Origin of the sequence: uncultured Granulicatella sp. (assembly GCF_963528195.1) — a bacterium.
Taxonomy (GTDB): domain Bacteria; phylum Bacillota; class Bacilli; order Lactobacillales; family Aerococcaceae; genus Granulicatella.
Map to the genome: position 1 here is coordinate 1 of NZ_CAURVN010000007.1, position 57,671 is coordinate 57,671.

General features: G+C 33.3%; 55 protein-coding genes and 1 pseudogene (1 of these 56 running past the window's edge). 52 read left to right on the forward strand and 4 right to left on the reverse strand.

Annotated elements, in window-relative coordinates:
• From RWR88_RS03365 to pip, 5 genes are all read left to right on the forward strand, one after another.
• Nucleotides 1-301: Holliday junction DNA helicase RuvB C-terminal domain-containing protein (locus tag RWR88_RS03365; RefSeq protein ID WP_314450673.1), on the forward strand; the 301-nt coding region annotated here is incomplete at its 5' end.
• Nucleotides 302-321: 20 nt separating this feature from the next.
• Complete coding sequence (gene queA, locus RWR88_RS03370; protein ID WP_314450674.1) at nucleotides 322-1,359, forward strand: tRNA preQ1(34) S-adenosylmethionine ribosyltransferase-isomerase QueA; 1,038 nt, start codon at nucleotides 322-324, stop codon at nucleotides 1,357-1,359.
• Nucleotides 1,360-1,380: 21 nt separating this feature from the next.
• Nucleotides 1,381-1,980: a uracil-DNA glycosylase family protein gene (locus RWR88_RS03375; protein ID WP_314450675.1), complete on the forward strand. Its 600-nt coding sequence runs from the start codon at nucleotides 1,381-1,383 to the stop codon at nucleotides 1,978-1,980.
• Entirely contained in the window at nucleotides 1,977-2,471 is a 495-nt protein-coding gene (locus RWR88_RS03380) for a peroxiredoxin (protein ID WP_314450676.1), read from the forward strand. Before RWR88_RS03375 ends, RWR88_RS03380 begins: the two co-directional genes overlap by 4 nt.
• A gap of 15 nt (nucleotides 2,472-2,486) precedes the next feature.
• Nucleotides 2,487-3,428, forward strand: coding sequence for a prolyl aminopeptidase (gene pip, locus RWR88_RS03385; RefSeq protein ID WP_314450677.1), 942 nt, complete (start codon nucleotides 2,487-2,489; stop codon nucleotides 3,426-3,428).
• 72 nt (nucleotides 3,429-3,500) lie between these two features.
• Here the strand turns inward: pip and RWR88_RS03390 are convergent, their stop codons facing one another.
• Entirely contained in the window at nucleotides 3,501-5,027 is a 1,527-nt protein-coding gene (locus RWR88_RS03390) for an AMP-binding protein (RefSeq protein ID WP_314450678.1), read from the reverse strand.
• 156 nt (nucleotides 5,028-5,183) lie between these two features.
• On the opposite strand from RWR88_RS03390, the gene gtfA reads away from it, so the two are divergent.
• From gtfA to rny, 6 genes are all read left to right on the forward strand, one after another.
• Nucleotides 5,184-6,626 (forward strand): sucrose phosphorylase, encoded by a 1,443-nt coding sequence (gtfA, locus tag RWR88_RS03395; protein ID WP_314450679.1) that lies wholly within the window; start codon nucleotides 5,184-5,186, stop codon nucleotides 6,624-6,626.
• Nucleotides 6,627-6,821: 195 nt separating this feature from the next.
• Entirely contained in the window at nucleotides 6,822-9,455 is a 2,634-nt protein-coding gene (adhE, locus tag RWR88_RS03400; protein ID WP_314450680.1) for a bifunctional acetaldehyde-CoA/alcohol dehydrogenase, read from the forward strand.
• A gap of 192 nt (nucleotides 9,456-9,647) precedes the next feature.
• Entirely contained in the window at nucleotides 9,648-10,055 is a 408-nt protein-coding gene (locus tag RWR88_RS03405; RefSeq protein WP_314450681.1) for a metal-dependent transcriptional regulator, read from the forward strand.
• A 36-nt stretch (nucleotides 10,056-10,091) separates the two neighbouring features.
• Nucleotides 10,092-11,408 carry a DRTGG domain-containing protein gene (locus RWR88_RS03410; RefSeq protein WP_314348648.1) on the forward strand — a complete coding sequence of 439 codons (1,317 nt, stop codon included), beginning with the start codon at nucleotides 10,092-10,094 and terminating at the stop codon, nucleotides 11,406-11,408.
• 8 nt (nucleotides 11,409-11,416) lie between these two features.
• Entirely contained in the window at nucleotides 11,417-12,385 is a 969-nt protein-coding gene (locus tag RWR88_RS03415) for a bifunctional oligoribonuclease/PAP phosphatase NrnA (protein ID WP_314450682.1), read from the forward strand.
• Nucleotides 12,386-12,510: 125 nt separating this feature from the next.
• Nucleotides 12,511-14,076: a ribonuclease Y gene (gene rny / locus RWR88_RS03420; RefSeq protein ID WP_314348646.1), complete on the forward strand. Its 1,566-nt coding sequence runs from the start codon at nucleotides 12,511-12,513 to the stop codon at nucleotides 14,074-14,076.
• 86 nt (nucleotides 14,077-14,162) lie between these two features.
• Here the strand turns inward: rny and RWR88_RS03425 are convergent, their stop codons facing one another.
• Both RWR88_RS03425 and recU read right to left on the reverse strand, forming a co-directional pair.
• Complete coding sequence (locus RWR88_RS03425) at nucleotides 14,163-16,652, reverse strand: PBP1A family penicillin-binding protein (protein ID WP_314450683.1); 2,490 nt, start codon at nucleotides 16,650-16,652, stop codon at nucleotides 14,163-14,165.
• A gap of 10 nt (nucleotides 16,653-16,662) precedes the next feature.
• A complete protein-coding gene (gene recU / locus RWR88_RS03430; RefSeq protein WP_314450684.1) occupies nucleotides 16,663-17,247 on the reverse strand; it encodes a Holliday junction resolvase RecU in 585 nt (194 codons plus the stop codon).
• A 234-nt stretch (nucleotides 17,248-17,481) separates the two neighbouring features.
• On the opposite strand from recU, the gene tig reads away from it, so the two are divergent.
• From tig to RWR88_RS03620, 38 genes are all read left to right on the forward strand, one after another.
• The gene (gene tig / locus RWR88_RS03435) at nucleotides 17,482-18,762 is read left to right on the forward strand and encodes a trigger factor (RefSeq protein WP_314450685.1); all 1,281 of its coding nucleotides are present in this window, start codon (nucleotides 17,482-17,484) and stop codon (nucleotides 18,760-18,762) included.
• Nucleotides 18,763-18,911: 149 nt separating this feature from the next.
• Nucleotides 18,912-20,150 carry an ATP-dependent Clp protease ATP-binding subunit ClpX gene (gene clpX / locus RWR88_RS03440; RefSeq protein ID WP_314450686.1) on the forward strand — a complete coding sequence of 413 codons (1,239 nt, stop codon included), beginning with the start codon at nucleotides 18,912-18,914 and terminating at the stop codon, nucleotides 20,148-20,150.
• A 16-nt stretch (nucleotides 20,151-20,166) separates the two neighbouring features.
• Nucleotides 20,167-21,441: an MFS transporter gene (locus tag RWR88_RS03445; protein ID WP_006702520.1), complete on the forward strand. Its 1,275-nt coding sequence runs from the start codon at nucleotides 20,167-20,169 to the stop codon at nucleotides 21,439-21,441.
• A 2-nt stretch (nucleotides 21,442-21,443) separates the two neighbouring features.
• Nucleotides 21,444-22,037, forward strand: a complete 594-nt coding sequence (yihA, locus tag RWR88_RS03450; protein WP_314450687.1) for a ribosome biogenesis GTP-binding protein YihA/YsxC — start codon at nucleotides 21,444-21,446, stop codon at nucleotides 22,035-22,037.
• A gap of 5 nt (nucleotides 22,038-22,042) precedes the next feature.
• Nucleotides 22,043-22,468, forward strand: coding sequence for a GNAT family N-acetyltransferase (locus RWR88_RS03455; RefSeq protein ID WP_314450688.1), 426 nt, complete (start codon nucleotides 22,043-22,045; stop codon nucleotides 22,466-22,468).
• Nucleotides 22,469-22,532: 64 nt separating this feature from the next.
• Complete coding sequence (locus RWR88_RS03460; RefSeq protein ID WP_314450689.1) at nucleotides 22,533-22,835, forward strand: iron-sulfur cluster biosynthesis protein; 303 nt, start codon at nucleotides 22,533-22,535, stop codon at nucleotides 22,833-22,835.
• A gap of 155 nt (nucleotides 22,836-22,990) precedes the next feature.
• Nucleotides 22,991-24,136 (forward strand): tRNA guanosine(34) transglycosylase Tgt, encoded by a 1,146-nt coding sequence (gene tgt / locus RWR88_RS03465; protein ID WP_227931275.1) that lies wholly within the window; start codon nucleotides 22,991-22,993, stop codon nucleotides 24,134-24,136.
• A 56-nt stretch (nucleotides 24,137-24,192) separates the two neighbouring features.
• Complete coding sequence (gene yajC / locus RWR88_RS03470; protein ID WP_314450690.1) at nucleotides 24,193-24,489, forward strand: preprotein translocase subunit YajC; 297 nt, start codon at nucleotides 24,193-24,195, stop codon at nucleotides 24,487-24,489.
• Nucleotides 24,490-24,504: 15 nt separating this feature from the next.
• Nucleotides 24,505-24,789 carry a post-transcriptional regulator gene (locus RWR88_RS03475; protein WP_314450691.1) on the forward strand — a complete coding sequence of 95 codons (285 nt, stop codon included), beginning with the start codon at nucleotides 24,505-24,507 and terminating at the stop codon, nucleotides 24,787-24,789.
• A gap of 166 nt (nucleotides 24,790-24,955) precedes the next feature.
• Nucleotides 24,956-27,085, forward strand: a complete 2,130-nt coding sequence (locus RWR88_RS03480; protein WP_314450692.1) for a heavy metal translocating P-type ATPase — start codon at nucleotides 24,956-24,958, stop codon at nucleotides 27,083-27,085.
• Between the two features lie 137 nt (nucleotides 27,086-27,222).
• Nucleotides 27,223-27,687, forward strand: coding sequence for a MarR family transcriptional regulator (locus tag RWR88_RS03485; protein ID WP_314450693.1), 465 nt, complete (start codon nucleotides 27,223-27,225; stop codon nucleotides 27,685-27,687).
• On the forward strand, nucleotides 27,687-28,640 hold the full coding sequence (locus RWR88_RS03490) for a beta-ketoacyl-ACP synthase III (RefSeq protein ID WP_314450694.1): 954 nt from the start codon (nucleotides 27,687-27,689) through the stop codon (nucleotides 28,638-28,640). Before RWR88_RS03485 ends, RWR88_RS03490 begins: the two co-directional genes overlap by 1 nt.
• Before the next feature lie 19 nt (nucleotides 28,641-28,659).
• Nucleotides 28,660-28,890 (forward strand): acyl carrier protein, encoded by a 231-nt coding sequence (locus RWR88_RS03495; protein WP_006702532.1) that lies wholly within the window; start codon nucleotides 28,660-28,662, stop codon nucleotides 28,888-28,890.
• A gap of 14 nt (nucleotides 28,891-28,904) precedes the next feature.
• Nucleotides 28,905-29,864: an enoyl-[acyl-carrier-protein] reductase FabK gene (fabK, locus tag RWR88_RS03500; protein ID WP_006702533.1), complete on the forward strand. Its 960-nt coding sequence runs from the start codon at nucleotides 28,905-28,907 to the stop codon at nucleotides 29,862-29,864.
• A gap of 48 nt (nucleotides 29,865-29,912) precedes the next feature.
• Nucleotides 29,913-30,872, forward strand: a complete 960-nt coding sequence (fabD, locus tag RWR88_RS03505; RefSeq protein WP_314349136.1) for an ACP S-malonyltransferase — start codon at nucleotides 29,913-29,915, stop codon at nucleotides 30,870-30,872.
• Complete coding sequence (gene fabG / locus RWR88_RS03510; RefSeq protein ID WP_314349135.1) at nucleotides 30,869-31,600, forward strand: 3-oxoacyl-[acyl-carrier-protein] reductase; 732 nt, start codon at nucleotides 30,869-30,871, stop codon at nucleotides 31,598-31,600. Before fabD ends, fabG begins: the two co-directional genes overlap by 4 nt.
• A gap of 12 nt (nucleotides 31,601-31,612) precedes the next feature.
• Nucleotides 31,613-32,848: a beta-ketoacyl-ACP synthase II gene (fabF, locus tag RWR88_RS03515; RefSeq protein ID WP_314349134.1), complete on the forward strand. Its 1,236-nt coding sequence runs from the start codon at nucleotides 31,613-31,615 to the stop codon at nucleotides 32,846-32,848.
• A gap of 3 nt (nucleotides 32,849-32,851) precedes the next feature.
• Nucleotides 32,852-33,340, forward strand: a complete 489-nt coding sequence (gene accB, locus RWR88_RS03520) for an acetyl-CoA carboxylase biotin carboxyl carrier protein (protein WP_314349133.1) — start codon at nucleotides 32,852-32,854, stop codon at nucleotides 33,338-33,340.
• A gap of 10 nt (nucleotides 33,341-33,350) precedes the next feature.
• Nucleotides 33,351-33,782 carry a 3-hydroxyacyl-ACP dehydratase FabZ gene (gene fabZ / locus RWR88_RS03525; protein ID WP_006702538.1) on the forward strand — a complete coding sequence of 144 codons (432 nt, stop codon included), beginning with the start codon at nucleotides 33,351-33,353 and terminating at the stop codon, nucleotides 33,780-33,782.
• Nucleotides 33,783-33,785: 3 nt separating this feature from the next.
• Nucleotides 33,786-35,156: an acetyl-CoA carboxylase biotin carboxylase subunit gene (gene accC, locus RWR88_RS03530; protein WP_314450695.1), complete on the forward strand. Its 1,371-nt coding sequence runs from the start codon at nucleotides 33,786-33,788 to the stop codon at nucleotides 35,154-35,156.
• Between the two features lie 12 nt (nucleotides 35,157-35,168).
• A complete protein-coding gene (accD, locus tag RWR88_RS03535) occupies nucleotides 35,169-36,032 on the forward strand; it encodes an acetyl-CoA carboxylase, carboxyltransferase subunit beta (RefSeq protein WP_314450696.1) in 864 nt (287 codons plus the stop codon).
• Complete coding sequence (gene accA, locus RWR88_RS03540; protein WP_314353586.1) at nucleotides 36,029-36,796, forward strand: acetyl-CoA carboxylase carboxyl transferase subunit alpha; 768 nt, start codon at nucleotides 36,029-36,031, stop codon at nucleotides 36,794-36,796. The genes accD and accA overlap by 4 nt, the downstream gene beginning before the upstream one ends.
• A 118-nt stretch (nucleotides 36,797-36,914) precedes the next feature.
• On the forward strand, nucleotides 36,915-37,094 hold the full coding sequence (locus RWR88_RS03545) for a type II toxin-antitoxin system HicA family toxin (RefSeq protein WP_314450697.1): 180 nt from the start codon (nucleotides 36,915-36,917) through the stop codon (nucleotides 37,092-37,094).
• Between the two features lie 36 nt (nucleotides 37,095-37,130).
• Nucleotides 37,131-37,586, forward strand: coding sequence for a type II toxin-antitoxin system HicB family antitoxin (locus RWR88_RS03550; RefSeq protein ID WP_314450699.1), 456 nt, complete (start codon nucleotides 37,131-37,133; stop codon nucleotides 37,584-37,586).
• A gap of 96 nt (nucleotides 37,587-37,682) precedes the next feature.
• Entirely contained in the window at nucleotides 37,683-38,744 is a 1,062-nt protein-coding gene (locus RWR88_RS03555; protein WP_314450700.1) for a Xaa-Pro peptidase family protein, read from the forward strand.
• A 126-nt stretch (nucleotides 38,745-38,870) separates the two neighbouring features.
• Nucleotides 38,871-39,269 carry an Asp23/Gls24 family envelope stress response protein gene (locus tag RWR88_RS03560; protein WP_006702545.1) on the forward strand — a complete coding sequence of 133 codons (399 nt, stop codon included), beginning with the start codon at nucleotides 38,871-38,873 and terminating at the stop codon, nucleotides 39,267-39,269.
• Nucleotides 39,266-39,730, forward strand: a complete 465-nt coding sequence (gene nusB, locus RWR88_RS03565) for a transcription antitermination factor NusB (protein WP_314450701.1) — start codon at nucleotides 39,266-39,268, stop codon at nucleotides 39,728-39,730. The genes RWR88_RS03560 and nusB overlap by 4 nt, the downstream gene beginning before the upstream one ends.
• Before the next feature lie 95 nt (nucleotides 39,731-39,825).
• Nucleotides 39,826-40,674, forward strand: coding sequence for a bifunctional methylenetetrahydrofolate dehydrogenase/methenyltetrahydrofolate cyclohydrolase FolD (folD, locus tag RWR88_RS03570; protein WP_314450702.1), 849 nt, complete (start codon nucleotides 39,826-39,828; stop codon nucleotides 40,672-40,674).
• Complete coding sequence (gene xseA / locus RWR88_RS03575) at nucleotides 40,667-42,007, forward strand: exodeoxyribonuclease VII large subunit (protein ID WP_314450703.1); 1,341 nt, start codon at nucleotides 40,667-40,669, stop codon at nucleotides 42,005-42,007. The genes folD and xseA overlap by 8 nt, the downstream gene beginning before the upstream one ends.
• Nucleotides 42,001-42,201 carry an exodeoxyribonuclease VII small subunit gene (locus RWR88_RS03580; RefSeq protein ID WP_006702549.1) on the forward strand — a complete coding sequence of 67 codons (201 nt, stop codon included), beginning with the start codon at nucleotides 42,001-42,003 and terminating at the stop codon, nucleotides 42,199-42,201. Before xseA ends, RWR88_RS03580 begins: the two co-directional genes overlap by 7 nt.
• 11 nt (nucleotides 42,202-42,212) lie before the next feature.
• Entirely contained in the window at nucleotides 42,213-43,097 is an 885-nt protein-coding gene (locus RWR88_RS03585; RefSeq protein WP_314450704.1) for a farnesyl diphosphate synthase, read from the forward strand.
• A 10-nt stretch (nucleotides 43,098-43,107) separates the two neighbouring features.
• Nucleotides 43,108-43,935 carry a TlyA family RNA methyltransferase gene (locus tag RWR88_RS03590; RefSeq protein WP_314450705.1) on the forward strand — a complete coding sequence of 276 codons (828 nt, stop codon included), beginning with the start codon at nucleotides 43,108-43,110 and terminating at the stop codon, nucleotides 43,933-43,935.
• Between the two features lie 10 nt (nucleotides 43,936-43,945).
• Nucleotides 43,946-45,664, forward strand: a complete 1,719-nt coding sequence (recN, locus tag RWR88_RS03595; protein WP_314450706.1) for a DNA repair protein RecN — start codon at nucleotides 43,946-43,948, stop codon at nucleotides 45,662-45,664.
• Nucleotides 45,657-46,382 (forward strand): glycerophosphodiester phosphodiesterase, encoded by a 726-nt coding sequence (locus tag RWR88_RS03600; protein ID WP_314450707.1) that lies wholly within the window; start codon nucleotides 45,657-45,659, stop codon nucleotides 46,380-46,382. The genes recN and RWR88_RS03600 overlap by 8 nt, the downstream gene beginning before the upstream one ends.
• Before the next feature lies 1 nt (nucleotide 46,383).
• On the forward strand, nucleotides 46,384-47,328 hold the full coding sequence (gene miaA / locus RWR88_RS03605) for a tRNA (adenosine(37)-N6)-dimethylallyltransferase MiaA (RefSeq protein ID WP_314450708.1): 945 nt from the start codon (nucleotides 46,384-46,386) through the stop codon (nucleotides 47,326-47,328).
• Nucleotides 47,329-48,543: a GTPase HflX gene (gene hflX / locus RWR88_RS03610; RefSeq protein ID WP_314450709.1), complete on the forward strand. Its 1,215-nt coding sequence runs from the start codon at nucleotides 47,329-47,331 to the stop codon at nucleotides 48,541-48,543.
• Between the two features lie 142 nt (nucleotides 48,544-48,685).
• Complete coding sequence (locus tag RWR88_RS03615) at nucleotides 48,686-48,802, forward strand: type II toxin-antitoxin system RelE/ParE family toxin (RefSeq protein ID WP_314450730.1); 117 nt, start codon at nucleotides 48,686-48,688, stop codon at nucleotides 48,800-48,802.
• 46 nt (nucleotides 48,803-48,848) lie between these two features.
• On the forward strand, nucleotides 48,849-49,622 hold the full coding sequence (locus tag RWR88_RS03620; RefSeq protein ID WP_314450710.1) for an ion channel: 774 nt from the start codon (nucleotides 48,849-48,851) through the stop codon (nucleotides 49,620-49,622).
• A gap of 53 nt (nucleotides 49,623-49,675) precedes the next feature.
• Here RWR88_RS03620 and RWR88_RS03625 read toward each other — a convergent pair.
• A pseudogene (locus tag RWR88_RS03625) lies at nucleotides 49,676-49,901 on the reverse strand (transposase); the annotation flags it as partial.
• Between the two features lie 573 nt (nucleotides 49,902-50,474).
• Between RWR88_RS03625 and rnc the strand changes: the two are divergent.
• The 3 genes in view from rnc to RWR88_RS03640 are tightly spaced (at most 26 nt apart) and all read left to right on the forward strand, a layout consistent with a single transcriptional unit that may run on beyond the window.
• Nucleotides 50,475-51,179 carry a ribonuclease III gene (gene rnc, locus RWR88_RS03630; protein WP_314349113.1) on the forward strand — a complete coding sequence of 235 codons (705 nt, stop codon included), beginning with the start codon at nucleotides 50,475-50,477 and terminating at the stop codon, nucleotides 51,177-51,179.
• Nucleotides 51,180-51,194: 15 nt separating this feature from the next.
• On the forward strand, nucleotides 51,195-54,755 hold the full coding sequence (gene smc / locus RWR88_RS03635; RefSeq protein ID WP_314450711.1) for a chromosome segregation protein SMC: 3,561 nt from the start codon (nucleotides 51,195-51,197) through the stop codon (nucleotides 54,753-54,755).
• Nucleotides 54,756-54,781: 26 nt separating this feature from the next.
• Nucleotides 54,782-57,671, forward strand: the 5' portion of a protein-coding gene (locus RWR88_RS03640; protein WP_314450712.1) for a DEAD/DEAH box helicase. Its footprint extends 209 nt past the window's final position; only the first 2,890 of its 3,099 coding nucleotides appear in the window; its start codon is at nucleotides 54,782-54,784; its stop codon lies beyond the right edge, outside the window.

The window sequence follows — 57,671 nt, forward strand, 5'->3', positions numbered from 1 at the left end:
TTCTCAAGTTTATGAAGAGGGTGCTATTTCAAAAGAAATTACACAAAAAGCTTTAAAAGTCCTTCAAGTAGATGAAAAGGGCTTAGATGCGATTGACCGTAAATTATTAAATGCCATGATTGATTTATACGATGGAGGCCCAGTTGGATTAGGAGCGATTGCTGCCAATATTTCTGAAGATGCTGAAACAATCGAAGATATGTATGAACCATATTTATTACAAATCGGATTTATGAAACGAACTTCAAGAGGAAGAATGGTGACTCCAGAAGCTTATGTTCATTTGAATAGAAGATATTAAAATAGAAAGATGGAATAAGAATGAATTATACAACTCAAGATTTTGATTTTGAATTACCAGAAGAACTGATTGCTCAAACACCATTGAAAGATCGAACTTCATCACGTTTACTAGTCGTTAATGAAACAGAACATAGTATAGAAGATAAATACTTTTCTGAAATTATTGATTATTTAGAAGAAGGTGATACATTAGTCGTTAATAATACAAGAGTATTGCCAGCTAGATTATACGGCGAAAAAGAGGGAACAGGGGCTCATATTGAAGTGCTACTACTACATAATACGCATGGAGATTGCTGGGAAACTCTTGTAAAGCCAGCAAAAAGAATGAAAGTTGGAACAGTAGTATCCTTTGGTGATGGACGATTAAAGGCCACTGTGACAGAAGAATTAGAGCAAGGTGGAAGAATCATTGAATTTCAATACGATGGAGTATTTTTAGAAATTTTAGAATCATTAGGTGAAATGCCATTACCACCGTATATCAAAGAACGATTAGATGATCAAGAACGTTATCAAACAGTTTATGCAAAGGAAAATGGTTCTGCAGCTGCACCAACAGCAGGTTTACATTTTACAAAAGAATTAATGGAAAAAATTCAACAAAAAGGGATTCAAATTGTTCCAATTACATTACATGTTGGATTAGGAACCTTTAGACCTGTTTCCGTAGATCATTTAGAAGACCATAAAATGCATTCGGAATATTATCATATTTCAAAAGAAACAGCAGAAGTTATTGCAGAAACAAAGAAAAATGAAAAACGAGTGATTGCAGTTGGAACTACTTCCATTCGTACATTAGAAACAGTCGGTTCTGCTAACCATGGAGAAATCGTTCCAAGTAGTGGATGGACAGATATTTTCATTTCGCCAGGATATGAATTTAAAGTAGTGGATGCCTTTATTACAAATTTCCACCTTCCAAAATCTACATTAGTGATGTTAGTTAGTGCTTATTTAGGACGTGACTTTACATTAGAAGCTTATCATCATGCCATTCGTGAACGTTATCGCTTCTTTAGTTTTGGAGATGCGATGTTTGTTCATCGTTAAATCTAGCAGTAGAAATTGGAGATGATACAATTGTCTTTTGAACAATTAAAAGAGCAAATTATGCAGGATGAAGAAAATCTAATTTATACGGAGCAAGGAATTGAACCATTATTTTGGATTCCGGAAACAGCAAAGATTTTAATTATCGGTCAAGCACCAGGATTGAAAGCTCAAGAAAGCCGTAAATTTTTCTGGGATAAAAGTGGAGACCGTTTAAGAGAATGGCTAGGTGTTGATGAGACATTATTTTACGAATCAGGATTATTTGCAGTCGTTCCAATGGACTTTTACTATCCTGGAAAAGGTAAAAGTGGAGATAAACCACCTAGAAAAGGATTTGCGCCAAAATGGCATCCATTAGTTTTACCATTATTGAAACAGGTTGAGTGTATTTTATTAGTTGGCTCATATGCACAAAATTATTATTTAAAAGAAACGAAAAAAGAGAATTTAACTGAAACGGTAAGAAGTTACTCTGAATACTTGCCAAAGTATTTTCCATTAGTACATCCTTCTCCTTTGAATATAAGGTGGATGAAGAAAAATCCATGGTTCGAAGAAGAAGTATTACCTGAATTAAAATTGATTGTAAAAAATATTATAAAAAAGGAGAATGAATGATGTTTATTACACGACACAATAACCCATATGAATTAAAAGGCGAATTACCAACAGTAGGAGAAAAAGCTCCTCACTTTTCATTAGAATGCATTCATGGAGAGATTAAAACTCCAGAATCATTTGCTGGAAAAGTAACCTTAATCAGTGTTGTTCCAGATATTAATACTCGAGTTTGCGATATTCAAACAAAAGCCTTCCATAAAAAAATGAAAGAACATCCAAGTATTCAATTAGTAACGATTAGTAAAAATAATAAAGATGAATTTAAAAATTGGTGTTCGGCAAATGATGTTGCAATGGAAATGTTATGCGATGTTGATTTTACATTTGGAGAAGCATATGGCATTTATGTGCCTGAATTAAGCGTAGACCAACGTTCGATTTTTGTGTTGGATCAAAATGGAACAATTGTTTATCAAGAAATTGTTCAAGAAATGACAGATGAACCAAATTATGATGAAGCCATTCGAGTATCATTAAATCACTTATAATTAGGAGGGAAATACATGGAAAATAATACATTATTTCCGCCAATTGAGCCTTATAATGAGTTTTATTTAGAAGTTTCTTCAACACATCAAATATATGTAATGGAATCAGGAAATCCAAATGGAAAACCGGTCATTATTGTTCATGGTGGACCAGGAGGAGGATCGAGTCCGGTTACCCGTCAATTATTTAATCCAGATGTTTATCGAATGATTCAATTTGACCAACGTGGTTGTGGAAAAAGTTTACCTTTTCTTTCATTAGAGGAGAATACTACGCAACATTTAGTTTCTGATATGGAAAAAATCCGTGAAAAGCTAGGAATTGAAAAATGGGTTGTGTTCGGTGGTAGTTGGGGGACGACTTTATCCCTTCATTATGCCATTCAATATCCAGAAAGAGTTCAGGGATTGATTTTACGTGGGATTTTCTTAGGAAGACAAGAAGATACCGATTGGCTTTATCAAAAGGGAGCTAGTGATTTCTTCCCAGATCAATTTGCCCCTTATTTAAATCATATTCCAGTAGAAGAACAAGATGATTTAGTAACAGCTTATTATAAAAGGTTGACCAGTGATGATGCATCTACTCGATTAGAAGCAGCTCGTCAATGGGCTAGATGGGAAGGCGGCATTATTACCTTATTACCTAGGGAAACTATTGGTGAGGAATCAGATGAGGACATGCTTGCAATTGCCATTATGGAATGTCATTATTTCTACTATCATTGCTTTGTAGAAGATGATAATTATATTCTTAATCATGCGGATACATTAAAAGAGATTCCAATTAAAATTGTTCATGGTAGATATGATGTCGATTGCCGTCCAAGTGGGGCATATGATTTAAAACAAAAATTGCCACATGCTGAATTAGTCTTTTCTACTGCTGCAGGACATGCGCAAATGGAACCATCAACAGTAAAAGAATTAATGCGATTTGCAAGAGAATTTGAATAAGCTGTTTAGAACAGTTTCGTAAAACAATAAACGCTTCACAACAAGAAAACGAACTTGTTGTGAAGCGTTATTTTATTCATTAAATAATAATTGTTCTAATGCACGTCTTTGTACTTTCATCGTTGCTGTTCTTGGAATTTTATCGTATTCCATCATAATTGGTTCATTTAAATGAGGTAAGTTTTCAATAGCTTTAAACCATAATTCCTCTTGGAAGAGTTCACCAGCGGTAATAGCGATGATTGGCTGAGGGTATCCATGGTTATCACGAATAATGACGACTTCTTCAAGGAACGGAAGATGGTCTAATAAATAATCTTCAATAGCTAGTGTACTTTCTACTGTTTCTACTAAATCTATTTGACGGTCATGGAGTAGTAATTCACCTTTATCATTGATAAGGCCGTAATCACCAGTATCCCACCATTCATCGTAAACATTTTCTTGAAATCGATCATCTTCTTTAAAGTAAGTTAAAGCACGTCCTTTAGAATATAATTGAATATTTCCTGGTGTATTCTTTGGTAGAAGTGTACCGTTATTCGTTGCAATTCTTGCCTTTGTAAAATGTTCAAATCCAATCCCCATATTACGGATATTCATTCCTGGTAATGATTCTAATGTGTGTTTACGAACGATGGCAGGTCCGCATTCACTTTGTCCATAAATTTGTAAATAGATGGCATTTTTCTCACGATTCGTTTTTAAAAATGTAGCCATTGTTTCTTTATTGATCGCATCAAATGTCGAATGATAATAGCGAGTATTTTCAAATAATTCTGGATGTATTTTAGCAAGAGTAGCCCATTGAACAAAATTATTTGGATGGGTTTCAATTCCAATTGGTTTGAATCGTTGAAGTAGGGTTTCAATATTATGAATACTTGGATCTTTAATTGCTAAATAGGGAAATCCTAAAGTCATTAAAGAAGATATTCCAATATTAAAACGTGAATGTACTGGAGAAATATGGAATGCTAATAATCCAGTTTCTTCCATCTTTGAGAATATACTCTTTTGAAAAGCTGTTCTCCAGCCCATGCTGTTGGCAGAGTGTGCGATTAGTTTAGGAATACCTGTTGTTCCAGAGGTGTGTGTCATATAACTAATCTCATTTGGATTAAGAGAAATTAATGGAGTCACTGTTTCAACTTGTTTTTGTATCTCTTGAACAGAAATAACTTTAGACTGGTTCTTTTCTTTTAAAAGGTTAACTTTGTCCTTTGTTTCATCATCATAAATTAACCATGCATCTTCTAGGCGTTCAAAAAATGTATCAATAATGGTAGAAGGAAGATGAGCAGAAGTCATGACAGGAACTGCTCCTAAATATGAAATAGCACAAGCTAACCAATAGCTATCAACAGCAGAAGATTTATAAACCATCACTTTTTCTCCAGTTTTAATACCAATCGTAAATAATTGATAAGCACGTTTTTGGATGAATGTTAAACTTTCTTGATAGGTTGTTTCGAGTCCAAATTCAGGGAAAGTTGACAGTACTTTATCTAAATATATTCTTGTATTTGGAAAATCTATAGAAGCTTTTTTATAATTTTTAAATAAATGTAAAGGTTCATGTTCATAAATGGTAAACATAGTAACATCCTTTCAAAAATAGTCTTTTTCTAGTATACAGGAGGGATATAAAACTTGCAAAAAAATTTAAGCATACTAGTATGCAAACGTTTTAAGATTTGGTAAAATAAATTTATGCAACCGGTTTAATACTGGTTTGAATAGGAGTTGATAAATGTGCAAATTAAAAATGAAGCGATGCTGATAACTTATTCAGACAGCTTAGGAAAAAACATGAAGGATCTAAAATTTGTTTTAGAAACTTACTTTAAAGAATCAATTGGGGGAGTACACTTACTTCCATTTTTCCCTTCAACAGGTGATAGAGGATTTGCACCAAGTGATTATACGACAGTTGATCCAGACTTAGGAAGCTGGAAAGATGTGGATGCACTAGGAGAACAATATTACTTAATGTTTGATTTTATGATTAATCATATTTCTCGTGAATCAAAATTTTTCCAAGATTTTAAAAAGAATCATGAGAAGTCTCCTTATAAAGATATGTTTATTCGTATCCATGAATTTTTCCCGCCTGGACGTCCTACACAAGAAGATATCGATTTGATTTATAAAAGAAAAGATAAAGCGCCTTTCCAAACGGTTCATTTTGAAGATGGTACGAAAGAAGAAGTTTGGAATACATTTGGCGAAGAACAAATTGATTTAGATGTCAAAAAAGAAATCGTAAAAGCATTTATCCGTGAAACGATTAAAGATATGGCTAGTCATGGATGTTCATTAATTCGTTTAGATGCTTTTGCTTATGCTGTGAAAAAATTAGATACAAATGATTTCTTTGTAGAGCCAGAAATTTGGGATTTATTAGATGAAGTAAGAGCAGAAGCTGCAAAATATCAAGTAGAATTGTTACCTGAAATTCATGAACATTATTCTATTCAAATGAAAATTGCGGATCATGATTATTTTGTTTACGATTTTGCATTGCCAATGATTGTTTTATACTCACTATATAGTGGAAAATCAAATCGTCTGGCAAATTGGTTAAAAATGAGTCCAATGAAACAATTTACAACATTAGATACACATGATGGAATTGGTGTTGTTGATGCAAGGGATTTATTAACAGATGAAGAATTAGACTATACTTCAGAACAATTGTATAAAGTTGGAGCGAACGTTAAGAGAGTCTATTCTAGTGAGAAATATAATAATTTAGATATTTATCAAATAAATAGTACTTACTATAGTGCACTTGGAAACGATGATGCGAGTTACTTACTATCAAGAATTTTACAATGTTTTGCTCCGGGTATCCCACAAATTTATTATGTAGGATTATTAGCAGGAGAAAATGATATTGAACTTCTTGAAGCAACAAAAGAAGGACGTAATATTAATCGTCATTACTATACATTAGAAGAAATTGAAAAAGAAGTTGAACGTCCAGTTGTTAAACAATTATTATCATTATTACGCTTTAGAAATACTTCAAAAGCATTTGACTTAGAAGGTGAAATTGAAATTTCAACTCCAGACGAATCAACGATTGAAATTGTACGTTCAAGTGCTGATCATCAATCAAAAGCTCGCTTAGTAGCAAACTTAGCAATAAAAGAATTTACAATTGAAGAAAATGGAGTAACAGTTCAATTATAAAAAATCGAATAGAGAGGAGAGCTTTCTCCTCTTTATATTCAAATAAACGAATATAATAGATTTTTTGAAAATGAATTTTTCATATTAAATGAAAATAATTTCTTTTAAAAAATTTGATTTCAACTATTTACAAAATTGATGAAATAGGTTATGATAACTATGTGATAAAAATAACAAGCAACGGAGGAAATCACAGTGACTGAAGAGAAAAAAGTAGTAGACTCTCAAAAAGAAGTGAATGAATTAGTAGAGAAAGGGCTAGTAGCTTTAGAAGAATTTAGATTGCTCAACCAAGAACAAGTTGACTATATCGTAGCTAAAGCATCAGTAGCAGCTCTTGATCAACATGGTGTGTTAGCTTTACACGCTATCGAAGAAACTGGTCGTGGAGTATTTGAAGATAAAGCGACTAAAAATTTATTTGCATGTGAACACGTAGTTCATAATATGCGTCATACGAAAACCGTTGGAGTTATTGAAGATGACGAAGTAACAGGTTTAACATTAATCGCAGAACCAGTTGGGGTTGTATGTGGAATTACACCAACAACTAACCCAACTTCAACAGCAATTTTCAAATCATTAATTGCTTTAAAAACACGTAACCCAATCGTATTCGCATTCCACCCATCAGCTCAAAAGAGTTCAGCTCATGCAGCTCAAATCGTTCGTGATGCAGCGATTGCAGCTGGAGCACCTGAAAACTGTATTCAATGGATTGAACACCCATCAATCGAAGCTACAAATGCTTTAATGAATCATGATGGCATTGCAACAATCCTTGCTACAGGTGGTAACGCAATGGTTAAAGCCGCTTATTCATGCGGAAAACCTGCTTTAGGGGTAGGTGCTGGTAACGTACCTGCATATGTTGAAAAATCAGCAAATATTCGTCAAGCTGCTCACGATATCGTAATGAGTAAATCATTCGATAACGGAATGGTTTGTGCTTCAGAACAAGCAGCTATTATTGATAAAGAAATTTATGATGAGTTTGTAGCAGAATTAAAAAGCTACCATACTTATTTTGTGTCTAAAAAAGAAAAAGCATTACTTGAAGAGTTTTGCTTTGGCGTTAAAGCAAACAGCAAAAACTGTGCTGGTGCTAAATTAAACGCAAATATCGTAGGTAAACCTGCTGCATGGATTGCAGAACAAGCAGGATTCTCAGTTCCAGAAGGAACAAACATTTTAGCAGCTGAATGTAGCGAAGTAGGCGAAAAAGAACCTTTAACTCGTGAAAAATTATCTCCAGTAATTGCAATCTTAAAATCTGAATCTCGTGAAGATGGTGTTGAGAAAGCAAGACAAATGGTTGAATTTAATGGTTTAGGACACTCTGCAGCAATTCATACTGAAGATGCTGATTTAGCTAAAGAATTCGGACGTATTGTTCGTGCAATTCGTGTAATCTGGAACGCTCCATCTACATTTGGTGGTATCGGGGATGTTTACAATGCCTTCATTCCATCTCTAACATTAGGTTGCGGTTCTTATGGACGTAACTCAGTTGGTGATAATGTAAGCGTTGTGAATCTATTAAATATCAAAAAAGTAGGGAGACGTAGAAATAATATGCAATGGTTTAAAGTTCCTTCGAAAATCTATTTCGAACGTGATTCAATTCAATACTTACAAAAAATGAAAAATGTAGAACGTGTAATGATCGTAACTGACCAACAAATGGTTAACTTAGGATTCTTACAACGTGTGATTGAACAATTAGAATTACGCCCTAATAAAGTTATTTACGAAGTATTCTCAGATGTTGAACCAGATCCAGATATCACAACAGTTAACCGTGGTGCTGAAATTATGAAATCATTTGAACCAGATACAATCGTAGCTCTTGGTGGTGGTTCTGTAATGGATGCTGCTAAAGTTATGTGGATGTTCTACGAACAACCTCAAATTGACTTCCGTGATTTAGTACAAAAATTCATGGATATTCGTAAACGTGCATTCAAATTCCCTGAATTAGGTGAAAAAGCTAAATATGTTGGTATTCCAACAACTTCAGGTACAGGTTCTGAAGTAACTCCATTTGCCGTTATTTCTGATAAAGCAAATAACCGTAAATATCCATTAGCGGACTACTCATTAACTCCAACAATTGCGATTGTTGACCCTGCATTAGTTATGACAGTTCCAGGATTTGTTACAGCAGATACAGGTATGGACGTATTAACTCACGCAGTTGAAGCATATACTTCAACATTAGCAAATGACTACACTGATGGTTTAGCTTTACAAGCAATCAAATTAGTATTTGAAAACTTAGAAAGTTCAGTTAAAAATGGAGACTTTGTATCAAGAGAAAAAATGCATAATGCTTCTACAATGGCTGGTATGGCATTTGCCAATGCATTCCTTGGAATGTCTCACTCAATGGCTCACAAAGTTGGTGGATTCTTCCATACAGTACACGGACGTACAAATGCAATTTTACTTCCATATGTTATCCGTTACAATGGTACTCGCCCAGCTAAAGCAGCTACATGGCCTAAATATAACTACTACCGTGCAGATGAAAAATTCCAAGACATTGCTAGAATGTTAGGATTACCTTCATCAACTCCAGAAGAAGCAGTAGATGCTTTAGCAAAAGCTGTATTTGAATTAGGAGAACGTGTAGGAATTGAAATGAACTTCAAAGCTCAAGGTGTAGATGAAAAAGAATGGAAAGAAACAATCCATGAAATCGCATTGTTAGCATATGAAGATCAATGTTCACCAGCGAACCCTCGTTTACCAATGGTTGCTCATATGGAAGAAATTCTTGCAGATGCATACTATGGATACGCAGCTCGTCCAGGACGTTTAAAATAATCATTTAAATTAAAAAAAAGCGTAGTAGTGTTAACTACTACGCTTTTTCTTTATATAAAATTTTACTGTTTGAGTGAAAACTAATACAGATGCTTAGTTTATTTTAATACAGTTTTATGGTATACTGTTGAAGAAATTAAAGGCCTTTTGACCTTTAATGAGTTGTCAGTGAGGTTTAAAGGAGGAAACAATATGACCCCTAATAAAGAGGATTATATTAAAGCGATTTATAAATTAGGTGGCAATCATGAAGTAGTTTCTAATAAGTCAATCACTAATATGCTTCAAATATCAGCAGCATCAACTACTGAAATGTTAAATAAATTAGTGACTGAAGATTATGTAGAATATGAACGATATAAGGGAGCTAGACTGACAGAAAAAGGGATTTTATTTGCTGAACGTTTAATTCGTACCCATAAAATATGGGAAGTATTTTTAGTTCAGTCATTAGGATTTTCTCCAGATGAAGTTCATGCTCAGGCTGAAGTTTTAGAACATGCATCCTCACCTGAATTAATTAATCGATTAGTAGAGTTTCTGGATGATCCAACGCATTGTCCACATGGAGAAATTATCCCTACGATACGTGAAATATAAATAATGCATGAAATAAATACAGATTGGAGGGAAATTATGTCAACCAAACATCAACGAATTATTGAATACATTGAATCATTGCCAGTTGGAGAAAAGATATCTGTACGAACAATCGCAAAGAATATGCAATTAAGTGAAGGAACTGCATATAGAGCGATTAAAGCAGCAGAAAATTTAGGAGTAGTTTCAACGATTGAACGTGTTGGAACGATTCGAATTGAACGGAAATCAAAAGATAATTTTGAAAAACTTTCTTTTGGAGAAATTGTTAAAATTATTGAAGGGGAAGTTTATGGAGGTTATGCTGGTTTAGATAAAATCCTAAATCGCTTTGTTATCGGTGCGATGACGGAAGATGCGATGAGTCGCTATATTCACCCTGAATCATTAGTCATTATAGGAAATCGTAAAGAGGCACAGTTATTAGCTTTAGAGCAAGGTGCAGCTGTTTTAATTACGGGTGGATTTACTGCTTCAGAGGAATTAATTCATAGAGCAGATGAATTAGCCATTCCGCTTATTGGAACAACTTATGATACATTTACAGTAGCTTCTCTTATTAACCGAGCGATGACTGACCAATTGATTAAGAAGAAAATTATGATTGTGTCAGATATTTATACAGATTTTTCTCATACACATTATCTAATGATTGATGACACAGTTGAAGATTATCGGAAAATGAACCAACAAACAGGAAATTCTAGATTTCCAGTTATTAACCATTCAAATCGTCTTGTTGGTGTAGTGACAGCTAAAGATGTTATTGGGAAAAGTGATCATCTTGTTGTAGAAAGAGTGATGACAAAAAATCCAAGCGTTACAAAACTACATGCCAGTGTAGCTAGCGTTGCTCATTCTATGATTTGGAATGGTTTAGAAATGCTTCCAGTTGTTCAAGATAATATGGAATTGATTGGAATTATTTCAAGACAAGATGTAATGAAAGCAATGCAATTAGCTCAACGTCAACCACAAGTGGGAAATACATTTGAAGATGATGTTGCTGAAAGTTTAAATGTGCTAGACATGGATACGCAACAAGCAAAATTCCAATTTACGGTAACTCCACAAATGACAAATAATCTAGGAATGTTATCTTTTGGAGTCCTTTGCGAAGTTGTCAGTGTAGCATCAAAAGAATTTATTTCTCGAAGTCAAAGAAGAAATGCAGTTATTGAGCAATTAGATTTGCATTATTTAAAGATGATTCCAATAGATAGTGAAATTATTTTACAAATTCAGTCATTAGATAATGGAAGAAAAATAACTAAACTAGATATTTCTGTATATTTAGAAAATACGATTGTTGCTAAAGCAGTAATGTCTAGTCAGTTAATGGAAAGGAATTAATTATTAGAATGAATAGACAAGAATATTTAGTAGCCATTGATCAAGAAATTCAAAAAGCAGAATCTATTGTGATTTTACGACATGAGTTACCAGATCCTGATGCAATTGGTTCTCAAATTGGATTAAAAAAAATTATTGAAGCAACTTACCCAACTAAAAAAGTGTATGCTTTAGGAGAAATGAATGATGATTTAGCATACATTGGTACAATGGATACAATTTCTCAAGAAGTATTTGATGCTTCATTAATTATTGTGAATGATACAGCGAATACGCCTCGTATTGATTCACCATATGAAGTAAATCCATCAGAAGTTATTAAAATTGACCACCATCCTGATAGAGATGTTTATGGAAAGATATCTTATGTAGATACAACTGCAAGTAGTACAAGTGAAATTTTATGTCAATTTGTATTTAGTGAAAACTCTCCTTGGAAAGTAAATGAAGAAGTTGCAAATGCACTATATGCAGGAATTGTAGGAGATACAGGACGTTTCTTATACCCAGCAACAACAACGGTGACTTTCGAAATGGTTTCTAAATTATTAGAATACCCTGTAAACATTTCTGAAATTTCTTATCATATGATTACAAATCCTGTTTCAGTGAGTCGTTTAGCTGGTTACATTTACCAAAATATGGAAATTTCTGAAAATGGAGTAGCGATTACAATTTTAAGCCAAGAACAATTAAAAGAGTTTGGCGTAGAAGAACATCAAACACATGGGGTCATTTCATTACCTAGTACAGTTGAAGGTGTACATTGCTGGTGTTTATTCGTAGAGCAACCAGATGGTACATATCGTTGTAATTTACGTTCAAAAGGGCCTATTGTAAATGAAATTGCAGCTAACCATGGAGGCGGAGGGCATCCTTTAGCGTCTGGTGCTGTCGTGAAAACATTAGAAGAAGTTCATCAAATGTCTGAAGAATTAAATGAATCTTCTAAAAAATTTCTTGCTTCACTTAATTAATGACGAGTTATAGTTGACTTTAGTTGGATAGAATAATACAATGAGTATTGAGTTGGATTATTCTATCCAACGATTGTTTATGCAATTAATTTTGAAAAATTAAAAAATGAGACGGAGGTGACTCAATGCAACCAGGACTATTAACAGGAGGCCTCGCGATCTTAACTTTAGTAATCGGAATTGTTGCTGGATATTTTGTTTTCAAATCCAATTATGAGAAAAAAGTTGTAGCTGCTCGTGAATCGGCTGAAATGATTTTAGAAGATGCTAAAAAAGATGCTGACCGATTAAAAAAGGAAGTATTATTAGAAGCTAAAGAAGAAAATCATAAGTATCGTACTGAAGTTGAAAATGAGTTAAAAGAAAGAAGAAATGAAGTTCTACTTCAAGAAAAACGGATGATTCAAAGAGAACAAAATCTTGATCGTAAAGATGAAGTTCTTGAAAAACGTGAACAATCTATTGAAGATAAAGAAAATAAACTTCAAGAGAGAGCACAAGTCATGACAGAAAAAGAAGAACAGATTGACTCTGTGTTAACAGAACAGAAAGCTGAATTAGAACGTATTTCAACGATTAGTCGAGAAGAAGCACAGCAAATTATTATGCAGGAAACACGTGATGAATTAAGTCACGAACGTGCTGTCATGATAAAAGAATCTGAACAACGTGCTAAGGATGAAGCAGATAGAGCGGCTAAAGATATTATCTTACAAGCCATTCAACGTTCTGCTGCAGATTTAGTAGCAGAAAACACAGTTACTGTGATGACATTACCAAATGACGAAATGAAAGGACGAATTATCGGACGTGAAGGAAGAAATATTCGTACATTAGAATCATTAACAGGTATTGATTTAATTATCGATGAAACACCAGAAGCTGTAGTACTAAGTGGATTTGATCCAATTCGTAGAGAAATTGCTAAGATGACTCTAGAAAAATTAATTGCAGATGGACGTATTCATCCTGCAAGAATTGAAGAAATGGTTGAAAAATCTCGTAAAGAAATGGATGAAAGAATTCGTTCGATTGGGGAACAAGCAACATTTGAAGTTGGAATTCATTCATTACATCCAGACTTAATTAAAATTTTAGGTCGATTATATTTCCGTACAAGTTATGGACAAAATGTTTTAAATCATAGTATCGAAGTTGCAAAACTAGCAGGAATTATGGCTGGTGAGCTTGGAGAAGATGTAAATATTGCTAAAAGAGCTGGTTTACTTCATGATTTAGGAAAAGCATTAGACCATGAAATTGAAGGTTCACACGTTGAAATTGGTGCGGAAATTGCTCAAAAATATAAAGAAAACAAAATTGTGGTTAATGCAATCGCATCTCACCATGGAGATGTTGAAGCAACCTCGACAATTGCGATATTAGTAGCAGCAGCAGATGCATTATCAGCTGCAAGACCAGGAGCACGTAGTGAATCCTTGGAAAACTACATTCGTCGTTTAGAACGATTAGAAGCTATTGCTAATGAACATGAAGGTGTGGAACGTAGCTTTGCCATTCAAGCGGGTCGTGAAATCCGTGTGATGGTTCATCCAGAGAAAATTGATGATGCAAGTTCAATTTTATTAGCACGTGAAATTCGTAAACAAATTGAAGAAGAACTACAATATCCAGGACATATTAAGGTTACAGTTATTCGTGAAACAAGAGCTGTAGAATATGCTAAATAATGAAGAACACGCTAGATATCTAGCGTGTTTTTTTATACATAAAAGCAAAAATAAACCCCTTCTCAAGTAGAGAAGGGGTTATGGTTTTAGTTATTTTCCGCAGATGATTGTGTTGTTACTTCATTTCTTACGGGAGCTTGTGTAGTTTGATTGTTTTGCTGTGCAGGTTGTTGTTGCTGAGAATTTTGAGGGTTCATTGTTGTACTTGTTTTTTCTTTTTCCTCAGGCTTAGTACCTAATTGAAGTTCATGTGTTACTGGGTCAGATGTTTTATCTTTAATTGTAACAGTTAGACTAATCGTAACAGTTTCACCTGTAATATTTTTGAAGGTAGCACTTGTTTTATCAACAGTTTGAGTTTGACCTCCGACTGTAATTGTATATTTGGGTTTATCTTCACCAGATTTTACAGCATTCCAAGTGACAGAAACTTCTTTCTTAGCAGCATTATAACTAACGTTTAATCCTGTTGGAGGATCAATTTTTTCTTCTACATATTGCTGAGTAGGTAGTGCTCCTTTAACAAATAATTCTGTACTTACTCTGTCAGAAGGAGTATTTGGTCCAGCTAATGCTAATGGATTTGATCCGACGACAATTTGTGAAGATACAACACTAGAAGGTTGTTCCCAATCTTTGACTGGAGTTTGCTTCATGGCAAAATTCATTAAGTGACCATAAATCCATTTTGAATAATTAGATTCAGTTAGAGATAATCCATGACCTTTTACATATGGGTTATCATATCCTGTCCATACAGAAATCGTGTATGCAGGAGAATATCCGATGAACCATGAATCTGGAATTGCAAATTCATTCTGTGAAGCACCTATTTGTTTTCTTTGTTCAGGTGTATAGTTCGTTGAACCAGTTTTAGCAGCATGAGGTAGATTTCCCATTTGTAAATCATTTGCAAATCCATAAGTGAAAGTATCTTTTAGCATATTTGTAATCATATAAGCTGTAGAGTCTTTCATTGCTTGATGTTGTTCAGGTTTAAATTCTAATACTTGACCATCACGAGTTGTAATTTTTGTAACAGTATATGGTTTTGAATAAGTACCATAGTTAGCGAATGCAGAGTAGGCAGCTGCCATTTTTAATGGAGATAAATTTGCACCAATTGAGTTGCTGTCTACTAAAGATTCTTTTCCGTCATTTATAACAGATAATTCTAATTTTTTAAGGAAAGCTTGAATATTGTCATTTCCGACTGCTTTAAATGTTTGATATGCAGGAGTATTACGTGATAAGACTAATGCTTTACGCATTGTCATTGTTCCCATATATTGATTATCCCAGTTATTTAATTCAAAGCCACTCGAATAAGTTGTAGGTTTGTCTATTACTGTTTGTCCAGTAGAATAGTTTAAATATTCAATTGCTGGTCCGTAATCCATAATTGGTTTAATGGTAGAACCAGTACTTCTATCATTTTCAGTCGCACGATTATAAGCTAATAAATTCGTTTGCTTACGACCACCATTAATTGCTCTAACAGCACCTGTAGTAGAGTCTAACATAACAACTGCATTTTGAATTTCATTGTCAATATATTGAACATATCGATTTGTATTTAGAATTTCATATAAACGATTTTGTGCCTGTGAATTTACTGTTGTTTCAATTGTTAATCCATCAGAATAAACGTCTAGACCTGTTTTATCTTTTACTTCATCAGCAACCATTGTTAAAAATGAGTCAAAGATTAAACGATTATCATCTGTTGAAACTTGATCATGTTCGGCTACTAGGCCTTCAGTAATTGGAGTTGCTTTTGCTTCTTGTAATTGAGCATTTGTTAATTTGCCATTATCTTTCATAGCTTGTAACACAAGATCACGACGTTCTTGAGCTTGTTCTGGATGAGCATATGGATCATATGAACTTGGAGCTTGCGGCATCCCAGCTAGAAGTGCTAATTGCGGAATCGTTAATTCTTTCAATTCTTTTCCAAAGTAGTAATTAGCAGCAGTACCAAATCCATAAGTATTATTAGCCATATAAACTTTGTTTAAATAGTATGTCAAAATTTGTTCTTTTGAAAATTCTCTTTCAATTTGTAAAGCTAATAATATTTCTTGAATTTTACGTTTATAAGTTTGGTCTTCTTTTTTAGTAGAGAAAACTGATAGTTTAATTAATTGTTGAGTAATTGTACTACCACCCTGAGTAATATGTCCCGCACGTAGGTTACGGACAAAAGAACCAACAATACGAATTGGATCGATTCCTAAGTGAGAATAGTAACGCTTATCTTCAATTGAAGTGATGGCATCTTTTAATCCTTGTGGTACATCTTCAGGTTCGATTAAATCACGGTTTTCTCCACCTAGTTTTGTAATAAGTTCTTGATTCATATCAAGAATTTGTGTTTCAGTTGCTCCTTGTAAGTCTGCAGCTGTAATTTCTGGTGTAGTAAAACCATAGTAGAAGAATAATCCTGTTAAAATAGTGAATCCAATTACAAAAATTGAAAATAAAGTAATGAGGATTCTCTTTAAAATAGATTTCTTCTTTCCTTTTGTAGTCTTTTTAGTTGTTTGACTACGTCTTGTTTGGCGTGTTTCTGGCATAGAAAACCTCCTAAATTTTATCAATAAGTTTATCAACTACTGGAATATAATCTAAAATAGACTGAACAGTTAATGAAATTGGTAGTCCATTTTTTTTGATATATTCTAATGGAATTGACTTTTTATTTTTTCTATTTTCTTTTATAAAGGAAAGTAAATATTGACTTTCTAATAAATAAAATTCATTTAAAGAAGAAAAATAAAAAATAATAAATACAATACCACCTTGGAAAATACAATCTTCCATATGTTGAATTTGATGCTCATGGATATTTATAAATGGAAACGAAGTTTTATTTTTCGTTTCTTTTGCTTCAAAATCTATATAGCAACCACGATATACTCCATTATAGTCAGTAGTGGAAGCATGACGATAATAAGCTTCTTTAATAACAGCTGCACTTCGCTTAGGATAATCCACTTTAACGACTTGTACTGGAGTGGGCTTTTTATGAATAACAGCTATTTTTTTTAATCGATAATAATCGTTTGTTTGATTCAATAAAGTTTCTAAGAACATTCCACGACTACCATATGAAATAGTAGAAGATTGAGTAGTAGGTACTCTCATTTGTCCCTTTGGGTATTGAATCATAATATCACCCCTAATCTTAATCTATTATACCATTGATTTTACTTTAAAAGCTAAAATTATTGTTAAGATTAACAACAAGTAGATTAAATTTTGATTTCTAAGTAAAAATATAAAGAATAATTAAAAAAATAATCAGAAATATTTTACAATTTTACAAAGGTGTTGTAAAATAAATGAGTATGTAAATAGCTCATCAATTTTTTTGATGAAGTAAGAATTTTTTGGAGGAAAGCTATGACAGCAAAATTTGAAAAAACAAACACAAATGAAGTTGTGTTAACATTTGAAATTTCAGAAGAATCAATTAAACAAGGTTTAGAGGTTGCGTTTAACCGTGTGAAAAAGAACTTAAACGTACCTGGATTCCGTAAAGGTAAAGTAAGTCGTCAAGTCTTCAACAAAATGTATGGTGAAGAAGCATTATACCAAGATGCATTAAACTTCTTATTACCTGATGCATACGATAATGCAGTAGAAGAAACTGGTATTTTCCCAGTAACTCAACCAAAAATTGATATCGAATCATTAGAAAAAGGTCAACCATGGGTGATCAAAGCAACTGTAATTGTTAAACCTGAAGTTAAATTAGGTGAATACAAAGGATTAACTGTTGAAAAACAAGATCGTACAGTTTCTGAACAAGATGTAGAAGATCGTTTATTACAAGAACAAGCTAAAGCAGCTGAGTTAGTTGTTAAAGAAGGTGCTGCTGAATTAGCAGATACAGTTGTAATCGACTTTGAAGGTTTCTTAGGTGAAGAAGCGTTCGAAGGTGGAAAAGGTGAAAACTACTCATTAGAATTAGGTTCAGGTTCATTCATTCCTGGATTTGAAGATCAGTTAGTAGGCGCTAAAGAAGGCGACAACGTTGAAGTGAAAGTTACATTCCCAGAAGAATACCATGCTGAAAACTTAAAAGGTCAAGATGCTGTATTCAAAGTAACAGTTCACGAAGTTAAAACAAAAGAATTACCAGAATTAACAGATGAATTTGCTAAAGACGTTGATGATTCAGTTGAAACATTAGCAGAATTAAAAGAGAAATTCCGTAAAGAATTAGAAGAAGCTAAAGCTGAAGCAGCTGACGAAGCTGTAGCTGACTTAGCATTACGTCAAGCAGTTGAAAATGCTGAAATCGTTGAATTACCAGCTGAAATGGTTCACGAAGAAGTACACCGTCAAATGCAACACTACTTAAACGACATGCGTCGTAACGGTATTACACCAGAAATGTACTACCAAATCACTGGTACAACTGAAGCAGACTTACACCAAATGATGGAAAAAGATGCTGATGTACGTACTAAAACTAACTTAGTATTAGAACAAATCGTGAAAGATGAAAATATTGAAGTTACTGATGCTGATGTTGATGCAGAAGTGAAAGAATTAGCTGCTCAATATGGTATGGATGAAGGAGCTGTTCGTGCAGCTGTTTCAGTTGAAATGTTGAAAAACGATATTTCAATGAAAAAAGCATTAGCTTTAATTACTGATTCTGCAGTAGAAGCTTAATTTTTAAACTATTTAAGAACAATCTTGGAAACAGGATTGTTCTTTTTTATGGGAAAAAGTTTATTACACAATGGACTTTCCTTGTTCAAATAAGTCAGATATGCTAATCTACTATATATAGTGTCAAAAATGAAATGGAGGGTTCTTAGTTGTATAAAGATGAACCAAAACATGTCTGTTGTTCATTTTGTGGGAAGTCACAAGATCAAGTAAAAAAAATCATCGCTGGACCAGATGTTTTTATTTGTAATGAATGTGTAGATTTATGTAAGGAAATTATTGATGAAGAATTATTAACACAGTTTTTTGAAGGAGAAATTACCGTTCCAAAACCACAAGAAATTCGTGAAATTTTAAATGATTATGTAATTGGACAAGAAAATGCTAAAAAAGCACTAGCAGTTGCTGTTTATAATCACTATAAACGAATTAATCATTTAGTAGAAGACGATGGAGTGGAGTTACAAAAGAGTAATATTTGTTTGATTGGACCAACCGGTTCAGGGAAAACTTACTTAGCTCAATCATTAGCTCGTCTACTAAATGTACCATTTGCAATTGCAGATGCAACAACATTAACAGAAGCAGGATATGTTGGGGAAGATGTGGAAAATATTTTATTAAAACTTCTTCAAGCAACAGATTATGATGTTGAACGTGCACAAAAAGGAATCATTTATATTGATGAAATTGATAAAATTGCTCGTAAAAGCGAAAATGTTTCGATTACTCGTGATGTAAGTGGTGAAGGTGTTCAACAAGCTTTATTAAAAATTTTAGAAGGAACGATTGCATCTGTTCCTCCTCAAGGTGGACGTAAGCATCCACAACAAGAATTGATTCAAATCGATACTACAGATATTTTGTTTATTGTAGGTGGAGCATTTGATGGCATTGAAACAATTGTTAAAGAGAGACTAGGCGCTAAAGTCATTGGATTTGGTTCTTCAAATAAAAACTTTAGTGAGCATGAAAGTTTAATGCAAATGATTATTCCAGAAGATTTACAAAAATTTGGATTAATTCCAGAATTTATTGGACGATTACCAATTATTGCAGCATTAGAAAAATTAGAACAAAAAGATTTAGTATCTATTTTAACAGAACCTAAAAATGCTTTAGTGAAACAATATCAAAAACTTTTCTTAATGGATGAAGTTGAATTAGAATTTGCTCAGGAAGCATTAGATGCTATTGCATCTAAAGCGATTGAACGTAAAACTGGTGCACGTGGATTACGTTCGATTATTGAATCTGTTATGATGGATTTAATGTTTGAAATTCCAAGTAGAGACGAAGTTTCTAAAGTAATTGTGACAAAAGAGGTTGTAGAAAATGAAGGACAACCAGAATTGTACAATAAAAAAGGTAAATTATTGAAAGCTTAATTTTAGGGGGAATTTTATGTCTGCAATTCGTAAGTTTTTTGCAAGTCGTTATACAAAAGAAGAATTTTCATGGATTTTACAAGATTGGGCTAATTCAGTGTATTCATTAATGATTACAACAGCTATTTTTCCAATTTTCTTTAAAACAGTTACAACTAATGCGGGGGTAACTGCTGCAAATTCGACAGCATATTTAGGATATGCAAACTCGATTGCTACTTTTGTTGTTTCAGTTATGGCTCCTGTTTTAGGTGCCTTAGCGGATTATAGAGGCTATCGTAACCCAATGTTTACAGTTTCTACTATGGTTGGTGTATTTTCTGTATTAGGAATGATGTTTGCTGGAAGTGATCAATGGATGTACTTACTAATCTTATATACGATTTCTGCCATTGGATTTTCAGCTTCAAATATTTTTTATGATAGTTCAATTATGGATGTGACTACGTATGATCGTATGGACCGTATTTCGGCAGCAGGTTATGGTTACGGGTACATTGGAAGTGTTATTCCATTTGTTTTGTTTATGATGATTATGCAATTTTCATCATTAGCTGGAGATATTATTGTTAAAATTGGATTTTTAATTACTGCTGTATGGTGGTTTGTATTTACGATACCATTTTGGAAACATGTTAAACAGAAAAACTTTATTGAACATGATAAACATCCTGTATATGATAGTTTTGCTCGCCTATTTGAAACGATTAAACATATTCGTGAACATAAGCAAGTATTCTTATTCTTAATTGCTTATTTCTTCTATATTGATGGAATTGGGACAATTATTAAAATGGCGACAGCTGTTGGTAGTGATGTGGGATTAGATGGAAATAGTTTAATTGTTATTCTTCTAATCGTACAAATTGTTGCTTTCCCATTTAGTATTATTTATGGATATCTTGCTAAAAAAATTGGTTCTAAGAATACCGTGTTTTTAGGAATTGCTACTTATATTATTATTTGTATCTTAGCAACTGGATTAAAAACTTATACAGATTTCTTATTATTAGCGATTTGTATTGGTACAGCTCAAGGTGGGGTACAATCTATTAGTCGTTCTATTTTTGGGCAAATTATTCCGGCAAATCGTGCGAATGAATTTTTTGGATTTTATAATATTTTTGGAAAATTCTCATCCATTTTAGGAACAACATTATTAGGGATTACAGCACAAATGACAGGTAATTCATTAGATGGAGTCTTTTCTCTAATTGTTCTATTCTTAATTGGAGGCGGATTACTATTCTTCGTTAAAATTAATCCTCAAACAACAGAGGAAGGAGCTTAATCATGAAAGTGACAAATGCTGAATTTACGATTAGTGCGGTTGGTCCCAATCAATATCCAACCGATCAAAAAGTTGAAATTGCTTTATCTGGTCGTTCAAATGTTGGTAAATCATCTTTTATTAATCGTTTAATTCAACGAAAGAGTTTAGCTAGAACCTCTAGTAAACCAGGGAAAACTCAGACATTAAACTTTTATCATATTAATGATTTGTTTTACTTTGTCGATGTTCCTGGTTATGGATACGCAAAAGTCTCAAAAAAAGAACGTGAAAAATGGGGTAAAATGATTGAAGAGTACATTACGACTCGTGAAAATCTTGAACTCGTTTTAATCCTTGTTGATTTCCGTCATGAACCAAGTACGGAAGATGTTCAAATGCGTGAGTTTTTGGAGTATTATGAAATTCCTTATCGAATTATTATGACGAAGTGTGACAAAATTCCTCGTGGTAAATGGAATAAACATGTGAGTCAAATTCGAAAAGCTTTTGGTAAACCACCGGAAGAATTATTTTTGACTTTCTCTTCTGAAACAGGAGAAGGTGTTGAAAAAGCTTGGGAATGGATTGAATCAGTCGTATTAGATGAGGAGTGAATAGGTTGATTGGGTATAAGAAAAAAGATGCAGTTTCTTTTGAAGAAATATTTCCGTTATATGAAGCAGTAGGATGGACGAATTATACGACAAATCCTACGATGTTGAAAAATGCATTAGAACATAGTTTGTTTATACTTACAGCAAGAGATGAAGAAGGAAAATTAATTGGATTTTTAAGAGCAGTAGGAGATGGTTATTCTATTCTCTATATTCAAGATATTATTGTACTTCCTGAATATCATAGACAAGGGATTGGTACACAATTACTACGTCAAACTCTGGAGTATTTTAATGAAGTTTATCAAATTATTTTAACAACGGATAGTGAATTAAAAACAATCGCATTTTATGAAGCAAATGGATTTACAGCTTTATCTAAATATGGATGTACTTCTTTTATGGCTAATCCGATTTTACAAGCAAAGTAAAAGCAAGATTTTTAAAACTGTGGTAAACTTGAAGTAAGAAAAGATGAGTCAAAGGATGGGACAAATGAAATTAACAATTGATGAAAAATCACAAGCATGGTTTGAAGAAGAAATGGGAGTTTCTAAAGAACGTGGTGTTCGTTTTTTAGGAAAAGTTTATGGATGTAGTCCAATTCATGAAGGCTTTTCTTTAGCCGTAGAAGTTGATACACCAAATAATCCATTTGTTAGTGTGGAAAAAAATGGGATTACTTATTTTGTTGAAACAGGTGATGAATGGTTTTTCCAAGGACACGATTTAGATGTTGTATTTGATGAAAAACTAAAAGAACCATCCTATAGTTATCGTGCCATTCAAACTGTATAATCTATCAATAAAGAAATTCAACTTCAAAAGTTAGATTCTATTTCTAACTTTTGAAGTTTTTTGTTTATTTACTTAAAATCTTATAAAATATTGGACAAATAGAACATAGTGAGATACAGTTATATAGTTGACTGTATAAAGAAAGGAATGTAGAAATGACACAACCAGCTGTAACTTATCGCTTAATTAAAACAGAGAAACATACAGGTGCTCGTCTTGGAGAAATTATTACACCACATGGAACTTTTCCAACTCCAATGTTTATGCCTGTAGGAACTCTTGCAACTGTAAAATCAATGTCTCCAGAAGAATTAGATGAAATGGGAGCAAATATTATTTTAAGTAACACGTATCACTTATGGTTACGTCCAGGTGCGGATATTGTAGATGAAGCAGGAAAATTACATAATTTTATGAATTGGAAAAAAGGAATCTTAACAGATTCAGGAGGTTTCCAAGTATTCTCTTTAAGTGATATGAGAAGAATTGAAGAAGAGGGCGTACATTTTAGAAACCATTTAAATGGATCAAAATTATTTTTATCTCCAGAAATTTCAATTGATGTTCAAAATAAATTAGGGGCAGATATTATTATGAGTTTTGATGAGTGTCCAGATTTCCATCATACTCATGATTATGTGAAAAACTCTATTGCTCGTACAACAAGATGGGCAGAACGTGGATTGAAAGCTCATAAATCTCCAGAAACTCAAGCCTTATTTGGAATTTTACAAGGGGCAGGATACAAAGATTTACGAATGGATCATGCTAAAGATATGATTTCTCTTGATTTCCCAGGGTATTCTATTGGTGGATTATCTGTAGGGGAAACAAAACAAGAAATGAATGAAGTATTAGACTATGTGACGCCACTGATTCCGTCTCATAAACCACGTTACTTAATGGGTGTAGGTTCTCCTGACTCATTAATTGATGGAGTGATTCGTGGAGTTGATATGTTTGACTGTGTACTACCAACACGTATTGCAAGAAATGGTACTTGTATGACAAGTGCAGGTCGTCTTGTTGTAAAAAATGCGAAATATGAACGTGATTTTCGTCCAATCGATGAGAAATGTAATTGCTACACATGTCGTAATTATTCTCGTGCGTATATTCGTCATTTATTTAAAGCAGATGAAACATTTGGCTTACGTTTAACAAGTTATCACAATTTATACTTCTTATTAAACTTAATGAAACAAGTACGTCAAGCTATTATGGATGATAATTTACTAGAATTTAGAGAAGCATTTTTCGAAGAATATGGATTTAATAAAGAAAATGCTCGTAATTTCTAGTATTCTTAGGAAAAATTTGGTACAGTAGTAATACATTAAATGAAGGAGTGTTGAAAATGAGTTTAGCATTAATGTTACTTTATATTGTAGGTTTAGGAGCCCTTTGGTGGTTTATTGGACGTAAAAATCGTGAGCGTAATAAAAAATTACAAGAGCAAATGAATGCTTTGAAAGCTGGGGATCATATTGTAACGATTGGTGGATTACATGGAGTAGTTCATTATATTGATACAGTAGATCAAACTGTTGAAATTGATTGTGATGGTGTTTATTTAACATTTGAACGTCGTGCGATTCATCATGTTGTTCCAACCGCTGGAGAAAATAATGTTCCTGTTGTTGATGGAGAATAGTAAAAACTCTTAGTCATGATGGATAAACAAGAAGAATTTTTAGAACAATTTCGTCCTTGGTTAGGATATAAAACGATTGAGTTTATTACACAAGGATATGAATCAATTTCCAGTTATGATATTGCAAGTTATTTTGTGACGTATCGATGGAAGAAGAGTAAACCTGATAATTTATTTGAACAAATTTATCAGTTAAATCAATTAACGATTAATGATTATTTTGATTATGAATCGATTATGGCTCAAACTTCAACGGAAATGACATTAGATACCATTGATTTGAGTGCTTTGTTAGATTAATATTTTATGAAAATTTCTCGAAATTGACTTTTTTAAGTAGTAAAGGACGCCAGCAGCTTCGCTATGCGAATCTCATAGATAAACTACTACTAGAAAAAGTCATTTCTTTTTTTGTTGAAACATGAATGTTCATGTATAATAGATTCAGTAAGAAAGGTTGTGGGGTATGAAACATCGATTTAAAGCTTTAGAAGAATTTATGGAAGTTTTTAAACTAAAATGGAATCAATTATTGAATCAAAGAACAAATGAAGAAACACATCATCATGAAGAACATTGTCATGAACACAGTGAACATCATTGTCACGATTATGATTCTCAGCATCATTCTCATGAACACAGTGAACATCATAGTCACGATCATGATTCTCAGCATCATTCTCATGAACACGGTGACCATCACCATCATGATCATTGTGGTCATTGTTCCGGTCACCATTATCATGAAATTTCTTGGCAACGCTGGGTTCTTGCGATTGGTATGTTTGTATTAGCATTGTTTTTAGAAAGTAGTGTAGCTTGGATAGCAAATGCCTTATTCCTTTTAACAATTGCTTGTATTGGGAAGGAAGTCATTACTGAAGGAATTATGGATACTATTGAGGAAACAAAGCATTTAAAAAAGTTTCGTCCAAATGTTCATTTACTCATGACACTTGCTGCTCTTGGTGCGATTTTTATTGGGAAATTTGAAGAAGCAGCAATGCTAATTGTTATATTTACGATTGCCCATTCACTTGAAGAATATGTTGAAAAGAAAAGTCGTAAAGATATGACTCAATTATTACAATTACAACCAAAAGTAGCATTGAAAAAAATGAATCATGGACACTTTGAGGAAGTTGATGCTTCTTCTTTAGAAATTGGAGATATTATCCAAGTATTGAATGGAAGTCAAATTTCAGCAGATGGAATCATTATTGAAGGAATGTCCTCTATTAATCAAGCTTCTGTAACTGGAGAATCAATTCCAGTTGAAAAAGAAGTAGGAAGTGAAGTGTTTGCTGGAACTTTAAATTTAACCCAAACACTGCTCGTTAAGGTTACTAAAAAACAACAAGACAGTGTACTTGGAAAGATTATTACTTTAGTGCAAGAAGCTGGTCAATCATTAACTCGTACAGGTAGTTTCTTAAAGAAATGGGAACCAGTCTATGTCACAATTGTATTGGCTTTATTCCCAGTTGTGTTAGCAATCGGAATTCTATTTTTAAACTGGGATTTCTTAACAGCTTTTTATCGTGGAATGGTTTATTTAATTGCTGTATCTCCATGTGCACTAGCCGCTAGTGCTACACCGGTAACAGTGGCTGCTATTTCAACTTTATCTAGAAAAGGAATCTTTATTAAATCTGGAGCTTCTTTAGAAAAAATGTCTGAAGTTGAAGCGATTGCTTTTGATAAAACTGGTACACTAACAAATGGTATACCTAAAGTTGTGGCAAAAGTAATGGATAAAGATCGTGAATTTGAATTATATTCCATTCTTGTATCGATGGAGAAAAAAGTAAACCATCCATTAGCATTTGCAATCGTAGAATCTGGATTAGCTTATCGTACTTACTCATTATCTGTTATACCAAAAGTAGGAATTGGATTAGAAGCAACTCATAGAAATCATACATATCGTATTGGAAAACCTTCTAGTTTTGCTACATTAGGAAAATATACAGAAATTGTTGAGCAGTGGATGAATGAAGGGAAAACAGTTGTAGTTTTAAGTGAGGATCATTTAGTAGTTGGAGCAGTAGCCCTTTTAGATACTCCGAAAGAAGAGGCAAAACAAGTGATTGATTATTTCAAAGAAGAAAATATTCAAACGATGCTTTTAACGGGAGATTCTATTCAAACAGCTGAGGCAATTGCTAACGAATTAGAAGTGGATGAAGTAAGAGCTAATGTATTACCAGAAGAAAAAGCAAATACCTTAAAAGAGTGGTCCATGAAATATCCGACAATTGCAATGGTTGGAGATGGTATTAATGATGCACCAGCATTAGTGAATGCAGAAGTTGGAATTGCAATGGGAAAAGGAACTGATGTTGCAATGGAATCAAGTGATATTGTATTAATGAATAGTCAATTAGATTCTTTAAAAACATTACATAAAGTTTCAAAATTAATGATGACTGTTACAAAGCAAAATTTAATTTTTTCTTTATTGATAGTGATTGTATTAGTGTTATTAAATTTCCTTGGTTGGAGTGATTTAACACTTGGAGTCATTCTTCATGAAGGAAGTACTGTAGTAGTTCTATTACATGCATTAAGATTAATTTTTACACCAATTGAATAATGATGAAATTTTCTCTTTCAAATTCATAGAATTGAAAGAGAAATTTTTTTTTGCAAAAAATGTTTGACATTCAAAATATTATTTAGTATAGTTTGAATATCAAATGATTTGATATTCAAACTAATTAGGAGAAAGTAATGGAAACACCTCTAGAGAAAATTAATGAGTATTTGGTAGACGTCTTTAACCAAATGCTTGATATTGAAGAATCTTCATTGGCACAAAGTCAATTCAAAGATTTATCGATTAAAGAAATGCATGCAATTGAAGTAATCGGCATGTACCGTGAACTCACGACAACAGAAGTTGCCAATACATTAAATGTAACGGTTGGGACGCTAACAGTGGCAGTTAATGCATTAGTGAAGAAAGGATATGTTGAACGCTTAAAAGATACAAAAGATCGACGAATTGTTAGATTAGGTTTAACAAGTAAAGGACGTCTCTTGTATCGATTACATCGTAAGTTTCATGAAAAATTAGTGAAACGTACGATTGAAGGAATGAACGAGGAAGAAATGGCTATTTTAGTAAAAGGTCTTCATAATTTATATAACTTTTTACATGAAGCCAAAGCTGAAGTTCAAAAAGGAGAGATTTGATGTCCACTGTAAAAGTGATTCATACAAGTTCTTACCTACCAATTCATGAAATAAAAAATGCTGATTGGGAGCTTCAATTAGATACTACAGATGAATGGATTCGAAAAAGAACTGGAATTCAATCAAGACGTTATGCTAGAGAGTTAACAACAAGTGATTTAGCGATAAAAGCCGCTCAAAAACTTTTAGAAGAGTCTGCAATACATCCAGAAGAAATTGAATTTGTCATCGTAGCAACAATGACTCCTGATTCTATGAGCCCTTCTTGTGCAGCAAAAGTTCAAGGAGCAATTGGCGCCACTAATGCATTTGCATTTGATATAAGTGCAGCTTGTGCAGGATTTGTATTTGCTTTATCCACAGCTATAAAGATGCTTTCAGCCGGAAATCAAAAATATGGTATTGTGATTGGTGCTGAAACTATGTTATCTGTTTTAGACTGGAAGGATCGCTCAACTGCCATTCTTTTTGGTGATGGAGCGGGTGCGATTCTATTAGAAAAAACAGATGATGCAACATTATTTGTTGAAACTTTGCGTTCTGATGGCCAAAAAGGAGAAGCATTAGTTTGTGGAGAAAGATTGGAGCAACATACAATTTCCACGATGAGAATGGATGGTAGAGGAGTTTTTGAACTCGTTTCAAGGGAAGTTCCAAAAAATATTTCAGAAACTCTAGAAAAAGCTCAAATGAGTGCTGATGATGTAGATTTATATGTACTTCATCAAGCAAATGTTCGATTAATCGAACAAGTTGCAAAAAAATTAAAACAACCAATTGAAAAATTCCCAACAAATCTAGCTAGTGTAGGAAATACTTCAGCAGCAAGTATTCCAATTCTTCTAGATGAATTAGTTCGAAATCAATTGATTACGATTGGTAGTGGTCAAAAATTACTACTAAGTGGCTTTGGTGGCGGATTATCTTGGGGAAGTATGATAATAACAATTTAACTATTTGGAGGAAACAAACATGACATTCGAAAAAATTCAAGAAATTATTACAGAACAATTAGGAAAAGAAAAAGAAGAAGTACAATTATCAACTAGCTTAAAAGATGAATTAGAAGCAGATAGCTTAGATTTATTCCAAATCATCAATGATATTGAAGATGAATTTGATGTAAAAATCGATACAGAAGATGGATTAGAAACTGTAGAAGATTTAGTAAAATATGTTGATAACCAATTAGCAGAAAAATAATAAGGGATGGTTTTATGGAATCAAAAATTAGTCAATTACTTGGTATCCAGTATCCTATTATTCAAGGTGGAATGGCATGGGTTGCGAATCCATCTTTAGCAAGTGCGGTATCCAATGCAGGTGGGCTAGGAATTATTGCCTGTGGTCATGCTCCTGGTCCAGTTGTACAAGGATTTATTGATGAAATGAAGCAATTAACGGATAAACCTTTCGGAGTTAATATCATGCTATTAAGTCCTTTCGTAGATGAAGTAGTAGATGTGGTTTGCCAAGCGGGCGTAAAAGTTGTTTGTACTGGTGCTGGAAATCCAGGAAAATATATGGATAAATTTAAAGCTGCTGGTATTATTGTCATCCCAGTAGTAGCTTCTGTAGCTTTAGCAAAACGTATGGAAAAAGCTGGGGCTGACGCTGTTGTCATTGAAGGAATGGAAGCAGGAGGTCATATTGGTAAAACAACTACGATTGCTTTATTGCCTCAAGTAGTCGATGCTGTAAATATCCCTGTTATCGCAGCTGGTGGTATTGGTGATGGTCGTGGAATGGCAGCTGCATTGATGTTAGGTGCTGAAGCTGTTCAATTAGGAACTAGATTTTTAGTTGCAAAAGAATCTACTGCTCATGATAACTTTAAGCAAGCAGTGATTAAAGCAAAAGATATTGATACAGTAATTACTGGTCAAATTACTGGACATCCAGTTCGTGTATTAAGAAACAAATTAACAAAAATTTATTTACAAGCAGAAAAAGAAGAAACAAGTAAAGAAAATCCTGATTTCGAACGATTAGAAGCTATTGGAAAAGGAGCTCTTAGACGAATTGTTGTTGAAGGGGATACTCAAATGGGATCAATGATGGCAGGACAAATTGCTGGTTTAATTCAAAAAGAAGAAACTTGTAAAGAAATTATTGAAGAATTAATGAGAGATTCAATAAAAACGATTCAAGAACAAATGAAACGTTTTGAAGATTAATTTTTTTACGCAAAATTTATTTTGAACTTCAAAGTATAAGGAGTGCTTATGAAAACGGCTTTTATTTTCCCAGGACAAGGAAGTCAAAAACCTCAAATGGGGTTAGAGTTTCTAAATAATCCTATGGGTCAAAATTTATTAGAACAAACACAAAAAGTATTAGATTTTTCAGTATTAGAACTATTAGAAGATGAACATTCTACGAAGCTTCATGAAACAAAATATACACAGCCTTTATTATTATTTGTTTCAAAACTTATTTTACAGTTTCTTGAGGAAGAAGGATTTCATCCAGATTTCGTTGCCGGTCTATCTCTTGGGGAATATAGTGCATTAATGGCAAGTGGTGCATTAAGTTATGAATCAGCATTGACGCTTGTTTCAAAACGAGGAGAATGGATGCAAGAGGCAGCTAATCAAAATGCTGGTACAATGGCTGCTATTTTGGGATTAGAAGATGAAGTCATTGAAAAGGTATGTAAAGAATTACAAGAACAAGGATTATTAGTATCGCCTGCCAATTATAATACACCAGGACAATTAGTAATCGGTGGGAAAAAGGATGCTGTTGAAATAGCAGTAGAAAAATTAAAAGAACAAGGAGCAAAACGTGCGATTGTTCTTCCCGTAAGTGGAGCTTTTCATACAGAATTAATGACTCCAGCAGCAGAAAAATTTAATGACTTTATAGAAATAATTTCGTTTCAAACACCAAGTATTCCAGTATTAAGTAATGTGACTGGAGTACAACATTCTATTCCGATTAAAGCAGAAATATTGACACAACAAATCACTCATTCTGTTAAATGGAAACAAAATGTTGAATGGATGTTAGAACAAGGTGTACGAGTGTTTGTAGAAATTGGACCTGGAAAAAGTTTATCTCAAATGATTAAGCAAATTGCCAAAAGTCATTCAATCGAAGTAACTGTACTTCAAACAGAATCAATGAAGTTGTTGGATCAAACAGTACAAGAATTACGAAGAATGAAAGAGGGAAACAGATGAAATTTATTGATAAGACAGTCGTTGTAACGGGAAGTAGAAGAGGAATTGGATTAGGCATTGCATTAGCTTTTGCAAAAGAAGGGGCTAATATTGTCCTAAATGCAACTTCAGAAATTGACCAAGAAGTATTAGAGCTATTTACTCCATATCCAGGAGAAGTTCTAAGTGTTGTTGGTGATATTTCAAAATTTGAGGTTGCTGAAAGTTTAGTGGAACAAACGATTGAGAAGTTTTCAAAAATAGATGTATTAATTAATAATGCTGGAATTACTCGTGATGGATTAGTGTTAAAAATGAAAGAAAAAGATTTTGATGATGTCATTGATGTTAATTTAAAAGGTTGTTTCAACTTAATTCGTTTTGCTAGTCCATACATGGTACGTCAAAAATCGGGAAGTATTATTAATATGACAAGTATTGTTGGTGTATCTGGTAATGCTGGTCAAGTAAATTATGCTGCAAGTAAAGCAGGAATTATTGGTTTAACAAAATCAGTAGCAAAAGAAATTGGTTCAAGAGGAATTACCGTTAATGCTATCGCACCTGGATATATTGATACTGAAATGACACAAGCACTTCCAGAAAAAATTCGCAAGGAATGGGAAAAACAAATTCCAATGCGTAAATTTGGAACAGTTGAAGATATTGCTGAAGCTTGTTTATATTTAGCCGAACAAAAATATATGACAGGACAAGTATTACAAATTAACGGTGGTTTATATATGTAAAGGAGGAAAAACATGAATCGAGTAGTCATTACAGGAATGGGTGCTATTACACCATTAGGAAATGATGTTGCCAGTTTTTGGGATGGATTGAAAAATGGTAAAAATGGTATAGATTTCATTACAAAATTTGATACGAAAGATATTGATGTTCATGTAGCTGCAGAAGTAAAAGGATTTGATCCTACTTTATATATGGACCGAAAAGAAGCAAAGCGAATGGATTTATTTTGCCAATATGGAATTGCGGCAGCGTTACAAGCAGTTGAACATAGTGGAATTACTCATGAAAATACGGATTTTGACCGTTTTGGTGTCATTGTAAGTTCTGGTATCGGTGGTTTACCAACGATGGAACAACAAATCATCAAAATGCATGACAAAGGTCCAACTAGAGTTGCTCCATTATTTGTTCCGATGACAATAGGGAATATGATTGCTGGAAATATTTCTATGAAAACAGGAGCTAGAGGAATTTGTACTTCGATTGTAACAGCTTGTGCAAGTGGAACTCATGCGATTGGTGAAGCTTTCAGAAATATTAAGCACGGTTATTCTGATGTCATTTTAGCTGGTGGTTCAGAAGCAACGATTTGTGAAATTGGGATTGCAGGATTTGCTGCTTTAACAGCATTAAGTAATAGCAAAGACCCAAATGCAGCTTCTATCCCATTTGATAAAAACCGTAATGGTTTTGTGATGGGGGAAGGAGCAGGAGTTGTTGTTTTAGAAAGTTTAGAACATGCTCAAAAAAGAGGAGCAACGATTTATGCTGAAATCGTTGGTTATGGAGCAACAGCTGATGCTTATCATATGACGGCTCCTACACCAGATGGTAGTGGTGCAGGAAAAGCAATTTTACAGGCTTTAAATGAAGCGCAATTATCTCCAAGTGATGTAGATTATATTAATGCTCATGGAACAAGTACTCCTGCAAATGATTCTTCTGAAGTAACAGCAATTCGCTACGCTTTAAAAGAAGCTGCAGATAAGGTACATGTTTCAAGTACAAAATCAATGACAGGACATTTATTAGGTGCTGCAGGAGCTATTGAAGCAATTGCATGTATTAAAGCAGTTGGAGAGGATTTTATTCCACCGACGATTAATGTAAAAGAACAAGATGAAGCATGTTCTGTAAATGTAACAGCACTAACAGGTGTTGCAAAAGAAGTAAATGTTGCCATTAGTAATTCATTAGGATTTGGTGGACATAATGCAGTTTTATGCTTCAAGAAGTGGAAAGGATAATGTATGAATATAGAGGATTTAAAAGCTATTGTTTCGTTATTCGATCATTCAAGTTTAATGGAATTGCATTTACAACAAAAGGGAGTAGATCTTCAACTTTCTAAACGAGAAAATTATCCAGTAAGTGGTTCTAAACAAGTTGTTGAAACGATTGAAGAGAAGCCAGTGGCAGTTGTATCTACAAAAGAAATCATTGCTGAAACGGTAGCTACTAAAGCTCCTGAAGTTCAAGAAACAGTTGCAAAAGAAGATTTACAATATATTAAAAGTCCAATTGTGGGGATTGTGTATTTAGCACCATCTCCAGATGATCCTACTTTTGTTCAAGTTCAGGATAAAGTTCAAGTTGGACAACCAGTATGTATTATTGAAGCAATGAAAATTATGAATGAAATCAATGCAGAAATTTCTGGTGAAGTAGTTGAAATACTTGTTGAAAACGGACAAATGGTAGATTACGGGCAAGAATTATTTGCTATTAAGAAAAATTAGGAGGCTTATCATGAGTGTAATGACAGTAACAGATGTAATGAAATTAATTCCAAATCGTTTTCCAATTTTATATATTGACCGAGTAGAAGAATTAATTCCAGGTGAGCACGTAGTGGCTACTAAAAATGTAACATATAATGAGCATGTTTTCCAAGGACATTTCCCTGGAGAACCAGTATTGCCAGGAGTTTTAATTGTAGAAGCTTTAGCACAAGCTGGCTCAATTCCATTATTATCATTAGAAAGTTTTAAAGGAAAAACTGCTTATTTAGGTGGTTTAAATCATGTGAAATTTAGAAAAAAAGTAACACCAGGAGATGTTTTAACGCTTCAAGTGGATATTCTTAAATTAAAAGAATATGCAGGAATTGGTAAAGCAAAGGCCTTTGTAGATGGTAAAGTTGTTTGTGAAGCGGAGTTAACCTTTATTATTGGTAGGTAGGATATGTTTAAAAGAATTTTAATTGCAAATCGAGGAGAAATTGCTTGTCGATTGATTCGTGCATGTAGAGAGCTTCAAATTGAAACCGTAGCAGTTTATTCTCAAGCTGATTCTGAAGCATTACATGTACAATTAGCAGATTATGCCGTTTGCATAGGTAAAAATATTAGTAAAGAATCTTATTTGAATGTTGAAAATATTTTAAGTGCAGCTGTATTAACTGGATCACAAGCGATTCATCCAGGTTTTGGTTTTTTATCAGAAAATCCTAAATTTGCAAAAATGTGTGAAGAATGTCAGGTGAAATTCATTGGACCTAGCGCACATGTCATTCAAATGATGGGAGATAAAGCACAAGCTCGTAAACAAATGATGAAAGCAGGAGTTCCCGTTATACCAGGTAGTGACGGTGTTGTTCCTACGGTTGAAGAAGGATTAAAAATTGCAGAAAATATTGGATTTCCTCTTTTAATTAAAGCTGTCGCAGGTGGCGGTGGAAAAGGAATTCGTAAAGTTCAAAGTTTAGATGAGTTTGAAAAACAATTTTTAGCAGCTCAACAAGAAGCGCTTCAAGCATTTGGAAATGAAGAAGTGTATATTGAGCGAATTATTTATCCAGCTAAACATATTGAGTTTCAAATTTTAGCAGATTCGTATGGAAATGTTGTTCATTTAGGGGAACGTGATTGTTCTTTACAAAGAAAAAATCAAAAAATTATTGAAGAAGCTCCAAGTCCTTATTTAGATGACAATTTACGTAAAGAAATGGGGCAAGCAGCTGTATTAGCTGCAACATCAGTAGGCTATGAAAATGCTGGAACGATTGAATTTTTAGTGGATCAGGATAAACATTTCTATTTTATGGAGATGAATACTCGTATTCAAGTAGAACATCCAATTACAGAAATGATAACAGGCATTGATTTAGTAGAATGGCAATTAAAAGTAGCATTTGGCGAAAGATTAAACTTTACTCAAGATGAGATTCAAATTAAAGGGCACTCGATCGAATGTCGTTTAAATGCAGAATGTCCAAGAGAAAACTTTAGACCAGCGCCTGGAACGATTGAAGTCTTACATCAACCAAATGGAGGTTTAGGAGTAAGAATTGAATCAGCTTTATATTCTGGATATAAAATTCCACCATTTTATGATTCTATGTTATCAAAATTAATTGTCCATGCACCAAGTAGAAGTCAAGCCATTTCAAAAATGGAACGAGTTCTGCGAGAATTAGTAGTTGAAGGCGTTGAGACGAATAAGGAATTTTTACAAGATTTATTGCAATCAACTTTTTTTGAAAGAGGAGATTATACGACAAATGTTGTAGAAGAAAAATTTTTACCAGAATGGTTTAATGAGTCTCGTCCATAAAGGAGTGATTAAATGGGTTTATTTAAAAAACGTCCTTATATTTCATTAAAACAGAATCCTGTTGATGTAGAAGAATCTGAAAAAACTCCAATGATACCAGATGGGAAATGGATTCAATGCCCACATTGTCAAAAAACGGTTTATTTAGAGGATATTGGAGAGTTTCAAATTTGTCCAAACTGTGATTATCATTTTAGATTAACTCCAAAACAAAGAATTTCCATTATGACTGATGAATTTGAAGAGTGGTTTAATGACGAACAAATGAAAGTAGCAGTCGATTTCCCAGGGTATGACTTGAAACAGAAAAAAGCACGACAAACAACAGGGGAAGAAGAAGCTGTAACGGTTGGGCTTGCAAAAATTAGTCACTTACCATTTGTTTTAGCGATTATGAATCCCTATTTTATGATGGGTTCAATGGGACAAGTAGTTGGTGAGAAACTGACTTTAGCCTTTGAAGAAGCAACCAAGAGAAAGCTTCCAATTATAGTTTGCACAGCTTCTGGTGGCGCTAGAATGCAAGAAGGAATTTATTCATTAATGCAAATGGCAAAAATTAGTGGAGCAGTACAAGCGCATCACTTAGAAGGATTATTATATATCACAGTATTAACAGATCCTACAACAGGTGGTGTGACTGCAAGTTTTGCCATGCAAGGGGATATTATTATTAGTGAACCAAAAGCAATTGTTGGATTTGCAGGTAAACGTGTGATTGAGCAAACGATGAAAGAAAAATTACCGGATGATTTCCAACAAGCAGAAACTGTACAGGCAAATGGATTTATTGATGCTATTATTCATCGTACTCAGTTAAAAGAAACATTAAAAACTCTTTTAAGTCTACATTCTTTAGAGGAGGAATTCAGATGAAACCAATGAAAATCGTCCAAAAAGCACGTGATATCAACCGTGCAACTACTAAAGAATGGATTGACGAAATTTTCGATGACTTTATAGAATTAAAAGGAGATCGTTTTTTTGCAGATGATGCTGCCATTATTGGAGGAATTGCTCGTTTAAAAGAGATTCCAGTTACAGTCATTGGAATGCAAAAAGGTCATACTTTAAAAGAAAATATTGAGCGTAACTTTGGACAAGTTCATCCAGAAGGTTATCGAAAAAGTTTAAGATTAATGAAACAAGCTGAAAAATTTAATCGTCCTATTATTACAATGATTAATACAGCTGGAGCTTTTTGTGGTAAAAGTGCTGAAGATAGAGGGATTGGGGAAGCCATTGCTAAAAATCTTCAAGAGATGAGTCATTTAACCGTTCCAGTTATTGCCATTTTAATGGGTGAAGGTGGAAGTGGAGGAGCTATTGCATTAGCTGTTGCTAATGAAGTTTGGATGATGGAATATGCCATCTATTCAATTTTATCTCCAGAAGGATTTGCTTCAATCTTGTGGAAAGATAGTTCAAAAGCAGAACAAGCAAGTGAATTAATGAAGTTTACAAGTAAGGAATTATTCGAAGAAGGAATTGTTGATAAAATTATTTTAGAGAAAAACCGTTCGTTTAAAAAAATAGCGACAGAACTTCAAACTTCTTTATTGGCATCTTTAAAAGAATGGCGTACCAAATCAAAGGAAGAACTAGTAAGCCAACGCTTAGAAAAATTTAGAAAATTTTAAATGAATGCAGGACAACTATGACATTTTGTTGTAGTTGTTTTTTGTTTAAAGAATATATAAACAATTGATTTATACGTGTAACACGTGTTATAATATTTATGTCAGGAGGTAGAGCGCTATGCCGATGACACAAAATGAGATGGTCAAACTTCTTATCGCTCATGGTTGGTTAAAAACAAAGGGTGGTAAAGGTTCCCATGTAAAAATGGAGAAACAAGGAGAAAGACCTATCATAATTCCCCATGGTGAGTTAAATAAATTCACTGAAAAAGGGATAAGAAAGCAAGCTGGGTTATAATACTCAGCCTCTGCTTTTCTAATTGGAGGTATGAAAATGTTAGTGACTTATCCAGCGTTATTTTATTATGATGATTCAGATGATACAAGTGCACCTTACTTTGTACATTTTCCAGATTTTTCAGATATGTCTGGTACTCAAGGAAAAGATATTAGTGATGCATTGGAAATGGCAAGTGAATGGTTAGGTATGAATGCTGCGGATTGTATTGAAAATGATATAGATTTACCTAAACCATCAGATATAAATTCTTTATCTTTAGTTGAGCATAATCCTTTCAAAGATGATAAAGATATTGAAATTAAATTTAATTCAAAAAAATCTTTTGTTTCTATGGTTTGTGTGGATGTAAACAAATATTTAGGAAATCAAGAACCAGTTAAAAAAACATTAACGATACCAAGATGGGCTGATAAGTTAGGAAGAGAATTAGGCTTAAATTTTTCTCAAACATTAACTGAAGCAATAGTAGAAAGAAAAATAAACTTTTAGGGTCACCTAAAAGTTTATTTTTTTCTTAAAAATCATATATATTATTGAGTTTTTTTGTTATACTAGGTTACACAAAAGATTTTGGAAGGTGATTATATGATTAGAGTTGAAAAAGTAAGAAATGCAATGAAGGATTTAGAAATTGATGGATTAATTGTTTATAGTCCATATAATTTACGTTACTTAACGAATTTTACAGGTACAACAGGTTTTTCATTAATTACATTAAATGAAGCATATTTTGTAACAGATGCTCGATATACTCAACAAGCTCAAAAACAAGCACAAGGATTTACAGTGATTGAACATAAAACAGGTTGGTTAGGTGTATTCCGTGAATTAATTGAAAAACATGGATTAAAACATGTTGGGTTTGAAGCAGATCACTTATCTGTTTCAATGTTAGAAGTTTTTGAAGATGAATTTGATACAGATTTAGTTCCAACTCAAGGATTAGTAGAAAAAATTCGTGAAATTAAAGATGAAACTGAAATTCAAACGATTCGTAAAGCTTGTTCGATTTCTGATGCAGCCTTTTTACATATTTTAAATGTACTAAAAGCTGGTATGAGTGAAATTGAAGTGGCCAATGAATTAGATTTCTTCATGAGAAAACAAGGCGCATCTGGCGTTTCATTTGATACAATTATTGCAAGTGGTGTTCGTTCTTCAATGCCTCACGGTGTTGCTAGTGAGAAATTAATTGAAACTGGTGATTTAGTAACATTAGACTTTGGATGTTACTATCAAGGTTATGTTTCTGATATGACTCGTACAATTGCTGTAGGGGAACCAATAGATCAATTAAAAGAAATTCATGATGTTGTATTACAAGCTCAATTATTAGTAAGTGCAGCAGCAGGACCAGGTAAAACTGGAGTAGAATTAGATAAAATTGCTCGTGACTATATTGCAAGTAAAGGATATGGCGAATACTTCACGCACTCAACTGGTCATGGAATTGGTTTAGAAATTCATGAAGCACCAAATGTAAGTCGTTTAGCAACTCAAGCATTCGTTCCAGGAAATGTGATTACAAATGAACCAGGAATTTATATTCCAGGTGTTGGTGGCGTTCGTATTGAAGATGATATTATTATTACACCAACTGGTGGAGAAGTGATTCAACAAGTTCCACGTGAATTGATTATTTTATAAGATACTACCTTGTGAGTTGTGATAGAACAAAAATCATGGTAAACTGTAGAAGAGAGTGAAGATCATGATTCGTGATGCTCATTGAGACAGATAGCGATTCAGAATCTTTGTAAAAGGAGGTTCATTATGGAAAAATATTCAAATCAAACAGCCGTTTTAGGTGCTATTGAAATTGCCCCTGAAGTGATTGAGAGCATTGCAGGAATTGTTGCTTCTAAAGTGGAAGGATTCCATCCTTTATCAGGAATTATTAAGACAAGTGTGAATACACTTTTTGGACGTGAAGAACTAGCTAAAGGTGCTTATTTAACCCAAGAACAAGGTGAATTTATTCTTGATGTGTACGGTAATGTGGATTATGGAGTATCTATTCCAAAATTAGCATTATTATTACAAAATAAAATTAAAGAACAATTATTATTTAGTTGTGAACTAGAAATTTCTCAAGTAAATATTCATGTTCAAACAATTATTCCAGCAAAAAATGTTGATTCAGAATTATTTGAATTGGGGGATGAAGAGTGAGTCGTAACCCATTAAAAAGACGTGCACTACGTATTATTGCTATTCAAGCTTTGTATCAAATGGATATTTGTAAAGATTTATCAGAATTTGATGCTGTTCGCTTAGCGTTAGATGTATTGCATGATGAACAATCATTTGATGAAGAAGTATATTCTAATGAAGCGTTATTGGATGAGTTTCCAGAAATTCATTATTCATTAGATTTAATCCAAGGGGTTCAAAACCAGTTAGAAGAGATTGATGCTTTAATTTCCTTACATTTAAAAGGATGGGAATTAAATCGAATCGTTCGCTTAGATTTAATGATTATGCGTGTAGCAGTTTGCGAAATGCGTTCACCTGAATTGGAAGTTCCTCAAACAGTTGCATTGAATGAAGCAATTGAAATTGCAAAATTATATAGTGATGAAAAATCAGCGAAATTTATTAATGGTGTCTTATCAAACTTTGTTGAAGGGTAAGTCAGTATAGGAGGTTGAGCAAGAAGGCGCTCCGAAGCAATGATTTGCTTCCAGGAACACTTTTTGCTCAATTTTTTATTTAAAGGAGTGAGTAAATGGCGATTGTATTAGATGGTAAAAGTTTAGCCTTAAAAATTCGTCAAGAATTGAAACAAAAAGTAGAAGAACAGGCAGTAAAACCCGGTTTAGTCGTATTATTAGTAGGAGAAGATCCTGCTAGTCAAATTTATGTACGAAATAAAGAACGTGCTGCAAATGAAGCGGGATTTCATTCGGTTGTTGAAAGATTACCTGAGACTACTACTCAAGAAGAGTTATTAGAAAAAATTAAAACACTAAATGAAGATGATGCTATTCATGGAATTTTAGTTCAATTACCATTACCAAAACAGATTGATAGCCAGACTGTATTAGAAGCCATTATTCCCGAAAAAGATGTAGACGGCTTCCATCCTGTAAATTTAGGAAAATTACTTCAAAAAGATGAAAGTATTGTCCCATGTACGCCAAAAGGAATCATTCGATTATTAGAAGAGTATGAAATTGACCTTACTGGAAAAGAAATGGTTATAATTGGGCAAAGTACGATTGTTGGTCGTCCAATGGCTTTATTAGGCTTAAATCGTGGGGCAACGGTAACTGTTTGTCATAGTCGAACAAAAGATTTAGAGAAACAAATTACTCGTGCAGATATTATTATTAGTGCGGTTGGAAAACCAAATTTAGTTTTGAGAGAACATGTAAAAAAAGGTGCTGTCATCATTGATGTAGGTATTAATCGATTAGAATCTGGAAAAATCGTTGGAGATGTGGATTTTGATGGCGTTAAAGATCAAGTAAGTGCCATTACTCCAGTACCAGGTGGAGTTGGTCCAATGACCATTGCGATGTTATTAGAGCAGACGTATCTTAATGCATGTAAGAGGGAAAACATTTATGAGTGAAGAATATGTAACAGTCTCTGCATTAACAAAATATATAAAATATAAGTTTGATAAAGATCCTCATCTGGGAAGAGTATATCTAACTGGGGAAATTTCAAATTTCCGTTTACGTCCGACTCACCAGTATTTTAGTTTAAAAGATGAAAATGCAATAATTTCTGCAACGATGTTCCAATCTGCCTTTAAAAAAATTCAATTCCGTCCTGAAGAAGGGATGAAAGTATTAGTGATTGGTAAAGTTTCTGTTTTTGAAAAATCAGGACAGTACCAAATTAATATTGAACATATGGAACCGGATGGAGTTGGGGCTCTTTATTTAGCTTATGAACAATTGAAAAAGAAATTAGAAGCTGAAGGTTTATTTTCTCTTCCTAAAAAGCAAATTCCTCAATTCCCTAAAAAAATTGCGATTTTAACTAGTGAATCAGGTGCGGTTATTCAAGATATTCAAACAACAGCGGCTCGAAGATTTCCTATTGTTCAATTAGTCTTATATCCAACCGTTGTACAAGGAGTTCATGCAGTTAATAGTATTTTGAAAAATTTAGACTTAGTAGAACAAGAAGATTATGATGTTGTCATTATTGGACGTGGTGGTGGATCGATTGAGGACTTGTGGGCATTTAATGAGGAACCTGTTGTAAGAAGAGTCGCTGAGTTGTCGATTCCAGTTATTTCAAGTGTAGGGCATGAAACAGATACGACATTAATTGATTTTGTATCTGATATGAGAGCTGCCACTCCAACAGCTGCTGCAGAAATTGCAACGCCTGTTTTAATGGAAATTCATCAACAATTGAGAAATTTGCAAACACGTCTGGAACAAGCATTATCTCGACAATTACAAATCAAACGAGAAAGAATGCAAGCATTAGCGAATGCAAGTATTTTCCAAAATCCAGAAAGGATTTACCAAATCTATCAACAGCGAGTGGATCAATTAGAAATGCGATTGCAGCAAATGATGCAACAAAGTGTTCAGCACAAACGTCAACAATTATTAAAAAATCAACATCGTTTAGAATTAGGTTCTCCAAGTAGAAGAGTGCAAACGGAAAAACAGGCACTCCAATATTTAGCAAAAAGATTAGAACAAGCACAAGGTCAATTGATGAAAGATAAAAAACAACAATTCCAAAGAGCGATTCAACAATTAGACTTATTAAGTCCATTAAAAATTATGAATCGTGGGTATGGGATTTTGCAACAAGAAGAAACGATTATTAAAAGTGTTGACCAGTTAGAAGTAAATCAAGAATTAACAATTCAATTAGTCGATGGAACAGTTCGTTCTAAAGTGACTTCTGTAGAGAAAGGAAATCAATTATGGTAAAGAAAGAGAAAAAATTTGAAGAAGCAATGAGTGAATTAGAACAAATTGTACAGCAATTGGAAAGAGGAGATGTTCCTTTGGACGAAGCCATTGCTAAATTTCAAGAAGGAATGGCTTTAAGTCAATATTGTAATGAAACATTAACAAAAGCAGAAGAAACAGTCAGCAAAATGATTGTTGTAAAAGAAGATTAGTGGAGTAACTCATGAGTGAAATGATTTCATATTGGCAACAAGAAATAGAGAACTATTTATTAACTCGAATAGATAAAATTCCAAATATTTCAACAAGATTGAAAGAAGCTATGCTATATGCTTGTAGTAGTGGAGGAAAGAGAATTCGTCCATTATTAGTACTGTTAATGAGTCATTTAGAAGAAGTGGAACTTCAAAAAGTGTTACCGGTAGCAGCTTCTTTAGAAATGATTCATACGTATTCATTAATTCATGATGACTTACCAGGAATGGATAATGATGATTATCGTCGTGGCAAGTTAACACTTCATAAGCAATTTGATGAAGCAACTGCTATTTTAGCAGGAGATGCTTTACTAACACTTGCATTTGAAGAATTAGCTCAATGTCAATTATCGGATGCAAAAAAAGTTCGTGCCATTCAAGTATTAGGCTCAGCTTCTGGAGCTAGTGGTATGATAACAGGTCAAATGAGAGATATTGCAAGTGAACATCAAGAAATTAGATTAGAGCAACTTAAACAAATTCATGCAGATAAAACAGGACAATTATTATTAGCAGCGATTCGTTTAGGATTACTCGTATTAGAGGATGCGACACCTTATGAAGAAGCTCTTTTAAAATTTGGCGTGCATTTTGGCTTAGCTTTTCAAATTCAAAATGACTTACAAGATGTTTGCTGGGATTCTAAAAAGACAGGTAAAATTACTGGACAAGATGCAGCATTAGAAAAAAATACGTATCCTAGCATTTTAGGAATTGATGGAGCAAAACTTGCCTTAGAACAAGAAATTAACCAGGCAAAACAAGCGATTCTATCTATTCCAAATGAAATAATGGTTCAAAGACAAGTACAAGAAATATTTATAAAAATTCTCTCATATGTAGAGATTTAAAGGAGAAAGAATGGAAAAAGAACGAGTAGACCTTCTAGTCGTACAACAAGGATTGACAGATTCTAGGGAAAAAGCGAAACGACTTGTCATGGCAGGACAAATTGTCGATGCTGTGAAACATATTCGCTATGATAAACCTGGCGAAAAAATTCCGATTACAACTGAACTTTATATTAAAGGAGAAACACTTCGCTACGTTTCAAGAGGTGGATTGAAATTAGAAAAAGCACTCGCAACTTTTGATGTAAGTGTAGAAGGTAAAATCTTATTAGATATTGGCGCTTCAACAGGAGGCTTCACAGATGCAGCTCTACAACATGGTGCTGTATTAAGCTATGCATTAGATGTTGGATATAATCAATTAGATTATAAATTAAGACAAGATGAACGAGTAGAAGTTATGGAAAGAGTGAATTTCCGATTTAGTAAGCCTGAAGATTTTACAAAAGGAAAACCTCAAGTGGCATCGATTGATGTTTCATTTATTTCATTAAAATTAATTTTACCACCATTAAAAGATATTTTAGAGATGGATGGGGACGTTCTTGTACTGATTAAACCACAGTTTGAAGCTGGAAGAGAACGTATTGGAAAAAAAGGGATTGTTAGTGATCCAAAAGTTCATCAAGATGTATTAGAAGAAATTTTAGAATATTGCGAACAAATTGGTTTTTCTGTTCAACAACTTACTTTCTCTCCAATTACGGGAGGAAGTGGCAATATCGAGTTTTTAGCACATCTACAATTACATGAATCCGTTACTTCTTCATATGATTGGAAGACTGGTATTCAAGCAGTTGTGAAAGAAGCTCATCAACAATTAAAAAATCTAAAATAGAGGTGGAACGATGATTCAAGAATTGTTTATTAAAAATTTTGCAATTATTGAAGAAGTTCGCTGTCAATTTGAAAAAGGCATGACGGTATTAACTGGGGAAACAGGTGCTGGTAAATCAATTATTATTGATGCAGTCGGATTACTCGCTGGAGAACGTGCTAGTTTAGAAATGATTCGATATGGCAGTGAAAAAGCGACAATTCAAGCAGTTTTTACCATTGATTCAGAAGAGACAAAAAGAAACATCGAAGCATTAGGCATTGAAATTGAAAATGATGAAATTATGATTCAACGTGAATTATATCAAACAGGTAAATCGACTTGTCGCATTAATGGACAAATGGTTACAGTTTCATTATTAAAACAAGTTGGTCCTTATTTGATTGATATTCATGGGCAAAATGAACATTTCTTATTATTAAACGAAGAGCATCATTTAAGTCTTTTAGATGCCTATGCTGGACAAAAATTGCAACCGTTAAAAGATGACTATCGTCAGTATTATGACCATTTTTGTAGTATTCAAGAGCAACTACGAAAATTACAAACTGCTGAAAAAGAAGATGCACAAAAAATTGATTTATTAAAATTCCAAGTAGAAGAAATTGAATTATCAAATATTTATATTGGAGAAGAGGAAGAATTAGTTCAAGAAAAAGAATATTTTACTCATTTTCAAAAAATTCAAGAACATTTAATGTCTGCTTTATCTATGTTACAAACAGAAGAATATTCTGCAGTAGATGCCATTAGTCAAGCTTCTCAAGAAATAGGATTTTTACAAGGAATTGGCGAAAATTACCAACAATTGTATCAGCAATTACAAGAATCTTATTATCAATTACAAGATGCCGTTTCTCACATGAGTCATGAATTAGATCATGCAGAATATGATGAAGAACGATTAGCTTATATTGAAGAACGTTTAGATGTTTATTATCAGTTAAAACGGAAGTATGGAGATAATGCAGAAGAAATATTAGAGTTCCAAGCACAAGCACAGGCTCAATTAAATCAAATTGAAAATAAAGAAAGTATTATCGAAACTTTAATTCAAGAAAAAGCACAAATCGAACAAAAAGCAAAACAAGTGGCACTGGAATTGACAAAACAAAGACAAGAAATCGCACTTGAATTAGCGGAAAAAATAGAAACACAGTTACATGAATTGTATATGGAACAAGCTATTTTTGAAATTCGTGTCCTACCAAGTGAACAACTACTTGAAACAGGGATGGATGAAGTATACTTCTATATTTCAACAAACAAAGGTGAACCTGTTAAACCATTACAAAAGATTGTATCTGGTGGGGAATTATCTAGAATTACACTTGCTATGAAAACAATTTTCGTGCGTAAGCATGGAGTGGGAACAATCGTATTTGATGAGGTAGATACAGGTGTTAGCGGACGAGTGGCTCAAGCCATTGCGAATAAAATGCATTATATTTCTGAATTTACTCAAGTATTATGTATTACTCATTTACCACAGGTGGCAAGTATTGCGGGAATTCATATTTTTATTGAAAAAATGGAAAAGGATGAGCGTACACGCACAACTCTCACAATATTAGAAGAAGACAAACGTATCGAAGAAATTGGTCGTATGTTGTCAGGAGAAGAGATGACAGCATTAACGAAGCAACATGCAGCAGAATTGATAGTATTATCTCAAAAAATTCGTCAACAAAATAAAGTTCAAAAGAAACAGGTGATTGCAAATGACTAAAATTTTTGCACATAGAGGAAGTAGAGGAACTCATCCAGAAAATACATTAGCTGCTTTTCAAGAGGCAGTACGTGTACATAGTGATGGGATTGAATTAGATGTTCATGTTTCAAAAGATGGAGAATTAGTCGTAATTCATGACGAAACAGTGGATCGTACAACGAATGGTAGTGGTTTAATTCAAGATTTAACAGTAGAAGAAATTCAAGCATTAGATGCAGGAAGTTGGTTTCATGAATCATTTACTGGAGAAAAAATTCCGACATTAGAAGAAGTTTTCCAGTTGTTAAAGGAATTGAATTTCGAAGGTGAATTAAATATTGAATTAAAAACGGATCAAATTGAATATGCAGGAATTGTTGAAAAATGTGTGGCATTACAAGAAAGATTGCAACCAAATTTTGCGATTATTTATTCTAGTTTTAATCCGAGAAGCATTATTCAAATGAAACAATTAAGACCGAATCAAGAAATTGCCTTTTTATATGAAACGGTAGAAATGGCAAATTATGTATTTGAAGAAGTGAAGTTTGAAGCTGTTCATCCTGACTATCGCTTATTAAAAGAAGCTTTTGAGATTCATTCACAATATCCAAAACGTGTATGGACAGTCAATCAAGAAGAAGAGATGAACCATTGTTTTGAGCTTCTTGTAGAAGCGATTTTTACAGATTATCCACAAAAAGCACTAGAGCTTCGTTCAGAAATAAAGGAGTAATATGGTAGACAAACAAAAAATCATTGTTATTGTTGGCCCAACTGGTGTTGGGAAAACTGCTCTTAGTATCGAATTAGCACAACAATTAAATGGAGAAATCATTAATGGGGATTCGATGCAAGTTTATAAAACATTGGATATAGGAACAGCTAAAGTGACTCCTGAAGAAACACGAGGGATTCCTCATTACTTATTAGACATCTGTGATGTGAAAGAAGAGTATACTGCTAATGATTTCAAACAAATGGCAAGAGAAGCGATTCAAGACATTGCAAGTCGTGGGAAAATTCCAATTATTGTTGGAGGAACTGGACTTTATATTGAAGGTTTATTATTTGATTTTCATTTTAGTGGTGAAGATTCTAACGATCCAATTTATCGACTAGAAAAGGAAAAAGAGTTGGAAGAAATTGGTCCTCAGGCTATGTGGGAGCAATTAAAAGCAGTCGATCCGGTCAGTGCTGAAACTATTCATCCGAATAATACAAGAAGGGTCATTCGAGCACTAGAGGTCACTCATGCAAGTGGAAAACCATTTTCAGCTAATGACCAACAACAAAAAGAAGCTATTTTTGATGCCTATATTATCGGATTATCAACGGATAGAGCAGTCCTTTATGAAAGAATTGATACAAGAGTAGAAATGATGATGCAAAATGGTTTAGAAGAAGAAGCTAGACAATTATACGATGCTGTAAAAGGATTAGATGTTCAATCGATTCGAGGAATTGGGTATAAAGAATGGGTGGATTATTTTGAGGGGCAATTATCAAAAGAAGCTACCATTCAAAAAATTCAACAAAACTCTAGACGATATGCCAAACGTCAATTAACATGGTTTAGAAACCGATTCGAAGCTGTACATTGGTATGATTTAGTAGAAAATCCTAATACAATATCTCAAGTTGTTTTAGATTGTCAGCAGTTTTTACTGGGAAGTGAATAAATGGAAAACACAAAAGAAAGAGTCATGATTGTTGCTGTTCAAACAACACAATCTGATGAGCAATTTCAATATGCTTTAGAAGAGATGAAGCAATTAGTGGATACCGCTCAAGGAGAAGTTGTCGTTACTGTTACTCAAAAAAGAGAAACTTATAGTGGTCGTACAATGATTGGAAAAGGGAAAGTAGAAGAAATTAGTCATTTAGTCGATGAACTAGAAATTGATTTAATTGTTTTCTACCAATCTCTAACAGGTTCTCAAACGAAAAATCTAAATGAAACGATTAATGCACGTATTATTGACCGTGTTCAATTGATTTTAGATATTTTTGCGATGCGTGCTCGTTCAAAAGAAGGAAAACTTCAAGTACAATTGGCTCAATTAAATTATTTATTACCACGTTTGTCAGGACAAGGTACAGCCTTATCGAGACAAGGTGGGGGAATTGGGACAAGAGGACCAGGGGAAACACAATTAGAAACAGATAAACGACACATTCGTAAACAAATTTCAGATATTGAAGCACAATTAGAACAGACAAAACTACATCGTCAACGTTCAAGAATGAAGAGAAATCGTTCGAATGGTTTTAGAATGGGATTAATTGGCTATACAAATGCTGGAAAATCAACAATTCTAAACCAATTAACAGATGCTGGAACGTATCAAATGGATCAATTGTTTGCAACTTTAGATCCATTAACAAGAAAAGTTGATTTAGCCGATCACTATGATGTGACATTAACGGATACAGTTGGATTTATTCAAGATTTACCAACGACTTTAATTCACGCATTCGAGTCAACTTTAGAAGAGAGTGCGGATGTTGATTTATTAGTGCATGTAGTTGATGCATCATCTCCGAATTTCTTAATGCATGAAAAAACGGTTCATGATTTAGTTGAGGATTTAGAGATGGAAACTATTCCAATGGTGACGATTTATAATAAATCTGACTTAATCGTTGGAGAATTTCAACCAAATGCTTATCCTTCGTTAGTGATATCCGCTGAAAATTCTAGTGATATTGAACGATTGAGAGAATTTCTTGGAGCTCAAATGAAAGCAGAAATGGACCATTATGAGGAATGGGTAGAAGTTTACGAAGCGCAAAAACTCTCACAACTCCAACAAAATACATTAGTAGAAATTTTGGAGTTTAATGAAGAGAAAAACCAATACTATGTAAAAGGCTATCGTAAAAAAGGAATGTAATATTATTTAAACTGCTCTTAAGGCATTTAAAGTAAAAAGAAACTTTTCTAAAAGTAGCCAGGACGGCAGCAGCCCTGCGGTCTCATGCCTAAATTTTGAGCCAAGGTCTCAAAATTTCCTGTAAAATTATCTTGAGAAGCTAATTTTACTTCGGCTATGGGGTTATAGAATTGGTAATTATCGATTTATCGTACAAATTGTAGACACTGAATTAGTCGTTGCTACTCTAGAAGTTGGTCATCGGAGAGATAATTATTGAATTAAAGCTGAGTAATAATAGGATAGAAAGTAAGGAGAGTAAAAATTTGAAGAAAAAATGGTTTTTTGCAGATTATTATGACACAACAATTATTTTACTAGCTTTAATCTCTGTTATTCTGGTATTACTTGGATTTGCTGATATAATTGATTTGGACAATCCGCCTTATAGTATTATTGATTTAGTAATCTGGGCTGTTTTTGTAATTGATTATAGTTGGCGCTTTTTTACGACTAAAAGAAAATGGAGTTTTATTCTAGAAAATATTTTTGATTTATTGGCTATTCTCCCTTTAAATGCTATTTTTACAGTATTTCGGTTAGGGCGTATCTTCCGCTTAGCAAGGCTGACAAAATTACTGAAACTGACTCGTTTACTTAGAATAATTGGACTTACAGGTAAATTAGAAAGAAAAATTAGTAGATTCTTACGGACAAATGGCCTGATTTATATCTTGTATGTTAATATCTTTATCGTGCTAGTAGGAAGTTCAATTTTATCTGTAGTTGAAGAAAAATCCTTTTCAGATAGTCTTTGGTGGGCTCTTGTGACAGTAACCACTGTTGGTTATGGTGATATTGTTCCAGTTTCCCTTTTTGGGAAATGGATAGCTGTTTTATTAATGTTGGTAGGGATTGGTACAATAGGAATGTTAACAAGTGCCTTGACAAACTTTTTTGTAAAAGATAATCCAGATGAACAGATAAAACTTGATAAACTCCAAGACGAATTGTCTAGTCAAAGATTATTACTAGAGAAACAATCTGAGAAGATAGATGAACTAAATAGAATGATACAAGAATTGCTTGAAAAAATATAATAAAGGTGAGACAAAACACATAATATAGTTAACTGTAGTGGGTTGAAGAAAAGCTAAAATCGAGAAAGGACAAATTTCGTCCTTTCTTTTTTGATATTCAAAGTGATAAAAATCCTTTTTTTGAAGTTTTCAAAGTTCCGAAATACAAAGGCATTTCGTTTGATAAGCTTGATGAGATTATTCGTGCTTCTAATTTTCATTGGAATAGGGTAGTTGAAGGGCGTTGGCGGTTTTCTCTTTGTCCTTTAGAAAGGTTTTAAAGACAGTTTGAAAAAGTGGTAAATATTTTCCTATGTATATTCATCAAAATAAGTTCCTTTTGGAAAATAGTCTCGAACCTTTTGTAATACCTAATTCAATTTCAATACGATCAGATAACGTTAAATGTTAATGTTTCATCGTTCCATACCATCATTTGTCTCATACTTAATTCTAACATAAATTTTAGTCCCAGATTAACTTCTATTTTTGATACTTAACTAGAAGTTACTTTAAAACTTTTCGTAAATTAAATTATAAATATTTTTAAGGATAATACATTTGTACGGTTGCTTAGATACGATTTCATTATTCTTGTAGGATAAAAAAGTGAAGTAATAGAAAAGACTTGTTATTGTAGCAGTAGTAATATTAGCCATTTTGGCTAATATTACAGGGAAACTTTGAGACCAAGGCTCAAAGTTTAGACATGAGACTCGCAAAGCAAAGCTGCTGTCGACCTTGCTACAATATGTAAAATTCTTTTCTATTGCTTTACGTGTCAGAATACGCCCCTATTATAAAATCGTTTGTAATGTTTAATCAAACCTTTTATAATAGGGGAGATAGAGAAATGAGAAGGAGCCGAAGGGCATGTATTCAATCGAACAATTTAAAGAAAAAATAGTAAAAGAATTTCAAATACAATTTAAAAATGAAAACTATCTAAAAGAAGCATTAACTCATTCATCCTATGCAAATGAACATAAAGAGTGCAAAGGAATTTATAATGAGCGTATCGAGTTTTTAGGTGATGCCGTTTTAGAATTATTTATTTCTAATTGGTTATACCGACAAATGCCAACGAAAAAAGAAGGCGAGTTAACAAAATTAAGAGCGCAAATCGTTTGTGAAGAAAGTTTGTCGACACTTGCAAAAGAGTGTGAGTTAGATAAATATCTTTTATTAGGAAAGGGAGAACGTGCTTCAAAAGGACATGAAAATCCAGCAGTTCTCTGCGACGTATTTGAAGCTTTTGTGGGTGCTATTTATTTAGACCAAGGTTTTGAAGGTGCTAGTCAGTTTCTAACACAAGTCATTATTTCGAAAATAAAAGATGGAAGATTTACTTTAGTTGGTGATTTTAAAACAGAATTACAAGAATATTTCCAAAGAAATGGGAATGTGAACATTCGTTATGAATTACTAAAAGAAGAGGGGCCTTCTCATGCACGTTATTATACCGTACAAGTTCATGTGAATGATAAAGGCTATGAAATTGGTGAAGGCAAGACGAAGAAAGCAGCAGAACAATTATCTGCTAGAAGAACATTAGAAAAATTAAACGTTATTTCTTAAAGTAAGGAGTCAAGGATGCAGTTAGAAAAAATTGAAATGTCTGGATTTAAGTCATTTGCGGATAAAACCGTTATCGAATTTGATAAAGGTGTTACAGCTGTTGTAGGTCCAAACGGAAGTGGAAAATCTAATTTGTCAGAAGCAATTAAATGGGTTTTAGGAGAACAATCTGCCAAAAGTTTACGTGGTAAAAAAATGGATGATGTTATTTTTGCAGGTTCTCAAACTCGTAAACCCGTGAATATTGCTGAAGTAAATTTGCATATTAACAATGAAGATGGAAAATTGGCAATTGAGCATTCTCAAGTTGTATTAACTCGTCGATTGAACCGTAATGGGGATAGTGACTTCTTTATTAATAAGAAAGCTTGTCGACTAAAAGATATTACAAGTTTAATGATGGATTCTGGTTTAGGAAAGGATTCCTTTGCCCTAATTTCTCAAGGGAAAGTCGAACAAATTTTCAATGATAAACCTGAAGATCGTCGTATGATTATTGAAGAAGCTGCAGGGGTATTAAAATATAAAGACCGTAAAACTCAAGCGCAAAGAAAATTAGATCAAACACAAGAACATTTAAATCGTGTAGAAGATATTTTACATGAAATTAAAAGTCAATTAACGCCTTTATTAGAACAAAAGGAAAAAGCGATTGTTTATTTATCTAAAAAAGAAGAATTACAAGGTATCGAAACAGCCTTATTAGCCGTTGAAATTGAAACTTTAAATACTCAGTGGACAGTCGCTAAAAGAGAAGTAGCTCAGTTACAAGAAACTGTAACGAAAACAGAACAAAAATTAGTAGAGCTAGAACAGAATGTGTTTGATCAACAAGAATTACTTGCTGTAAAAAATACTGAGTTAGATGATAAACAATTGTTATATGTTGATGCGATTCAAAAAATGGAACAATTAGATGGTGAACGTAAAGTTTATCAACAAAGACAAGAGTTTGCGAATCGTACCAATGAAGAAAACCAATTAGCTTTAGTGGAAGTCATTCGTCAATTAGAATCAACAGAACAAACTGTGGCTGAATTAGAGCGAGCAGTTGCCATTAAAGAACTAGAACTGAACGAAATTGAATCAATTTGGTCTAAATTAGTAGAAGAATTAGAACAATTAAGTCAAGGTAATGAAGAGCGACAAAAGCAATTACAAAGTGACTATATCGAACAATTACAAGAAATTTCAAAATTAACGAACCAAGAAAAACACTTGGAACGTTCGATGGAACAAAATCAAAATCAACATGATAAATTACTAGAAAAACAAGAATTATTTGAAGAACAATCAAAGCAATTAGATCAAAAGATTGCTCAGTTAGTAGAAAAAGAAGAAAATCTAGCTCAACAGACTAATGCTAAACAAGAAGACTTAAATAATTATCGTCAACAAGCAGACAGTTTACGTCAAGAACGTCAAACGATGCAAGAACAAAAACAAAAGATTGAACGACAATTACAACAAACACAAGCCAACTATCATAGTTTGAAACAAGTTTCGGAAGATTATGCTGGTTACTATCAAGGGGTTCGTGAAATCTTAAAACAAAAGAAACAAATCGCAGGTGTCATTGGTTCAGTTGCTGAATTAATTCGAGTAGATGATGAGGTTACATTAGCCATCGATATTGCTTTAGGTGCAAGTAGTCAACATGTTGTAGTAGAGCACGAACAAGCTGCTGCAAAAGCAATTGACTATTTAAAAATGAACCGTTTAGGACGAGCAACTTTCTTACCATTAACGATTATTAAAGAGAAAAGAATGCCAGATGCCGTTCAACAACAATTATTCTCTTTACAAGGCTATGTTGGAATTGCTAGTGACTTAGTACATGTGGAAAAAACGTATCAATCCATTGTTCGAAATATTTTAGGAACAACTGTCGTTGCCAAAACACTGGATGATGCTATGAAAATTGCTAAAGTATTGCAATACCGTTATCGTATTGTTTCTTTAGAGGGAGATGTTGTCAATGCTGGTGGTTCGATGACCGGTGGAGCTTCTAAAAACCATCAACAACAATCTCTTGTAAAACGAAATAGTCAATTAGAAACGTTAGAACAACAATTGAAACAGTTGAAAGAATATGAGAATCAAGTTTCAGAAAAATGGAATCAGTTGGAAACGAAATGGAACGAGATTGTTCAAAAAGGAACAGCGATTCAAGAAGAAGAAACAATTTTAAAACAACAATTACAAGAAGTACGCTTAGAATTACAATTCTCAAAAGATGAATTTAATAAAATCAGTCGTCAAACATTAAGTCAACAATATGAATTAGATGAATCGATTGAACAATATGAACAATTAGAACAGCAATATGTGGAAACTCATGAAGCGTTAAGAAGGATTACAAAAGAGAATCAAGCGGTTAAAAAAGAATTGGATTATTTACAATTATCTCAAGAAGACCGTACGCAACAGCTTCAAGAAAAACAACAAGAATTACAAGAAGTGGGGACACAAAAAGCTCGTATTCAAGAGCAAGTCCAACATCAAAAGAAAGAATTCAAACAAGAAAAACTGTCATTAAAACGTTTAGAAGAACAAGTTCATTTACTGGAATCGAAAAAAGATGAACAGAAGGACTTAAAAGAGAAAAATGAAGCAGATTACAACCAAACTGTAAAAGATTACGAAGCGATTAAAGAAACTGTTACAGCATTAGAAACAGACTTAGATAGACTAAAAGAAGAAAGAATTCAATTAGAAGTATTGAATAAGCAAACGGAAGTCAGTCGTAATCAAGCGCAACATCAATTACAAGAGTATTTGAAACAACAATCAAAAGTTGAAACAAAAGCCAATCGATTTGAATTAGCAATTGACCAAAAACTGCAATATTTAAGTGAAGAATATGAATTAACATTTGAAGCAGCAATCGAAAAAACAGAATTAACAATGTCAATTGAAGATGCTTCAAAAGCCGTTCGTAGTTTAAAACAACAAATCGAACAAATGGGTGCAGTTAATTTAATGGCGATTGAAGAATACGATAAAGTTCAAGAAAGATTTGAATTTTTAACAATCCAACAGCAAGATTTATTAGATGCGAAGAAAAATCTAGAAGACACGATTACAGAAATGGACACAGAAGTGACGAGTCGATTCAAACAAACTTTCGATGCTATTTCAAGTCAATTCCAACAAACATTCCCTCGATTATTTGGAGGAGGACGTGCTTCGTTAGAATTAACAGATCCTACGAATTTATTAGAAACAGGAATTGAGATTATTGCTCAACCACCTGGTAAGAAACTTCAGTCGTTAAGTCTATTATCAGGGGGAGAACGTGCCTTTACAGCCATTGCATTATTATTTGCCATTTTAGAAGTGAAGCCAGTGCCATTCTGCTTACTAGACGAAGTAGAAGCAGCCTTGGATGAAGCAAATGTTGCAAGATATGGTCGTTACCTGAAAGAATTTACTAAAAATACACAGTTCATTGTTATTACTCATAGAAGAGGAACAATGGAAGAAGCAGATGTATTATATGGGGTAACAATGCAAGAATCTGGAGTTTCAAAACTAGCGTCAGTAAAATTCGAAGACTTTGATGGGTTGGAGTAGAAAGTCTTATTTAAAAAGGTGGTGAGATGATGGGATATGAGGAACCTAATGTAAATTTACAAGGTTTAAAAATGTATAGAAACTTAAAAAGTGCATTTGATAGGGATTTAGCATGGTATTTAAGAAATCCGAGAAATTATGGCTCTTTAAGTTTTCAACTCCCAAAGGATGGAAATGTATCCATGGATGCTCTAGATTTAAGAAATTTTACTTGTACTTGTAAAGATTATAGCCAAAATCAATACTGTGCACATAAGGTTGCTTTTGAATTGTATTTTAGTAGCTTGTCACCAGACGTACAATATCGCATAAAAAATTCTCAAGTTAGATCATTTGCAATGGAATTATTAAATGAGATTCCATTTCTAGAGGCTCTTGAAGAAGAACATGAAGTAAAAGAATATTCTTTAGGAGCGCAATTAGATGTCAGTGGAGAATATTTATTATGGACTTTGAAAGTAAAACCCAAAGATGCTGATCGGTTTTACATTGTCAAAGATATTTCACGGTTTATTTTAGCGATATATAATAGTTATCCTTATAGTATGTCTACAAAATATAATCGTGAAATTATGACCATAGAATCATTTAATGAAAGTGAACAAGCTTGTATTCGTTTTTTATATAGAAATTTCTTTGATTCGGATATAGATTTTGAATATGAATCCTATGGTAAGAATGGTGCACGTTATTTACAAATGTCTCCTGGGTATCTGTCGGAAGCTTGTCAGTTATTTCAAGAATTAGAGGAATTTAGATTTGTAAATGATGAAATAGAATATCCAAATTTCTTTATGGATGAAATACCGTTTAAACCAGTGAAAACAAATTTTGTTGTTCGAAAAACAAATCAAAATTATGTATTCGATTATATAGGAGGATTTGGGAGAATTCTTTTTACAGATTTTTTAATTAGAGAAAACCATATTTATCGTATCCAAAAAGAATACAGATATTTTCTAATGAAATTACAACAATGGATTAGGTTATACACTAATCGTTTTGAGTTGAGTTTTTCTCATTATCAAAAGGAAGAAATGGTTCGTTTCTCTGATACACTATCAAAATTTGCAAATGTGCAATTATTAGAGGAGTTACAATCTCATCCATTTGTCCCATCCTTCTATTTTTCAAAGGATAGAAGTTTAATCAAAGTTGAGATGAAATGGCATTTTGAAAAGGATACGATTTCTTCAAAGGATGAATTAGTCAATCTTCCTTATGCTCATGATGAAAAATTAGCGAAAAAAATTCGCTACCAATTATATTGTTCAGGATTTCAAGAAGGATTTAGCAGTAGCGCATCCATAGAATTGGCTCAATTTTTCTTAAATGATTTACCAAAGTTTCAGAAATTAGGAGAGATAGAGTTATCAGAGGAATTACAAAAACTCTATATTGAAGATTCAGGGTCTATCAATATCATTGAACAAGATGGCTATCTTTCTGTAAAATTTGATTTTTCAATGCTTTCTGAAAAAGAAGTTGGAGAAGCTTTAAAAGCATTATGGAGTCAAGAGTCCCATTATCAAACAAAAACAGGTCAAGTCATTGTTTTTAATGATGAAAGTCTGAAAGTTGCTAAAGGATTACAAGATATTCGTGCGAAGTTTTCAAAAGATACGTTTAAAGTTCATAAATCTCAAGTATTTGTTTTAGCGGACAGTGTGAAAAATTCTGATACGGTACATTTTTCGAAAGAATTTAAACAAATGGCTTATTACCTTGCAAATCCAAATCGATTTGATGCTCCTCCTTATGAAGTGAATGCACAATTACGTTCGTATCAAAAGGAAGGCGTACAATGGATGAGTATGTTACAATTTCATCATTTTGGTGGAATTTTAGCAGACGATATGGGGTTAGGGAAGACGCTTCAAACGATTACTTTCCTAAATGCTCATTTAAAGGAAAATGAACGAGTATTAATTTTAGCGCCATCTAGTTTATTATATAATTGGAAAGAAGAGTTTCGTAAATTTACACCAGATGTAGATGTTGAAGTTGTTTATGGAAATGCTAAAAGTCGATTGCTTCAAATAGAAAAACAAGCAACGATTACTATTACTAGTTATTCTTCGTTTAGATCGGATGTAGTAGAATATCAAAAATATCATTATTGTTACTTAATTTTAGATGAAGCTCAAATGGTGAAAAATAGCCAAACGAAAATTGCACACGCATTGAGAGAGTTTGATGTTGCAACTTGCTTTGCATTATCCGGAACCCCAATCGAAAACCGATTAGAAGAAATTTGGTCGATTTTCCAATTTGTTCTTCCAGGATTATTACCAAGTAAAAAAGAATTTAGCAAGTTAACACCAGAAATGGTCGCAAAATTAATTCAACCATTTATCTTAAGAAGAAAAAAAGAAGAAGTTGTTTTAGAATTACCACCATTAAATGAACATTTATATAGTAATGAATTAACTTCTCCTCAAAAATCACTGTATATCGCTCAAGTTCAACGAATGCAGGATATTGTAGAATCTCATTCAGATGATGAATTACAAAAGAGAAAGATAGAATTATTGGCGGGATTAACACGATTACGTCAAATTTGTAATACACCATCCTTATTCCTTGATGACTACTCAGGAGAAAGTGGAAAAATGGATAGTTTAATTGAATTGCTTACAACACTTCGTGAAAAAGGTGCTCGTCCATTAATTTTCTCACAATTTACAAAGATGTTAGAATTAATTGAGAAGGAATTAGAAAAACAAGGCCTTACTTATTTTAAATTAACAGGTCAAACACCATCAGATGAACGTCAAGAAATGGTGAATGCCTTTAATGCAGGTGAAAAGGATTGTTTCTTAATCTCACTAAAAGCTGGGGGAACTGGTTTGAATTTAACGGGTGCAGATACCGTTATTTTATGTGATTTATGGTGGAATCCTTCAGTAGAAATGC

Bases quoted from the DNA above. Each gene is read 5' to 3' on its own strand.
- queA (WP_314450674.1), top strand. From the start codon at position 322: ATGAATTATACAACTCAAGATTTTGATTTTGAATTACCAGAAGAACTG.
- RWR88_RS03375 (WP_314450675.1), top strand. From the start codon at position 1,381: ATGATACAATTGTCTTTTGAACAATTAAAAGAGCAAATTATGCAGGAT.
- RWR88_RS03380 (WP_314450676.1), top strand. From the start codon at position 1,977: ATGATGTTTATTACACGACACAATAACCCATATGAATTAAAAGGCGAA.
- pip (WP_314450677.1), top strand. From the start codon at position 2,487: ATGGAAAATAATACATTATTTCCGCCAATTGAGCCTTATAATGAGTTT.
- RWR88_RS03390 (WP_314450678.1), bottom strand. From the start codon at position 5,027: ATGTTTACCATTTATGAACATGAACCTTTACATTTATTTAAAAATTAT.
- RWR88_RS03405 (WP_314450681.1), top strand. From the start codon at position 9,648: ATGACCCCTAATAAAGAGGATTATATTAAAGCGATTTATAAATTAGGT.
- RWR88_RS03410 (WP_314348648.1), top strand. From the start codon at position 10,092: ATGTCAACCAAACATCAACGAATTATTGAATACATTGAATCATTGCCA.
- RWR88_RS03415 (WP_314450682.1), top strand. From the start codon at position 11,417: ATGAATAGACAAGAATATTTAGTAGCCATTGATCAAGAAATTCAAAAA.
- rny (WP_314348646.1), top strand. From the start codon at position 12,511: ATGCAACCAGGACTATTAACAGGAGGCCTCGCGATCTTAACTTTAGTA.
- RWR88_RS03425 (WP_314450683.1), bottom strand. From the start codon at position 16,652: ATGCCAGAAACACGCCAAACAAGACGTAGTCAAACAACTAAAAAGACT.
- recU (WP_314450684.1), bottom strand. From the start codon at position 17,247: ATGATTCAATACCCAAAGGGACAAATGAGAGTACCTACTACTCAATCT.
- tig (WP_314450685.1), top strand. From the start codon at position 17,482: ATGACAGCAAAATTTGAAAAAACAAACACAAATGAAGTTGTGTTAACA.
- RWR88_RS03445 (WP_006702520.1), top strand. From the start codon at position 20,167: ATGTCTGCAATTCGTAAGTTTTTTGCAAGTCGTTATACAAAAGAAGAA.
- yihA (WP_314450687.1), top strand. From the start codon at position 21,444: ATGAAAGTGACAAATGCTGAATTTACGATTAGTGCGGTTGGTCCCAAT.
- RWR88_RS03460 (WP_314450689.1), top strand. From the start codon at position 22,533: ATGAAATTAACAATTGATGAAAAATCACAAGCATGGTTTGAAGAAGAA.
- tgt (WP_227931275.1), top strand. From the start codon at position 22,991: ATGACACAACCAGCTGTAACTTATCGCTTAATTAAAACAGAGAAACAT.
- yajC (WP_314450690.1), top strand. From the start codon at position 24,193: ATGAGTTTAGCATTAATGTTACTTTATATTGTAGGTTTAGGAGCCCTT.
- RWR88_RS03475 (WP_314450691.1), top strand. From the start codon at position 24,505: ATGATGGATAAACAAGAAGAATTTTTAGAACAATTTCGTCCTTGGTTA.
- RWR88_RS03480 (WP_314450692.1), top strand. From the start codon at position 24,956: ATGAAACATCGATTTAAAGCTTTAGAAGAATTTATGGAAGTTTTTAAA.
- RWR88_RS03485 (WP_314450693.1), top strand. From the start codon at position 27,223: ATGGAAACACCTCTAGAGAAAATTAATGAGTATTTGGTAGACGTCTTT.
- RWR88_RS03490 (WP_314450694.1), top strand. From the start codon at position 27,687: ATGTCCACTGTAAAAGTGATTCATACAAGTTCTTACCTACCAATTCAT.
- RWR88_RS03495 (WP_006702532.1), top strand. From the start codon at position 28,660: ATGACATTCGAAAAAATTCAAGAAATTATTACAGAACAATTAGGAAAA.
- fabK (WP_006702533.1), top strand. From the start codon at position 28,905: ATGGAATCAAAAATTAGTCAATTACTTGGTATCCAGTATCCTATTATT.
- fabD (WP_314349136.1), top strand. From the start codon at position 29,913: ATGAAAACGGCTTTTATTTTCCCAGGACAAGGAAGTCAAAAACCTCAA.
- fabG (WP_314349135.1), top strand. From the start codon at position 30,869: ATGAAATTTATTGATAAGACAGTCGTTGTAACGGGAAGTAGAAGAGGA.
- fabF (WP_314349134.1), top strand. From the start codon at position 31,613: ATGAATCGAGTAGTCATTACAGGAATGGGTGCTATTACACCATTAGGA.
- accB (WP_314349133.1), top strand. From the start codon at position 32,852: ATGAATATAGAGGATTTAAAAGCTATTGTTTCGTTATTCGATCATTCA.
- fabZ (WP_006702538.1), top strand. From the start codon at position 33,351: ATGAGTGTAATGACAGTAACAGATGTAATGAAATTAATTCCAAATCGT.
- accC (WP_314450695.1), top strand. From the start codon at position 33,786: ATGTTTAAAAGAATTTTAATTGCAAATCGAGGAGAAATTGCTTGTCGA.
- accD (WP_314450696.1), top strand. From the start codon at position 35,169: ATGGGTTTATTTAAAAAACGTCCTTATATTTCATTAAAACAGAATCCT.
- accA (WP_314353586.1), top strand. From the start codon at position 36,029: ATGAAACCAATGAAAATCGTCCAAAAAGCACGTGATATCAACCGTGCA.
- RWR88_RS03545 (WP_314450697.1), top strand. From the start codon at position 36,915: ATGCCGATGACACAAAATGAGATGGTCAAACTTCTTATCGCTCATGGT.
- RWR88_RS03550 (WP_314450699.1), top strand. From the start codon at position 37,131: ATGTTAGTGACTTATCCAGCGTTATTTTATTATGATGATTCAGATGAT.
- RWR88_RS03555 (WP_314450700.1), top strand. From the start codon at position 37,683: ATGATTAGAGTTGAAAAAGTAAGAAATGCAATGAAGGATTTAGAAATT.
- RWR88_RS03560 (WP_006702545.1), top strand. From the start codon at position 38,871: ATGGAAAAATATTCAAATCAAACAGCCGTTTTAGGTGCTATTGAAATT.
- folD (WP_314450702.1), top strand. From the start codon at position 39,826: ATGGCGATTGTATTAGATGGTAAAAGTTTAGCCTTAAAAATTCGTCAA.
- xseA (WP_314450703.1), top strand. From the start codon at position 40,667: ATGAGTGAAGAATATGTAACAGTCTCTGCATTAACAAAATATATAAAA.
- RWR88_RS03580 (WP_006702549.1), top strand. From the start codon at position 42,001: ATGGTAAAGAAAGAGAAAAAATTTGAAGAAGCAATGAGTGAATTAGAA.
- RWR88_RS03585 (WP_314450704.1), top strand. From the start codon at position 42,213: ATGAGTGAAATGATTTCATATTGGCAACAAGAAATAGAGAACTATTTA.
- RWR88_RS03590 (WP_314450705.1), top strand. From the start codon at position 43,108: ATGGAAAAAGAACGAGTAGACCTTCTAGTCGTACAACAAGGATTGACA.
- recN (WP_314450706.1), top strand. From the start codon at position 43,946: ATGATTCAAGAATTGTTTATTAAAAATTTTGCAATTATTGAAGAAGTT.
- RWR88_RS03600 (WP_314450707.1), top strand. From the start codon at position 45,657: ATGACTAAAATTTTTGCACATAGAGGAAGTAGAGGAACTCATCCAGAA.
- miaA (WP_314450708.1), top strand. From the start codon at position 46,384: ATGGTAGACAAACAAAAAATCATTGTTATTGTTGGCCCAACTGGTGTT.
- hflX (WP_314450709.1), top strand. From the start codon at position 47,329: ATGGAAAACACAAAAGAAAGAGTCATGATTGTTGCTGTTCAAACAACA.
- rnc (WP_314349113.1), top strand. From the start codon at position 50,475: ATGTATTCAATCGAACAATTTAAAGAAAAAATAGTAAAAGAATTTCAA.
- smc (WP_314450711.1), top strand. From the start codon at position 51,195: ATGCAGTTAGAAAAAATTGAAATGTCTGGATTTAAGTCATTTGCGGAT.